The 56,555-nt window shown below is 71.4% G+C and carries 50 protein-coding genes (2 of these 50 running past the window's edge); 21 read left to right on the top strand and 29 right to left on the bottom strand.

The window, feature by feature from the left end; translation table 11 throughout:
* From AC4BEG_RS15165 to AC4BEG_RS15155, 3 genes are all read right to left on the bottom strand, one after another.
* Nucleotides 1-553: the 5' portion of an ABC transporter substrate-binding protein gene (locus AC4BEG_RS15165; protein ID WP_490706407.1), read on the bottom strand. The gene continues 764 nt to the left of window position 1, outside the view; the window shows 553 of its 1,317 coding nt (coding positions 1-553); it begins with the start codon at nt 551-553; its stop codon lies off the left edge, out of view.
* A gap of 22 nt (nt 554-575) precedes the next feature.
* Nucleotides 576-2,267: a glycoside hydrolase family 13 protein gene (locus tag AC4BEG_RS15160; RefSeq protein ID WP_490706406.1), complete on the bottom strand. Its 1,692-nt coding sequence runs from the start codon at nt 2,265-2,267 to the stop codon at nt 576-578.
* A 235-nt stretch (nt 2,268-2,502) separates the two neighbouring features.
* Entirely contained in the window at nt 2,503-3,783 is a 1,281-nt protein-coding gene (locus tag AC4BEG_RS15155) for an ABC transporter substrate-binding protein (RefSeq protein ID WP_490706405.1), read from the bottom strand.
* Nucleotides 3,784-3,959: 176 nt separating this feature from the next.
* On the opposite strand from AC4BEG_RS15155, the gene AC4BEG_RS15150 reads away from it, so the two are divergent.
* The 3 genes from AC4BEG_RS15150 to AC4BEG_RS15140 are packed head-to-tail and all read left to right on the top strand — an operon-like array spanning nt 3,960 to nt 7,583.
* Entirely contained in the window at nt 3,960-4,478 is a 519-nt protein-coding gene (locus AC4BEG_RS15150) for a PadR family transcriptional regulator (RefSeq protein WP_490706404.1), read from the top strand.
* Nucleotides 4,475-5,269, top strand: a complete 795-nt coding sequence (locus tag AC4BEG_RS15145; protein WP_490706403.1) for an ABC transporter ATP-binding protein — start codon at nt 4,475-4,477, stop codon at nt 5,267-5,269. The genes AC4BEG_RS15150 and AC4BEG_RS15145 overlap by 4 nt, the downstream gene beginning before the upstream one ends.
* A gap of 4 nt (nt 5,270-5,273) precedes the next feature.
* On the top strand, nt 5,274-7,583 hold the full coding sequence (locus tag AC4BEG_RS15140) for an FtsX-like permease family protein (protein ID WP_490706402.1): 2,310 nt from the start codon (nt 5,274-5,276) through the stop codon (nt 7,581-7,583).
* A gap of 195 nt (nt 7,584-7,778) precedes the next feature.
* Here the strand turns inward: AC4BEG_RS15140 and ygfZ are convergent, their stop codons facing one another.
* The 3 genes from ygfZ to AC4BEG_RS15125 are packed head-to-tail and all read right to left on the bottom strand — an operon-like array spanning nt 7,779 to nt 9,847.
* Nucleotides 7,779-8,744: a CAF17-like 4Fe-4S cluster assembly/insertion protein YgfZ gene (ygfZ, locus tag AC4BEG_RS15135; RefSeq protein ID WP_490706401.1), complete on the bottom strand. Its 966-nt coding sequence runs from the start codon at nt 8,742-8,744 to the stop codon at nt 7,779-7,781.
* Between the two features lie 10 nt (nt 8,745-8,754).
* On the bottom strand, nt 8,755-9,252 hold the full coding sequence (locus tag AC4BEG_RS15130) for a Fur family transcriptional regulator (protein WP_490706400.1): 498 nt from the start codon (nt 9,250-9,252) through the stop codon (nt 8,755-8,757).
* Nucleotides 9,253-9,283: 31 nt separating this feature from the next.
* The gene (locus AC4BEG_RS15125; RefSeq protein WP_490706399.1) at nt 9,284-9,847 is read right to left on the bottom strand and encodes a heme-binding beta-barrel domain-containing protein; all 564 of its coding nucleotides are present in this window, start codon (nt 9,845-9,847) and stop codon (nt 9,284-9,286) included.
* A gap of 289 nt (nt 9,848-10,136) precedes the next feature.
* Between AC4BEG_RS15125 and AC4BEG_RS15120 the strand changes: the two genes are divergently transcribed.
* Complete coding sequence (locus tag AC4BEG_RS15120; RefSeq protein ID WP_201881373.1) at nt 10,137-10,499, top strand: DsrE family protein; 363 nt, start codon at nt 10,137-10,139, stop codon at nt 10,497-10,499.
* Nucleotides 10,500-10,512: 13 nt separating this feature from the next.
* On the opposite strand, the gene AC4BEG_RS15115 is transcribed toward AC4BEG_RS15120, so the two are convergent.
* The 7 genes from AC4BEG_RS15115 to AC4BEG_RS15085 all read right to left on the bottom strand — a co-directional run bounded on the left by AC4BEG_RS15115 (nt 10,513) and on the right by AC4BEG_RS15085 (nt 15,070).
* A complete protein-coding gene (locus AC4BEG_RS15115; protein WP_490706398.1) occupies nt 10,513-10,770 on the bottom strand; it encodes a DUF3099 domain-containing protein in 258 nt (85 codons plus the stop codon).
* Between the two features lie 161 nt (nt 10,771-10,931).
* Nucleotides 10,932-11,219 (bottom strand): DUF1416 domain-containing protein, encoded by a 288-nt coding sequence (locus AC4BEG_RS15110; RefSeq protein ID WP_201881375.1) that lies wholly within the window; start codon nt 11,217-11,219, stop codon nt 10,932-10,934.
* Between the two features lie 35 nt (nt 11,220-11,254).
* Nucleotides 11,255-12,094 (bottom strand): sulfurtransferase, encoded by an 840-nt coding sequence (locus tag AC4BEG_RS15105; protein ID WP_490706397.1) that lies wholly within the window; start codon nt 12,092-12,094, stop codon nt 11,255-11,257.
* Between the two features lie 157 nt (nt 12,095-12,251).
* Nucleotides 12,252-12,332: a putative leader peptide gene (locus AC4BEG_RS15100; protein WP_362448143.1), complete on the bottom strand. Its 81-nt coding sequence runs from the start codon at nt 12,330-12,332 to the stop codon at nt 12,252-12,254.
* A gap of 249 nt (nt 12,333-12,581) precedes the next feature.
* Nucleotides 12,582-13,268 (bottom strand): LmeA family phospholipid-binding protein, encoded by a 687-nt coding sequence (locus AC4BEG_RS15095; RefSeq protein ID WP_490706396.1) that lies wholly within the window; start codon nt 13,266-13,268, stop codon nt 12,582-12,584.
* An 85-nt stretch (nt 13,269-13,353) separates the two neighbouring features.
* Nucleotides 13,354-14,784, bottom strand: coding sequence for a hypothetical protein (locus AC4BEG_RS15090; protein ID WP_490706395.1), 1,431 nt, complete (start codon nt 14,782-14,784; stop codon nt 13,354-13,356).
* 10 nt (nt 14,785-14,794) lie between these two features.
* Nucleotides 14,795-15,070: a MoaD/ThiS family protein gene (locus tag AC4BEG_RS15085; protein WP_490706394.1), complete on the bottom strand. Its 276-nt coding sequence runs from the start codon at nt 15,068-15,070 to the stop codon at nt 14,795-14,797.
* Between the two features lie 119 nt (nt 15,071-15,189).
* On the opposite strand from AC4BEG_RS15085, the gene AC4BEG_RS15080 reads away from it, so the two are divergent.
* Together AC4BEG_RS15080 and AC4BEG_RS15075 are read left to right on the top strand one after the other, a co-directional pair.
* A complete protein-coding gene (locus tag AC4BEG_RS15080; RefSeq protein WP_490706393.1) occupies nt 15,190-16,932 on the top strand; it encodes an ABC transporter ATP-binding protein in 1,743 nt (580 codons plus the stop codon).
* Nucleotides 16,933-17,002: 70 nt separating this feature from the next.
* Nucleotides 17,003-18,970, top strand: a complete 1,968-nt coding sequence (locus AC4BEG_RS15075) for an ABC transporter ATP-binding protein (protein ID WP_490706392.1) — start codon at nt 17,003-17,005, stop codon at nt 18,968-18,970.
* Between the two features lie 253 nt (nt 18,971-19,223).
* Here AC4BEG_RS15075 and AC4BEG_RS15070 read toward each other — a convergent pair whose 3' ends face one another.
* On the bottom strand, nt 19,224-20,105 hold the full coding sequence (locus tag AC4BEG_RS15070) for an alpha/beta hydrolase (protein WP_490706391.1): 882 nt from the start codon (nt 20,103-20,105) through the stop codon (nt 19,224-19,226).
* A gap of 290 nt (nt 20,106-20,395) precedes the next feature.
* On the opposite strand from AC4BEG_RS15070, the gene AC4BEG_RS15065 reads away from it, so the two are divergent.
* From AC4BEG_RS15065 to AC4BEG_RS15045, 5 genes are all read left to right on the top strand, one after another.
* Nucleotides 20,396-21,214: a winged helix-turn-helix transcriptional regulator gene (locus AC4BEG_RS15065; RefSeq protein ID WP_490706390.1), complete on the top strand. Its 819-nt coding sequence runs from the start codon at nt 20,396-20,398 to the stop codon at nt 21,212-21,214.
* 24 nt (nt 21,215-21,238) lie between these two features.
* Nucleotides 21,239-22,258 (top strand): LacI family DNA-binding transcriptional regulator, encoded by a 1,020-nt coding sequence (locus tag AC4BEG_RS15060; protein ID WP_490706389.1) that lies wholly within the window; start codon nt 21,239-21,241, stop codon nt 22,256-22,258.
* Nucleotides 22,259-22,426: 168 nt separating this feature from the next.
* A complete protein-coding gene (locus AC4BEG_RS15055; protein WP_490706388.1) occupies nt 22,427-23,515 on the top strand; it encodes a S1C family serine protease in 1,089 nt (362 codons plus the stop codon).
* Nucleotides 23,516-23,661: 146 nt separating this feature from the next.
* Nucleotides 23,662-24,402: a response regulator transcription factor gene (locus AC4BEG_RS15050; protein ID WP_490706387.1), complete on the top strand. Its 741-nt coding sequence runs from the start codon at nt 23,662-23,664 to the stop codon at nt 24,400-24,402.
* Nucleotides 24,399-25,829 carry a sensor histidine kinase gene (locus tag AC4BEG_RS15045; RefSeq protein ID WP_490706386.1) on the top strand — a complete coding sequence of 477 codons (1,431 nt, stop codon included), beginning with the start codon at nt 24,399-24,401 and terminating at the stop codon, nt 25,827-25,829. The genes AC4BEG_RS15050 and AC4BEG_RS15045 overlap by 4 nt, the downstream gene beginning before the upstream one ends.
* Nucleotides 25,830-25,873: 44 nt before the next feature.
* On the opposite strand, the gene AC4BEG_RS15040 is transcribed toward AC4BEG_RS15045, so the two are convergent.
* Entirely contained in the window at nt 25,874-27,286 is a 1,413-nt protein-coding gene (locus AC4BEG_RS15040; RefSeq protein WP_490706385.1) for an LmeA family phospholipid-binding protein, read from the bottom strand.
* A gap of 69 nt (nt 27,287-27,355) precedes the next feature.
* A complete protein-coding gene (locus AC4BEG_RS15035; RefSeq protein ID WP_201881393.1) occupies nt 27,356-27,616 on the bottom strand; it encodes an RNA recognition motif domain-containing protein in 261 nt (86 codons plus the stop codon).
* 515 nt (nt 27,617-28,131) lie between these two features.
* Between AC4BEG_RS15035 and AC4BEG_RS15030 the strand changes: the two genes are divergently transcribed.
* The gene (locus AC4BEG_RS15030; RefSeq protein ID WP_490706384.1) at nt 28,132-28,845 is read left to right on the top strand and encodes a M23 family metallopeptidase; all 714 of its coding nucleotides are present in this window, start codon (nt 28,132-28,134) and stop codon (nt 28,843-28,845) included.
* Here AC4BEG_RS15030 and AC4BEG_RS15025 read toward each other — a convergent pair.
* Complete coding sequence (locus tag AC4BEG_RS15025; RefSeq protein ID WP_490706383.1) at nt 28,839-29,429, bottom strand: TetR/AcrR family transcriptional regulator; 591 nt, start codon at nt 29,427-29,429, stop codon at nt 28,839-28,841. The two genes, AC4BEG_RS15030 and AC4BEG_RS15025, sit on opposite strands and share 7 nt — an antisense overlap.
* A gap of 160 nt (nt 29,430-29,589) precedes the next feature.
* Here AC4BEG_RS15025 and AC4BEG_RS15020 point away from each other — a divergent pair, with 160 nt between their 5' ends.
* On the top strand, nt 29,590-31,197 hold the full coding sequence (locus AC4BEG_RS15020) for an MDR family MFS transporter (RefSeq protein ID WP_490706382.1): 1,608 nt from the start codon (nt 29,590-29,592) through the stop codon (nt 31,195-31,197).
* A gap of 144 nt (nt 31,198-31,341) precedes the next feature.
* Here the strand turns inward: AC4BEG_RS15020 and cseC are convergent, their stop codons facing one another.
* The 5 genes from cseC to AC4BEG_RS14995 form a co-directional block, all read right to left on the bottom strand.
* Complete coding sequence (cseC, locus tag AC4BEG_RS15015; protein ID WP_490706381.1) at nt 31,342-32,640, bottom strand: two-component system sensor histidine kinase CseC; 1,299 nt, start codon at nt 32,638-32,640, stop codon at nt 31,342-31,344.
* A 4-nt stretch (nt 32,641-32,644) separates the two neighbouring features.
* The gene (gene cseB, locus AC4BEG_RS15010) at nt 32,645-33,352 is read right to left on the bottom strand and encodes a two-component system response regulator CseB (protein ID WP_490706380.1); all 708 of its coding nucleotides are present in this window, start codon (nt 33,350-33,352) and stop codon (nt 32,645-32,647) included.
* A gap of 9 nt (nt 33,353-33,361) precedes the next feature.
* Nucleotides 33,362-34,021, bottom strand: a complete 660-nt coding sequence (locus AC4BEG_RS15005) for a hypothetical protein (protein ID WP_490706379.1) — start codon at nt 34,019-34,021, stop codon at nt 33,362-33,364.
* A gap of 26 nt (nt 34,022-34,047) precedes the next feature.
* Nucleotides 34,048-34,662: a SigE family RNA polymerase sigma factor gene (locus tag AC4BEG_RS15000; protein WP_490706378.1), complete on the bottom strand. Its 615-nt coding sequence runs from the start codon at nt 34,660-34,662 to the stop codon at nt 34,048-34,050.
* A 226-nt stretch (nt 34,663-34,888) separates the two neighbouring features.
* Nucleotides 34,889-35,812, bottom strand: a complete 924-nt coding sequence (locus tag AC4BEG_RS14995; protein WP_490706377.1) for an HhH-GPD family protein — start codon at nt 35,810-35,812, stop codon at nt 34,889-34,891.
* Nucleotides 35,813-36,051: 239 nt separating this feature from the next.
* Here AC4BEG_RS14995 and AC4BEG_RS14990 point away from each other — a divergent pair, with 239 nt between their 5' ends.
* A complete protein-coding gene (locus AC4BEG_RS14990; RefSeq protein ID WP_490706376.1) occupies nt 36,052-36,870 on the top strand; it encodes a hypothetical protein in 819 nt (272 codons plus the stop codon).
* Nucleotides 36,871-36,940: 70 nt separating this feature from the next.
* Here AC4BEG_RS14990 and disA read toward each other — a convergent pair whose 3' ends face one another.
* Together disA and radA are read right to left on the bottom strand one after the other, a co-directional pair.
* Nucleotides 36,941-37,999, bottom strand: a complete 1,059-nt coding sequence (disA, locus tag AC4BEG_RS14985) for a DNA integrity scanning diadenylate cyclase DisA (protein ID WP_490707089.1) — start codon at nt 37,997-37,999, stop codon at nt 36,941-36,943.
* Between the two features lie 245 nt (nt 38,000-38,244).
* On the bottom strand, nt 38,245-39,669 hold the full coding sequence (gene radA / locus AC4BEG_RS14980; RefSeq protein ID WP_490706375.1) for a DNA repair protein RadA: 1,425 nt from the start codon (nt 39,667-39,669) through the stop codon (nt 38,245-38,247).
* Between the two features lie 185 nt (nt 39,670-39,854).
* Here radA and AC4BEG_RS14975 point away from each other — a divergent pair, with 185 nt between their 5' ends.
* On the top strand, nt 39,855-41,684 hold the full coding sequence (locus AC4BEG_RS14975) for a BACON domain-containing protein (RefSeq protein WP_490706374.1): 1,830 nt from the start codon (nt 39,855-39,857) through the stop codon (nt 41,682-41,684).
* A 204-nt stretch (nt 41,685-41,888) separates the two neighbouring features.
* On the opposite strand, the gene AC4BEG_RS14970 is transcribed toward AC4BEG_RS14975, so the two are convergent.
* The gene (locus tag AC4BEG_RS14970) at nt 41,889-42,725 is read right to left on the bottom strand and encodes a DUF3109 family protein (RefSeq protein WP_490706373.1); all 837 of its coding nucleotides are present in this window, start codon (nt 42,723-42,725) and stop codon (nt 41,889-41,891) included.
* 83 nt (nt 42,726-42,808) lie between these two features.
* Between AC4BEG_RS14970 and AC4BEG_RS14965 the strand changes: the two genes are divergently transcribed.
* The 4 genes from AC4BEG_RS14965 to ilvD all read left to right on the top strand — a co-directional run bounded on the left by AC4BEG_RS14965 (nt 42,809) and on the right by ilvD (nt 47,479).
* Nucleotides 42,809-43,738, top strand: a complete 930-nt coding sequence (locus AC4BEG_RS14965; RefSeq protein WP_490706372.1) for a Ppx/GppA family phosphatase — start codon at nt 42,809-42,811, stop codon at nt 43,736-43,738.
* Between the two features lie 181 nt (nt 43,739-43,919).
* Nucleotides 43,920-44,750, top strand: a complete 831-nt coding sequence (locus tag AC4BEG_RS14960; protein ID WP_490707088.1) for a sugar phosphate isomerase/epimerase family protein — start codon at nt 43,920-43,922, stop codon at nt 44,748-44,750.
* Entirely contained in the window at nt 44,747-45,457 is a 711-nt protein-coding gene (locus AC4BEG_RS14955) for a TetR/AcrR family transcriptional regulator (protein ID WP_490706371.1), read from the top strand. The genes AC4BEG_RS14960 and AC4BEG_RS14955 overlap by 4 nt, the downstream gene beginning before the upstream one ends.
* Nucleotides 45,458-45,628: 171 nt before the next feature.
* Nucleotides 45,629-47,479, top strand: coding sequence for a dihydroxy-acid dehydratase (gene ilvD, locus AC4BEG_RS14950; protein ID WP_490706370.1), 1,851 nt, complete (start codon nt 45,629-45,631; stop codon nt 47,477-47,479).
* Nucleotides 47,480-47,506: 27 nt separating this feature from the next.
* On the opposite strand, the gene AC4BEG_RS14945 is transcribed toward ilvD, so the two are convergent.
* Nucleotides 47,507-49,795, bottom strand: coding sequence for a protein kinase domain-containing protein (locus AC4BEG_RS14945; protein ID WP_490706369.1), 2,289 nt, complete (start codon nt 49,793-49,795; stop codon nt 47,507-47,509).
* Nucleotides 49,796-49,939: 144 nt separating this feature from the next.
* On the opposite strand from AC4BEG_RS14945, the gene AC4BEG_RS14940 reads away from it, so the two are divergent.
* Nucleotides 49,940-50,254 (top strand): SH3 domain-containing protein, encoded by a 315-nt coding sequence (locus tag AC4BEG_RS14940; protein ID WP_490706368.1) that lies wholly within the window; start codon nt 49,940-49,942, stop codon nt 50,252-50,254.
* Between the two features lie 3 nt (nt 50,255-50,257).
* Here the strand turns inward: AC4BEG_RS14940 and AC4BEG_RS14935 are convergent, their stop codons facing one another.
* Nucleotides 50,258-52,528: a serine/threonine-protein kinase gene (locus AC4BEG_RS14935; protein WP_490706367.1), complete on the bottom strand. Its 2,271-nt coding sequence runs from the start codon at nt 52,526-52,528 to the stop codon at nt 50,258-50,260.
* A gap of 211 nt (nt 52,529-52,739) precedes the next feature.
* The gene (locus AC4BEG_RS14930) at nt 52,740-54,341 is read right to left on the bottom strand and encodes a SulP family inorganic anion transporter (RefSeq protein ID WP_490706366.1); all 1,602 of its coding nucleotides are present in this window, start codon (nt 54,339-54,341) and stop codon (nt 52,740-52,742) included.
* Between the two features lie 897 nt (nt 54,342-55,238).
* Here AC4BEG_RS14930 and proC point away from each other — a divergent pair.
* Nucleotides 55,239-56,048 (top strand): pyrroline-5-carboxylate reductase, encoded by an 810-nt coding sequence (proC, locus tag AC4BEG_RS14925; protein ID WP_490706365.1) that lies wholly within the window; start codon nt 55,239-55,241, stop codon nt 56,046-56,048.
* 1 nt (nt 56,049) lies between these two features.
* Here the strand turns inward: proC and trpS are convergent, their stop codons facing one another.
* On the bottom strand, nt 56,050-56,555 hold the end of the coding sequence (gene trpS, locus AC4BEG_RS14920; protein WP_490706364.1) for a tryptophan--tRNA ligase. It continues 517 nt past the right edge of the window; only the last 506 of its 1,023 coding nucleotides appear in the window; its start codon lies off the right edge, out of view; the stop codon is at nt 56,050-56,052.

Raw genomic sequence — 56,555 nt, 5'->3', positions numbered from 1 at the left:
AGTCGGAGACGGTCTTGGCCATCTTGAGCATCTCGGCGTAGCTCTTCGGCGGCTGCACCCCGGCCTGCTCCAGCGCCTGCGGGGCGTACCAGACCGTGGACTTGTGGGACGCCTTGAAGTACAGACCGTAGTAGGTGCCGTCGACGGTGCCGTACTTCTTCCACACGGTGGCGAAGGTGGCTCCGGCCTTGGCGCCGACCTTCTTCGACAGCGGGGTGAGCCAGCCCTTCTGGGCGAACTGCTTGAGCACGCCGACCTGCGGCACCATCACCACGTCGGGGGCCTTGCCACCCTCGATCTTGCTGCCGATGACGGTGGAGACGTTGTCGCCGGTGGGGACGAAGTTGGTCTTGGCCCCGGTCTTCTCCGAGAAGGCGTCCAGCACCTTCTTGAAGTTCTTCATCTCCACACCGGTCCAGACCCCCGCCACGTTCACGGTCTGGCCCTTGAGCTTCTGCTCGCCCTTGGCGGAGTCGCCGTCGCCACCGCCGCAGGCGGTCGCGGTCAGCGCGAGACCGAGGACGGTCGCGGTCGCGGTCACTGTGCGTCTCATCGTGGATGTCCTTTCGCTGGAGCTATCGGGGGTCGAGGTCGCTGATCCACCAGGCGGCGGTGGAGCCGGGGAGGATGCCGACCGGGCAGTCGCCACTGGCCAGCAGCGGGGTTCCGGAGACCGGCGCGGGGGCCGGTTCGGTGCCGAAGTTGACCGCGCACACCAGGCCGTCGCCCCGGACGAAGGCGAGGACCTGGGGCGGGGACTCCAGCCAGCGCAGGCTGCCCTCGCCGAGCTGGGGGAGGCTGCGGCGCAGATGGAGCCCGTCGCGGTAGAGGTGCCAGAACGAACGGGTGTCGGCCAGCGCCCGGTCGGTGGCGTGCGCGGCGAACCACTCGGGCTGCGGCAGCCACGGCCGGGCGCCGCCCTCGGCCGGGGTGAAGCCGAACGGGGAGGCGAGACCGGACCAGGGCAGCGGCACCCGGCAGCCGTCGCGGACGTGCCGGCGGCTGCCGGTCCTGCGGAAGATCGGGTCGGTGAGCACCTCGTCGGGCAGGTCCAGCACCTCGGGCAGCCCCAGCTCCTCGCCCTGGTAGACATACGCGGCGCCGGGCAGCGCCAGCATCAGCAGGGCGGCGGCACGGGCCCGCGCCGGACCGTGGTCGGTGGTGGTGTCGCCCTCCCCGGCCGGGCCGGAGGCGTACCGGGTCACGGTCCTGACCTGGTCGTGGTTGTTGAGCACCCAGGTGACGGTGGAGCCGGTCCCGGCGATGTCGCGCAGCGCCTCGGTGATGGTGTTCCGGAAGGCGTCCACATCCCAGCGGGCGCTGAGCAGATGGAAGAAGAACGCCTGGTGCAGCTCGTCGGGGCGGACATAGGCGGCGTGCTCCCGGGCGGTGGGCACCGACACCTCGCCGACCAGCAGCCGGTCATGGCCGTCGGCCTCGGCGTACGCGTCGCACAGCGCGCGCCAGTCGCGCCACACCTGGTGCACCTCGGGCTGGTTCCAGGCCAGCGGGTTGACCGAGTCGCGGGTGCGCTCATCGGCCTCCGGGTCGGGGGAGTCGGGGAGTTCGGGGTGGCGGAAGAGGCCCGCGGCCACGTCGATGCGGAAGCCGTCGACCCCGCGGTCCAGCCAGAACCGCAGGACGTCGAGGAAGTGCTCGCCGACGGCCGGGTTGCGCCAGTTGAGGTCGGGCTGCTCGGGGGTGAACAGGTGGAGGTACCACTGACCCTCGCTGCCGTCGGCCTCCCGGACCCGGGACCAGGCGGGGCCGCCGAACATGGCGCGCCAGTTGTTGGGCGGCAGTTCGCCGTTCTCCCCGCGGCCGTCGGCGAAGTGGAAGTACTCCCGCTCCGGGCTGCCGGGGGCGCCCGCCAGCGCGGCCCGGAACCAGGGGTGCTCGCTGGAGCAGTGGTTGGGGACGATGTCGACCAGGACCTTCATGCCCAGCCGGTGGGCGTCGGCCACCACGGCGTCGAACTCGGCGAGATCGCCGTAGATCGGGTCCACATCGCGGTAGTCGGCGACGTCATAGCCATGGTCGTGCTGGGGCGAGGGGTAGAAGGGGCTCAGCCAGATGCCGTCCACGCCCAGCTTCTTGAGGTACGGCAGTCCGGCGCGGACCCCGGCCAGATCGCCTATGCCGTCGCCGGTGCTGTCCAGAAAGCTGCGGATGTAGACCTGGTAGATCACCGCGTCGCGCCACCAGCGCCGCTGCGAGAGGTCCGCAGGGGAGGGTGAGGGGCCGTTCGCGGCCGTGGCTGTGAGCATCGTGCCGTTTACCCGTTCTCAGCGGGCGTGCGCCGCACGCCATCGTCGGCTGTTATGCATGCATGTTAAGTAAGCATGTCGAACGGGTGTCAACGAAAATCACAGAAGTAACGAGCAACTGTCCATGTTTGCGGTATTTTGACGTGTGCTTCAGGGCGCCTCGCATACCTAACACGTAACTAGACAGGGGTCCCGGATGGAGGAAGGGGGAAACGCGGCGAGGGCAGCCGGAGGGTCAGTCCTCGCGGACGACGTCACCGAGCTCGCGCCGGAGCCGGGTGACCGTCTGCTCGGTGGACTGCCGCTGCGCCATCGCGTCGTACACCACGGCCTGGACGGTCAGGCTCACCTGGTCGTAGCGAGGGCTCTTGGGGCGCGGCTTGGCCGTGAGCACGCTCTTGCGGAGCGTCGGCAGATACGGGTACTTCCGCACTAGTGCGGGATCGGTGTACAGATCGGCCCACACCGGTGGCAGTGCCCCCTTGGTGAGGACCTGGCGCTGGACCCGCTCGCTGGTGAGATAGGCGATCAGGTCGGTGGCCGACTTCTGGTGCTTGGAATGCGCGCTGACGGCGAGGTTGGAGCCGCCCAGAACGCTGGAGCCGGGGCCGTCCGGGCCCGGCAGTGGAACCGCGCCGACCTTCCCGGCGACAGGTGAGGACGGGGCGTTGGCCAGGGAGTACACATAGGGCCAGTTGCGCAGGAACAGCAGCCGGCCGTTCTGGAACGCCCGCCGCGACTCCTCCTCCTTGTAGCGGAGGGCCTCCTTGGGTATCCAGCCGTCCCGCACCCCGCCGGTCAGGAAGTCCAGCGCCCGGCGGGTGGCCGCGGAGTCCACGGTGACCTTGGCACCCTCGTCGCCGAGGATGGTCCCGCCCGCCGACTGCACGGCCTCGGTGACATTGGTGGTCAGCCCCTCGTACGGCAGGAACTGGCCCGCGTAGCCGTCCAGGCCGTGCGCCGGGGCGGCGGTCCTGGCGAGGCGCCTCAGCTCCGCCCAGGTCCGGGGCGGTTTCTCATGCTCCTGGGCGAGGATGTCCTTGCGGTAGTAGAGCAGCCCCGCGTTGGTCACATACGGCACCGCGCGCAGCCGCCCGCCGAAGGTGGCCGTGTTCACCACCGGCGGCAGGAAGCGGTCCAGTGGGAAGCGGTCGGCGTTCAGCGGGGAGATCCAGCCGGCCGCGGCGAACTCCGAGGTCCACGCCACGTCGATGTTGAGCACATCGAAGCGGTCGCTTCCGGAGCGCAGTCCGCTGACCATCTGCGCGCGCACCTCGTCGGCGGCGTCCGGCAGTTCGATCAGGGTGGCCTTCTCCGCCGGGTGCTCACGGTTCCAGCCGTCCAGCACCCCGCGCAGATAGCTGGTGAGGTCACCTCCGGTGACCAGGGTGATCGGACCGCGGCCGCCGCCCTCGGCGGCCACCGGTTCCCCGTCCGGGCCCCGCGCGCCCGCCTGGCCCGCCAGCAGCAGCGTGGTGACGAGGAGGGTCCTGCCGGCGGCGTGTGTCCACCGCATCGGTCCCTCCTTGCCTGCGCGTACAGCCGGTCGGATCCGGCTACCGGCATCCGGCCACCTGTATACCTGTTAGGCATGCGGGATACTAGACGTTGCAGGAAGATATGAGGGCGATCCGGCACACAGCCGGAAATGGTCCCTAACGGACATGTACGGCTCAGCGGAGGAGGGCAGGGGTGCGGCTCCCTCTGCTGGCGCTACTCTCGCGCGGACCCGCCCACGGCTACGAGCTCAAGCAGGCTCTTGAGAAGCTCCTGGGCTCCGCGTACCCTCAGCTCAACATCGGACAAATCTACGTCACTCTCAACCGGCTCCAGAAGTCCGGTCTGATCGAGGGCGAGGATGTTGCCCAGTCGACCCGGCCCAACAAGCGCATCTACCGGCTTACCGACGCCGGGCGCGAAGCGTTGGCCCTATGGTTCGAGGAGCCGACGGATGAGCCGCGGGTACGGGACGAGTTCTTCATGAAGCTCGCCCTCGCCCCCCAAGCCGGGGGCGTCGACCAGGTCGGCCTGATCAACAAGCAGCGCCGGCACTACCTCAACGCCATGCGTGACCTGTCCCGGCTGGCCGCGGCCGAGGAGCGGGACAACCGGATCCCCCAGCTGCTCATAGAAGGGGCCATGCTGCACCTCCAGGCCGACCTCGACTGGCTGGAGCGCTGCCAGGAGGAGCTGGAGGAGGAGCAGAGATGAGCCGCGAGGAATCGGCCCACCGGACCGGGTCCGCCGCCGGGCCGTCCGCGGATTCGATCATGCGCGCAGAGGGCCTGGTCAAGACCTACCGCACCGAGGGCGCCGCCCCGGTCGAGGCGGTCCGCGGGGTCGACCTGCATGTCGAGCGCGGCGAGTTCGTCGCGGTCACCGGACCCTCCGGAGCGGGCAAGTCCACCCTTCTCCATCTGCTCGGCGGCCTCGACCGCCCCGACAGCGGCTCCCTCTGGCTGGACGGCCGCCAGGTCGACGGCTACAGCGAGGCCCGCTGGGCCGTACTGCGCCGCAAGAAGATCGGCATCGTCTTCCAGTTCTTCAACCTGGTCTCCAACCTCACCGTCGCCGACAATGTGGAGCTGCCCGCACTGCTGGCCGGGTCCACCCCGCGGCAGGCCAGGGCGGGCCGGGAGGAGCTGCTCGCCGAACTGGGCCTGGCGGGCAAGGAGCAGAGCATGCCCGCCGAACTGTCCGGCGGTGAGCAGCAGCGGGTCGCCCTGGCCCGCGCACTGGTCAACACCCCGAGCGTGCTGCTGGCCGACGAGCCCGCGGGCAGCCTGGACAGCAAGGGCACCCGGGAGGTGCTGCGGCTGCTGTCCCGCTTCCACCAGCGCGGCCAGACGATCGTGCTGGTCACCCATGACGCCCGGATGGCCAGCGCCGCCGACCGCGTGATCAGCTTCTTCGACGGCCAGGTCGTCGACGACATGGCGCTCCAGGGCGGCGGCGGACGCCGTGGCGGCGGGGTGGCCGACGTCCTCGAGCTGAAGGGCTGACCCGGTGCGGGCCACCCTGCGCTGGGCACACGCCGATCTGCGGGCACACCGCGGCGCGGCCCTGTTCACCGTGCTCGCCACCGCCGGGATCATCGTCTCGCTGCTGCTGGCGAGCGCGTTCTTCGCCTATGCGGCCAACCCCTGGCAGCGGGTGTTCACCCAGTCCTCCGGCGCCCATGTGTGGATCCACACCCGGGCCGCCGCTGACGCCGCATCGCTGGCGAAGCAGGACGGGGTCGAGGCCGCCTCCGGACCGTTCCGCACCGCCCGCGCCACCCTCGAACGCGGCGGTGCCCGCGCCTCCCTGGAGCTGCGCGCCGCCGGACCCGAGGAGCCGGAGACCGCCCGTCCGCTGATCACCAACGGCCACTGGCTCTCCGCGGGCACACGCGACGGCATCGTGCTGGAGAGTTCGGTCGCCCGCGCCCTGTGGGCCGAACCGGGCGATGCGCTCTCCGTCCGCGCCCCCGGGGAGAAGGCCCGTACGCTGCGGGTCGCGGGCGTCGCGGAGACCGCCGAACCGCGCTTCGACCCGGGCGAGACCCCGGGCGTCGGCTGGGTGCTGCCCACCACTCTCGGCTCGGTCGAAATGCGCCCCGACCACCTCGGCCAGGCCATCGGACTGCGGTTGCAGGACCCGACGGACACCGACTTCGCGGTGCAGCGGGCGGTCACCGAACTCGGCGCCGACCAGGTCACCGGAATCTCGCTGTGGCAGCGGGCGCGGGCCGAGGCGGCGGGCGACGACCGGCTCCTGGGCCAGCTGCTCGGCCTGTTCGGGCTCGGCGCGCTGCTGGCCGCGGCGCTGGCGGTGGGCGGTGCGATCACCACCCGGGTCCGTGGCCATCTGCGGGACATCTCGGTGCTCAAGGCGATCGGCTTCGCCCCCGGCCAGGTCGTGCGGATGTTCCTGGTCCAGCACCTGGGTCTGTCACTGCTGGGCGTGGTCTGCGGCGCGGCCCTCGCCGAGGTGCTGGGCCCGCGTCTGCCCGGCCGGATAGGGGAGGCGGTGGCGCTGTGGCAGGCGCTTCCGGAGCACCGCTGGGCCCCGTTCGCGATCGTGGGCGGCGCCGTTGTCTTCATCGCCGCCGCCACCTGCCTGGCCGCCTGGCGCGCGGGCCGGGTGCCGCCGGTGCCGGTCGCCCGCGCCGCCACCGACCCCGGCCGCCGGATGTCCGGCACCGCCCGGCGGGCGCTCGGGATGCGGCTGCCGCCCGCGCTGGTGCTCGGCTGGCGCGGTGCCTTCCACCGTCCGGTGCGCTCCCTCGCGTCCATCGGGCGGCTCGCCCTGCCGCTGCTGCTGATCACGGTCGCCGTGGGGACCTGGACCACCCTGGACCGGTTCGAGAGCCACCCGGAGAAGATCGGTCTTGCCGCCCCGCTCGCCGCCCGCGCCGAGGGGCTCTCCGACGCCCGGATCCGCGCCCTGCTGAGCAAGGACCCCGAGGTCACCGCCGTCTACCCGGGCACCGAGACCGAGGCGCTGGTCCCCGGGCAGACCGGGACGATCACCCTCCAGGGGCTGGGCACCGACCGGCACCCCTATCCGTTCTCCGTCGCCGAAGGACGCCCCGCCCACGGCGAGGACGAGGCGGTGGCCGGACAGGGTCTGCTGGACCTGCTCGATGTGAAGGTCGGCGACTGGGTCCGGATGACGGTCGGCGGCAGTCCTCAGGTGCTGCATATCGTCGGGCGCAGCATCGAGCCGGAGCAGGGCGGCCGGGTGATCTCCACTTCGATCGACACCCTCCGCGAACGCGACCCGAAGCTGGAGCCGGACTTCTACCACCTGGGCCTGCGCCCCGGCGCCAGGCCCGAGGCGGTCAGCGCCTCCCTGGCCGACGCCTCGCACGGCCGGCTGGAGGTGCGGGAGATCCCCAACCCGGCCGACCGGCTCTCGGCCGTCCGCGGGGTGACCCTCGGACTGATCGCGGTGCTCGGGCTGATCGGCCTGGCCGAACTGTCGACGACGATCGGCGCGGCGGTACGCGACCGCCGCCGCGATCTGCTCGCGCTCAAGGCGATCGGGCTGACCCCGCGCCAGATCGCGGCGGTGATCGTGGCCGGGACCGGATTCACCGCGCTGGCCGCTGCCTTGGCGGGCACGGTGATCGGGACGTTCGCCTCCGGCTGGATGATCGACCTCCAGGGCCGCAGCAGCGGCATGGGCGCGGGGATCGCCCAGGCCCCGCCGCTGGGTGTGCTGGTGCTGATCGGCGCCGCGGCGGTGGCCGGCGCGGTGGCCGCGGCGGCCCTCCCGGCCGCGCGAGCCGCCCGCAGCCGACTCGCGGACACCGCCAGCGACGTGCTCTGACCCGTCCGCCGGGAGGACGAGCCCCCGCGCGGCTGCGGCCGCAAGACCGCCGGGCCACGGCGGAGCCCCGCAAGGGGCGCGGGGAACTGCGCGCCCAGCCACGACGCGGCCGCAGATAACAGCGTGACCAGCCACGACGCGGCCGCAGCCGCAGCCGCAAGGACGGCCCCAAAGCCACCGCACCGCGCGGAGCGGTCAGGGCTCGACGACGACTTCCTGAGCCGCCGCCGTCGTATCCGCCAGCAGCTCCGCGTCCACCGGAACGTTCCGCTTCACCAGCGCCAGCGCGATCGGCCCCAGTTCGTGATGGCGGGCGGAGGAGGTGACAAAGCCCAGCTGGCGGCCCTCCTCGCCATCCGCGGCCAGACGTATGGGCGCGCCGTGGCCGGGCAGCTTCACCTCGCTGCCGTCGAGGTGCAGGAAGACCAGCCGCCGCGGCGGTTTGCCCAGGTTGTGCACCCGGGCCACGGTCTCCTGGCCGCGGTAGCAGCCCTTCTGGAGATGGACCGCGCTGCCGATCCAGCCCAGCTCGTGCGGGATGGTGCGGTGGTCGGTCTCCAGGCCGAGCCGCGGCCGGTGCGCCTCGACGCGCAGCGCCTCATACGCCAGCACCCCGATGGGCGGTCCGGCGGTCTCGACGAAGGACTCCAGCCGCTCGCGTGGCAGGAACAGATCGCGGCCGTGCGGGGTCTCCCGGACCACCGTGTCCTCGGGGACCTCGGTGATGCTTCCGGCCGGGAGGTGGACCACCGCGTACTCCTCGGTGCGGTCGGCGATCTCGACCCGGTAGAAGAACTTCATGCTCTCCAGGTACGCGATCAGATCGCCCTGGCTCCCGGGTTCCACATGGGCCCAGGTGGTCTCACCGTCGTCGACGATGTAGAGCGCGTGTTCAATATGGCCGTGAGCGGAGAGGATCAGCGCCTCGGTGGCCTGTCCGGCAGGGAGTTCCTCGACGTGCTGGGTGAGCAGCAGATGCAGCCAGCTCAGCCGGTCGGCTCCGGAGACGGTGACCACCCCGCGGTGCGAGAGGTCCACAAAGCCGGATCCCTCGGCGAGCGTGCGCTGCTCGCGGAACAGGTCGCCGTAGTGGGCGGCGACGCCTTCGTCGGGGCCCTCGCCGGGGACGGCGCCGGGCAGCGACAGCAAAGGGCTCTTCATGAGCTTCAGCCTACGACTTGGCCGCTCGGCCCTTGGCCGAGTCGTCGGAGCCCCGCTCGGCACCCTGCTCAGCGCCCTGCTCGGCACCCCGCTTGGCGGTGCAGTCGGCGCACCGGCCGAAGAGCGCGAAGTGCTTCATATCGGTGTCGAAACCGAAGTCGGTCCGCAGCCGCCGGGTGAACGCCTCGGCCACCGACACATCGGCCTCGATCACATCCGTGCAGTCCCGGCACACCATGTGGAGGTGGTGGTGCCGGTCGGCGAGGTGGTACGTGGGGGCGCCGTGGCCCAGATGGGCATGGCTGACCAGGCCCAGTTCCTCCAGCAGCTCCAGGGTGCGGTAGACCGTGGAGATGTTGACCCCGCTCGCGGTGCGGCGGACCTCGGTGAGGATGTCGTCCGGAGTGGCATGCTCCAGGTGATCGACGGCTTCCAGCACAAGCTGACGCTGCGGGGTCAGCCGATAGCCGCGCTCCCGCAGATCGGTCTTCCAGTCGGTGGTCGCCACGAAGCCAGTGTAGGCGGGGGCCGGTGGAGCCTCAGCGGAAGAAGGCGATGCCGTCGTCCGGCAGGTCCTTGAGGTCCTTGGCCCATGCGCGCGGGTCGACGACCTTCTTCAGATGCGCCGACATGTACGGCCGCAGCTCCACCTCGGGGGTGGCCTTCTCGCCGACCCACATCAGATCGCTGTTGACATAGCCGTAGAGCCGCTTGCCGCCCGAGTACGGTCCGGAGGCGGCGGTGCGCGCCACGGCGTCGGTGGCCAGGTCGATCTGCGGTTTGCCGTCGGCCAGCTCGCCGTACCAGACCTCGACGATGCCCTGGTCGCGGCACATCACGACCTCGACCTTGCGGTCCTTGTCGATCCGCCAGTAGCCGGTCTCGGACTCCAGCGGGCGGACCTTCTTGCCCTCGGAGTCCAGCACCCAGGTGTGCGAGACGTACTCGATGAAGTCGCGCCCGTCGTGGGTGAAGGTCGCCTCCTGGCCGAAGTTGCACTTCTCGGCGCCAGGGAAGTCCGAGACACCGGCCCCTTCCCAGTTGCCCAGGAGGAAGACGAGCGGTACCAGGTCAGGGTGGAGGTCGGAGGGAATCTCGATCATGGACTCAGGCGATCTGTCGGTGGGCGGTCGGTGGCGGTGGTGCGGGAGCGCGGATCAGCGCTGGCCCTGGAAGAGCTTCTTCCAGGTGAGTGCGCAGAAGCCAAGGGTGGCGACGGCGACCAGGATCATCAGCGTGGTGAAGACTGCCTCAAGCACGAGCGCGCTCCTCGAACGGTGTCCCCGGCTCCGCGGGCCGCGGAGGGACGGTGGAACGGATGACGGACCGGGGCCGAGTCTAGTCGGCGGTCCGGCGGGAGGCGTCGCGAGGCCCCGAGCCTAGGCTTGCCGTATGGCGAAGAAGCTGGTGATCAAGGTGACGGCGGGCGCGGACGCGCCCGAGCGGTGCTCTCAGGCGTTCACGGTGGCGGCGGTGGCCGTGGCGAGCGGGGTGGCGGTCTCGCTGTGGCTGACCGGTGAGTCCACGTGGTTCGCGCTCCCGGGGCGGGCGGCGGAGTTCGAGTTGCCGCACGCGGCACCGCTGCCGGAGCTGATCGAGGGGATCCTCGCGGGCGGCACGATCACGGTGTGCACCCAGTGCGCGGCCCGCCGGGAGATCGAGGAGAAGGACCTGATCGAGGGGGCGCGGATCGCGGGCTCCCAGGTCTTCGTGAGCGAGATCATGCAGGACGGCGTCCAGGCGGTCGTCTACTGAGGCCGATGCCGGGTCAGTGGCGGTGGTTGTACTCGTCCAGCTCCCGCCACCACCGGTCGGACTCCTCGTCCCCCGACTCGTCCCACCAGCGGTCGTCCGGGCCCCGGCGGTTGGCGACGATGGCCGCGAGCGGGGGGATCACCATGGCGACGATGCACATCACGACGGCGGCCGGGACCGACCACAGACGCACAAAGGCCCAGGCCGAGATGAAGAGCGTCAGACACGCGCCCATCAGGAAGAAATATGCGTGGCGGCGTCGCGCGTACATATCCCCAGGGTACGTCCGGGGGCGCCGCGCGGGCAGCTGATGCGCGGCGCTCCCCGCGGGCCTGGGCCGAGGCCGCGGACAGACGGGAGGGCCGTACCCCGCCGAGGCGTCCAACCCCGGGGTACGGCCCTCCCGCCGTGCGTATGACGCGCGGTGTGGCGTCAGACGGTGATGGCGACCTCCGCCAGACCGCCCTTCTGGGCGACGACCGTGCGGTCCGCGGTGGCGCCGGGAACCAGGGCGCGCAGCGTCCAGGTGCCCTCGGCGGCGTAGAAGCGGAACTGTCCGGTCGCGGAGGTGGGGACCTCGGCGGTGAACTCGCCGGTGCTGTCCAGCAGGCGGACGTAGCCGGTCACCGGCTCGCCGTCGCGGGTCACCGACCCCTGGATCGTGGTCTCACCGGGCTTGATCGTCGAGGCGTCGGGACCGCCGGCCTGGGCTCCACACATGGATGTCTGTCCTTACGTCGGGGGGAGAGAGGGGGTCAGCTGTTGGCGCCGAGCTCGATCGGAACGCCGACGAGGGAGCCGTACTCGGTCCAGGAGCCGTCGTAGTTCTTGACGTTGCTCTGGCCGAGCAGCTCGTGCAGGACGAACCAGGTGTGGGCGGAGCGCTCACCGATGCGGCAGTAGGCGATGGTGTCCTTGGCCAGGTCCACGCCCTCGCCCTCGTAGAGCTCCTTGAGCTCCGCGTCGGACTTGAAGGTGCCGTCGTCGTTGGCCGACTTGGACCACGGGATGTTGCGGGCGGTGGGCACATGGCCCGGACGCTGCGACTGCTCCTGCGGAAGGTGGGCCGGGGCGAGCAGCTTGCCGGAGAACTCGTCGGGGGAGCGGACGTCCACCAGGTTCAGCGAGCCGATGGCCGCGACGACGTCGTCGCGGAACGCGCGGATCGAGGCGTCCTGCGGCTTGGCCTTGTACTGGGTGGCCGCGCGGGCCGGGACCTCGGCGACCAGGTCGCGGGAGTCCAGCTCCCACTTCTTGCGGCCGCCGTCGAGCAGCTTGACGTCCTGGTGGCCGTAGAGCTTGAAGTACCAGTAGGCGTAGGACGCGAACCAGTTGTTGTTGCCGCCGTAGAGGACGACCGTGTCGTCGTTGGCGATGCCCTTGCCGGACAGCAGCTTCTCGAAGCCGGCCTGGTCGACGAAGTCACGGCGCACCGGGTCCTGGAGGTCCTTCTTCCAGTCGATCCGGATGGCGTTCCTGATGTGGTTCTTGTCGTAGGCCGAGGTGTCCTCGTCGACCTCGACGATGACCGTCTTGGGGTCATCGAGGCGGGCCTGTACCCAGTCGGCGTCCACCAGGACGTCACTGCGGCTCATGTGTCTCTCCTCCGGGGCAGTTGCGGCGGTAAGGGCACGCTCGGACGGCGCGAGGCGGGCTCGGTTGCGAGCGTACGAGCGAAGTGCGGGAAGATCCGGCTGACGGGCCGAGGCGGGGCGGGCCGGGGCATCTCGTCGGCGGCCACGCATCCTCGTCTCAGACGGCGTGACAGAGCATGGCGGCGACGCGGCACAGGTCGACTGCCCGCCGCTTCGTGAGATCCGCCTGTCGCTTCATGAGTCCGATCGTAGGGACGGACCGGTGGGCGTGTCACCGGCGTGTCGGATGGTGAGACGTGATTGTCCGCTATGTGGGATGACGATCGGAGGGTGCCCCGGGGGAGGCGTCGGCGTGCCAGGTGGCGGCGGTGGGCATCTGTTATCGCGGACGGGATCGTCTCACTGCCTGGAACAGGCGTCCGTCGACGTATGTCCGGGCGGGGGTGCCGGGGACGCCGGGGCGCCTGGGCGACCTCGGGTGTGCCGCTCAGCCCGCCAGTTCGACGTTGTTCCCCGCGACCGAGATGTCCATGCCGTCCTTGTCGGTCTTCACCGTGTCCAGCCGCATCCCGGTCGGCAGCCCGCCCACCTTGCGCTCCATGTCGGTGCGCTCCCGGACCTTCTCCTCCCAGCGCGGGATGGTGCCGCCGGGGATGGAGTCGGCGTGCAGCTTGATGGTGTCCCCGTTCACCACGGTGATGGTGGAGTGCGCGGTGAGGGTGAAGCCCAGCAGACTGCCGGTGATCTTGACCCGGTTCTTGCCCGACGGGTCGTAGGAGACCGTGATCCCGGGGCCCGCGGCGCGCGAGAGGTCCGCGTAGCTGATGTGGGCCGTGCCGGTGGCGCGGTCCGCGGTGGCGGATGAGTAGTCGCTCGAGACGTCCACCGTGTGCAGCTGGGCGTCGAGTTCGGAGACCCGGACGCTGCGGCCGTTGCCCGCGTCCGTCGTCAGCCCCTCCATGCTGATGTCGACCTCGTCCAGCTCCTTGCCCGCGACCTGGGTGAGGAACGGAAAGCCCTTGATCGAGACATCGGGTGTGCCGATCAGCCCCTGAGAGGTCTTGATCTTGTCCGCGGCCTTGGTCTCGGCGATGCTCACCGCGATGCGGTCCGCGGCGACGAAGAGTCCGCCGAGTATCACGGCGACGATCAGTGTGATGCGTAGTGCGCGCATGTGCTGTGGGTCCCCCTGGCTCTCGGTCAGGCGCTCGCCTGAGGTTGTGAGCCTAACCGGCGCGATGAGCCAGGGGTCCGGAATGTCAGACCAGTGCGCGGCCGATCACATAGACGACGGGGGCGGCGGCCGCGAGCGGCAGCGCCACCCCGGCGGTCATGTGCACAAAGCGGGAGGGGTAGTCGTAGCTCGCCACCCGGTGGCCGATCAGCGCGCACACCCCGGCCGCCAGACCCAGTACGGCGGCGTCCGTGGCGCCGGTGCCGGTGAGCTGTGCGGCCCCGGCGCCCGCGCCCGCCGCGGCGAGCAGCGCCACGACCACGGACACCACGATCGGCAGCGGCGCCGCCCGCACCAGTACGGCGACCGCCACTCCGGCCGCGCCCACCACCACGGCGTCGGCGGACTCCGCGGCCGTGGCCAGGTATCCGGCCGCGATCACGGCGAGGGCGGTGGAGGCCACGGTGGCGGTCAGGCCGTACAGCCGCTCGTCCGGCGCGCTGTGGCTGCGCAGCTGGAGCACCAGCACCAGCAGCAGCCAGACCCCGAGCGTGCCCATGATCACCGTCGGGGCGTGCACCGGCTCGGTGGCGAGCAGCCCGGCGGTCGCGGCCAGCCCGCCCGCGTAGGCGAGCGCGATGCCCTGCCGGGCGGGCCACATGCCGTTCAGCCGGAACCAGCCCGCGGCCGTGACCGCCTGGAGCAGTGCCACCACGACGGCGACCGCGGGGCGGCCCAGCGGCGCGGCCCCCGCGAGAGCCGCGGCGATGGCGGCGGTCACGGCGGCCGGGACAAGACCGGGGTGGAGGATCTGGGGACGGCCTTCGGCGCGGGCCTTCTCAGCGGCGGTGAGTGGCCGGGACTCCTCCTCGGACGGGGCGGGCGCCCCGGTGGACGAGTGCTCCGGACCGCCCGGGGCCGCCATGTCGGCCGGGGCCGCCATGGCGGGGGCGGGGCCCTGGGGGCCGTGCGCGGCGAACGCGGCGGCGGGCTGCTGCTGGTGGTGGTACGGCTGCTGGTGCTGCTGATCCCAGCCGGGGGTGTACGACTGCTGCGGGTAGCCCTGCTGATGCCCCTGCTGCGCGGCGGCGTAGGGGTCCGGGTACGGCTGCGGGTGCTGGCCGTACGCCTGCTGCTGGGCGTGACCCGGGTGCGGAGCGTGACCCTGCTGCTGGGCTTGCTGGGCTTGCTGGGCTTGCTGGGCTTGCTGGGCGTGCGGGGCGGCGTGGGCCTGCTGGCCGTGCCGGCCGTGCTGCTGGGCCTGCTGGCCGTGCCGGCCGTGCTGCTGGGCCTGCTGGCCGTGGTGCTGCGCGTGCTGGGCGTGCCGGCCGTCGTACCCCTGTCCCTGCCCCTGCTGCGGCTGCCCGGCCTGGTCGTGGCCCGGGTCGTACCAGCCCTGGTCCCAGCTTCCGTACGGATCGGCGGGCGGCTGCGGTCCCCCGTACGGCGTCTCCGGGGACCCGTACGGACCAGAGGGCTCGTACGGGTTCTGCGGGTTGTGCGGCTGGTTGCTCATGACCTCGGGGTCACCCTCCTGCGAACGGCGGGAGCACCTCGACCGTGCCGCCCTCGGCCAGTTGGATCGTCTTGTGGTCGCGGGTGCCGACGGGCGTGCCGTCGACCAGGAACGAACAGCGCATCAGCACCCGCGTGAACTCCGGGCGCGCGGTGTGCCGCTGCCGTGCCGCGTCGAGCGCCTCGGCCAGCGTCGCCGCCGCGTACGGCTCCTCGGAGGTACCGGCCGCCGCGCGGGCCGCGGCCCAGTACCTGATGGTGCCGGCCGGCGCGTTCTTCATCGCCATCGCGATCCCTTCCCGTCTTCTGCCGCCTCCATGATGACGGGTGCGGGCACCGGTCCGGGACCAACGGCGGCCCCGAAAAGGACGGGCCCGGTGTCGGTGCTCTCGCTTACTGTTTGGGTGTGCTGGTCCGACTCATACGGGTGTATCTCAGACCCCATAGCCGAACGATCGTGCTGATCGTGCTGTTGCAGCTGGTACAGACGCTGGCGACGCTCTATCTCCCCACGCTCAACGCCGACATCATCGATGGCGGGGTGGTGCAGGGCGACACCGGCTACATCCTGCGCATCGGCGGTTTCATGATCGCCGTCACCTTCGCCCAGATCGTGGGAGCCATCGGCGCCGTCTACTTCAGCGCCCGTACCGCCATGGCGCTCGGCCGGGACGTACGGGCCGCGGTCTTCGACCGGGTGCAGTCCTTCTCCGCCCGTGAGATGGGCCACTTCGGGGCGCCCTCGCTGATCACCCGGACCACCAATGACGTCCAGCAGGTGCAGATGCTGTGCCTGATGGCCTTCACCCTGATGGTCTCCGCGCCGATCATGTGCATCGGCGGCGTGATCATGGCGCTCAACCAGGACGTTCCGCTCTCCGCGCTGCTGCTGCTGATCGTCCCGGTCCTCGGGATCATCGTCAGCCTGATCATCCGCAGGATGCGTCCGCTGTTCCGCGGCGTCCAGGAGCGCATCGACACCGTCAACCGGGTGCTGCGCGAGCAGATCACCGGGATCCGGGTCATCCGCGCCTTCGTCCGCGACGCCCATGAACGCGACCGCTTCACCGGTGCCAACAGCGACCTGATGGACGTCTCGCTGCGCGCCGGGCGGCTGATGGCGCTGATGTTCCCCGCGGTGATGCTGGTGGTGAACGTCTCCAGCGTGGCCGTGGTCTGGTTCGGCGGACACCGGATCGACAGCGGCGGTATGGAGATCGGCGCGCTGACCGCGTTCCTCAGCTATCTGATGCAGATTCTGATGGCGGTCATGATGGCCACCTTCATGTTCATGATGGTGCCGCGCGCCGAGGTGTGCGCCGAGCGCATCCAGGAGGTGCTGGACACCCGGACCAGCGTGGTCCCGCCGCTGGTGCCGGTCGCGCCCACGGCCACCGGCGGCGGGCGCGGTCTGCTGGAGCTGCGGGGCGTGGAGTTCCGCTACCCCGGCGCCGAGGAGCCCGTGCTCCGCGAGATCTCCCTGATCGCCCGGCCCGGCCGGACCACCGCCGTGATCGGCTCGACCGGCAGCGGCAAGTCCACCCTCCTGGGGCTGGTGCCCCGGCTGTTCGACGCGACCGACGGCAGCGTCCACATCGACGGTGTGGACGTACGCGACCTGGACACCCAGGTGATGTCGCAGACCATCGGGCTCGTCCCGCAGAAGCCGTACCTCTTCTCCGGCACCGTGGCCTCCAATCTGCGCTACGGCAAGCCGGACGCCACCGACGAGGAGCTGTGGCGGGCCCTGGAGACGGCCCAGGCCCGGGACTTCGTGGAGGCCATGGAGGGCGGGCTCGACGCGGCCATCGCCCAGGGCGGCTCCAATGTCTCCGGCGGTCAGCGGCAGCGGCTGGCCATCGCCCGCGCCCTGGTCCGCAAGCCCTCGGTCTACCTCTTCGACGACTCCTTCTCGGCGCTCGACTACGCCACCGACGCCCGGCTGCGGGCGGCGCTCACGGACCAGACGCGGGACGCGACCGTGGTCATCGTCGCCCAGCGGGTGTCCACCATCCGCGGCGCCGACCAGATCGTGGTCCTCGACGCCGGGCGGGTCGTGGGCACCGGCACCCACACCGAGCTGATGGCGGACAACCAGACCTACCGCGAGATCGTGCTTTCCCAGCTCACCGAGCGGGAAGCCGCATGACCACCTCGTCGCGAGCCCTCCTCCGCTTCCGCCGTCCGTCGTTCCCGTACGCGTCTTCGAAGGGCCGTTCATGAGTACCCCGGCGCCCCGCAGAGGCCCGGCGCCCGCCGCCGGGCCCGCCCGCTTCATGGGCGGCCAGCCCACCGAGCGGTCCATGGACTTCCGCGGCTCCGGCCGCCGGCTGCTGGGCAGGCTGCGTCCCGAGCGCGGGATCGTGCTGGCCGTGCTCGCCCTGTGCGCGGTCAGCGTGACCCTGTCGGTGCTGGGCCCGCTGATCCTCGGCCGGGCGACCGACCTGATCTTCGCGGGCATCATCGGGCGTCAGCTGCCCGACGGCGTCACCAAGGAGCAGGCCGTCGAGCGGCTGCGCCGGGACGGCCAGGACACGCTGGCCGACATGGTCGCGTCCATGGACGTCCACCCCGGCCAGGGCATCGACTTCGGCGCGGTCGGCGATGTGCTGCTGTGGGTGCTGGCGATCTATGTGTTCGCCTCGCTGCTGGGCCTGGTCCAGGGGCGGGTGGCCATGGTGGTGGTCCAGCGGGTGGTCTTCCGGCTGCGGGAGGACGTCGAACACAAGCTGGCGCGGCTGCCGTTGTCGTACTTCGACCGGCAGCCGCGCGGTGAGGTGCTCTCCCGCGCCACCAACGACGTCGACAACATCCAGCAGACGCTTCAGCAGACCTTCAGCCAGGTCATGACCTCGCTGCTGACCATCGTCGGGGTGCTGACGATGATGTTCTGGATCTCGCCGCTGCTGGCGCTGGTGGCGCTGGTCACCGTCCCGGTGTCGGTGGTGGTCGCCACCAGGGTCGGCAAGCGGGCCCAGCCGCAGTTCGTCAGCCAGTGGAAGACCACCGGCAAGCTCAACGCCCATATCGAGGAGATGTACACCGGCCACTCGCTGGTGAAGGTCTTCGGGCGGGAGAAGGAGTCCGCGGAGCTTTTCCGCGAGCAGAACGAGAAGCTGTACGAGGCGGGCTTCAAGGCCCAGTTCATCTCCGGGCTGATCCAGCCCGCGATGATGTTCATCGGCAATCTCAACTATGTGCTGGTGGCGGTCGTCGGCGGGCTGCGGGTGGCGAGCGGCGCGCTGTCGATCGGTGACGTCCAGGCATTTGTGCAGTACTCCCGGCAGTTCAGCCAGCCGCTCACCCAGGTGGCCTCGATGGCCAACCTGGTGCAGTCCGGGGTGGCGTCGGCCGAGCGCGTCTTCGAGCTGCTGGACGCCGACGAGCAGAGCCAGGACCCGGAGGCGGCGCCGCGGCCGGAGACCGTGCGCGGGTCGGTGCGCGGCCAGGTCGAGTTCGAGGAGGTCGCCTTCCGCTACCAGCCGGACAAGCCGCTGATCGACGGCCTCTCGCTGTCGGTGCGGCCCGGCCAGACCGTGGCCATCGTCGGGCCGACCGGCGCCGGGAAGACCACCCTGGTCAATCTGCTGATGCGGTTCTACGACGTCAGCGGCGGGCGGATCACTCTGGACGGAGTGGACATCGCCGCGATGTCACGCGAGGAGCTGCGCTCCCACATCGGCATGGTGCTCCAGGACACCTGGCTGTTCGGCGGCACGATCGCGGACAACATCGCGTACGGCGCGCAGGGTGCGAGCTTCGAGCGGATCGTGGAGGCGGCGAAGGCCACCTATGTGGACCGCTTCGTCCGGACCCTGCCCGACGGCTACGACACGGTGATCGACGAGGAGGGCTCCAATGTCAGCGCCGGTGAGAAGCAGCTGATCACGATCGCCCGCGCGTTCCTCTCGGAGCCGTCGATCCTGGTGCTGGACGAGGCGACCAGCTCGGTGGACACCCGTACCGAGGTGCTCATCCAGCGGGCGATGGCCTCACTGCGGACAGGCCGCACCAGCTTTGTCATCGCACACCGGCTGTCCACCATCCGCGACGCCGACGTCATCCTGGTGATGGAGCACGGGCAGATCGTGGAACAGGGCACCCATGACGCCCTGCTGGCGGCGGAGGGTGCGTACGCCCGGCTCTACACGGCGCAGTTCGCGGAGGCGGCCGTCGAGGCGGAGTGAGCGGGGGCGCCGGGGCCGGGGAGGTCTTCCGGCCCCGGGCGCCCCCGGGTGCCGCGCGGCGGCCCCTCAGCCCCTGTCCTGCCGATCTTCGCGGGCCCGCGACGCCTGGCACCGCGCCTCGCCGCGTTGTCGGGATCATCCGAGTACGCCCAGTACGAGGACGACCCTGCTGCGATCCTCCCCCAGCTACCGCTGGGAGGTGCCCCCTCACCAGACGCCGCGGGCTGATCCACGAAGATCGACAGGACAGGACCTAGGCGTGGGCCAGCGCCCAGCCCGCCACCCGCTCCAGCAGACCGTCCGGCGCCGCCGTCTCCGCATGGCCGAACCCCGGCTCGATCCACAGCTGTGTGGACGACGGATCGGCCGCCGCCGCCAGCATCCGCGGATGGTCCAGCGGGAAGTACGGATCCCGGTCGCCGTGCACGATCAGCAGCGGAGTCGGCGCGATCAGCGGTGCGGCGGCCACCGGCGGCAGCGGTTCGGGGTCCCAGCCGCGGCCGTCGATCCGGGTGCGCAGCCCGTAGCGGGAGACCAGCCGTCCGGCGGGGCGCGTGATCGCCCAGTGCACCCGTCGCATCGGCGCGGTTCCTCGGTAGTACCAGCGGGCGGGAGCGCTCACGGAGATCACCGCATCGGCGCGCGCCTCCGTGCGCCCCTCGCGCTCCCCGCTCCCGGTTCCGTCGGACGGCTGATTTTCGCCGTTCGATCCATAGAGCGCGGCATGCCGGAGCACTACCGAGCCGCCCATCGAGAAGCCGACCGTGACGACCCGCCGATGGCCGAGCCGCCGCGCCCAGCACACGGCCTCGGCCAGGTCCAGCACCTCCCGGTCGCCCACCGTGGACCGGCCGCCGGACCGGCCATGCCCCCGGAACGAGAACGTGATCACGGCCGTGTGCTGGGCGAACGCCCTCGCCACCCGCCGTAGCGCCGGGCGCTCGAGACCACCGGTGAAACCGTGTGCGACCACCAGCGCGAGGGTGTCCGCGGGGGGTGCGGCAGGTGCCGGGGACGGCTCGTAACGGGCCTCGATCGGAACCCCGTCCGCCGTCAGCAGTGTGGCCCTGTGGTCGCGCGCAGTGACCGACGGCACGGAACGACGAGCAGATCGAGCCTCTCCTCCGGATGTCATGTGGGTTATTCTGCTGTGAAGAGGATCCGGGCAGCGTTGCCCCCGGGTCCTTTTGTGCTTTCAGGAGCACGGTGCGCGCATGAGCGGGCACACGCTCCAAGGGCGCGGAGCTGACCGTACGACGAATTAGCCGAAGAACCAGCCGAAGAACCAGCCGGAGAAGAAGCCGCAGACTCCCCCAGGCGCTGCCTGGGAGGTGCCCCTCTCGCAAGGGACCGAGGAGGAACCGAGGTAATGGGCGAGCGAAGCGTGCTCAATGTCAGGACCACAACCGAGGCGGGTGGTGGACGATGAGTTCCCTCCTGCTGCTGACCAACGCACTCCAGCCCTCGACGGAGGTGCTCCCCGCCCTCGGCCTGCTGCTGCACAGTGTGCGGGTCGCCCCCGCGGAGGGCCCGGCCCTGGTGGACACCCCGGGCGCCGACGTCATCCTGATCGACGGCCGCCGCGAGCTGCCGCAGGTCCGCAGCCTGTGCCAGCTGCTGCGGTCCACCGGCCCCGGCTGCCCGCTGGTCCTGGTGGTGACCGAGGGCGGTCTCGCCGCCGTCACCGCCGACTGGGGCATCGACGACGTACTGCTGGACACCGCGGGTCCGGCCGAGGTGGAGGCCCGGCTGCGGCTGGCCATGGGCCGCCAGCAGATCACCACCGACGACAGCCCGATGGAGATCCGCACCGGCGATCTCTCCGTCGACGAGGCCACCTACAGCGCCAAGCTCAAGGGCCGTGTGCTCGATCTCACATTCAAGGAGTTCGAGCTGCTGAAGTACCTCGCCCAGCACCCCGGCCGGGTCTTCACCCGCGCCCAGCTGCTCCAGGAGGTCTGGGGCTACGACTACTTCGGCGGCACCCGCACGGTCGACGTCCATGTCCGGCGGCTGCGCGCCAAGCTGGGCCCGGAGCACGAGTCCCTGATCGGGACCGTGCGGAACGTGGGCTACCGCTTCGTCGTGCCCGAGAAGGTCGAGCGCGCCGCCGGGGAGGCCCGGGCCAAGGCGCCGGGCGGGGGCGCCGCCCGCGGCGACGGTCCGGACCCCACCGCCGGGGCCCGCGGGGACAGTGCGCGGCCCGCGGCGAAAGCGGGTACCGCACGACCCGCCAATCCCTAGCTCGACCCGCGTAGACTGCCGCGCGTGGCCAAGGTGACGCGGGATGATGTGGCAAGACTGGCGGGGACCTCGACCGCGGTCGTCAGCTACGTCATCAATAACGGACCAAGGCCGGTCGCCCCGGCCACGCGCGAGCGGGTGCTTGCCGCGATCAAGGAGCTCGGCTACCGGCCGGACCGCGTCGCGCAGGCGATGGCGAGCCGCCGGACCGACCTGATAGGGCTGATCGTCCCGGACGCCCGGCAGCCGTTCTTCGCGGAGATGGCACACGCCGTCGAGCAGGCGGCCGCCGAGCGCGGAAAGATGGTGCTGGTCGGCAACTCCGACTACCTCGACGACCGCGAAGTGCACTATCTGCGCGCCTTCCTGGGGATGCGGGTGTCCGGGCTGATCCTCATCAGCCAGGGCCCCAGCGAGAACGCCGCCGCCGAGATCGAGGCATGGGACGCCCGGGTGGTGCTGCTCCACGAGCGCCCCGAGGCGATCGACGACGTGGCCGTGGTGCTGGACGACATCGGCGGTGCCCAGCTGGCGGTGCGTCATCTGCTGGAGCACGGCCATGAATACGTGGCCTGCCTGGGCGGCACCGAGATAACCCCCACCGTGGGCGACCCGGTGACCGACCATGTCGAGGGCTGGCGCCGGGCCATGCGGGAGGCCGGGCGGTCCACCGAGGGACGGCTCTTCCAGGCCCCGTACAACCGCTACGACGCCTACCAGGTCGCGCTGGAGCTGCTGGCCGGCCCCGACCGGCCCCCGGCCATCTTCTGTGCCACCGACGACCAGGCGTTCGGTGTGCTGCGGGCGGCGCGTGAGCTGCGGATCGACGTCCCCGGGCAGCTGGCGGTCGCGGGCTTCGACGATGTGAAGGAAGCCGGGCTCACCGATCCGCCGCTGACCACGGTCGGCTCCGACCGCCCGGCGATGGCGCGGGCCGCGGTGGACCTGGTGCTGGACGACGGCGTACGGGCCGGCTCGCGCCGGGAGCGGGTCAAGCAGTTCCCGTCGGCGCTGGTGGTCCGGCGCTCCTGCGGCTGCTCCTGACATATCGGGCCGGACACATCGTGCCGGGCATATCGAGCCGGACACATCGGGCCGGACACATCGGGCCGGGGGGCCGCGGGCTCGTCTTTATCTCGGGCATACCGGTTTCTGCCGGGCTTCTCAGGCGCTCCTCACGCTGCTCTCATCTGCGCGCGACACCGTCGGACCATGACAGACACCACGCGCCCCAGCCGCGACGACGAGCCCCAGCCCTTCTCCTACGGCGGTATGCCCGGCCACCCCGCGCCGCCCCCGTATCAGCCCCCGCAGCCGGTCGTCACCCCCTCCGGGGCCACCGTGTGGCCGGGCGGGTCCGGCGGTGCGGGCGGCGGTGCGGGCACCGCCGGCTTCGCGGACGAGCCGCGGCCCGGCGGCGGCCGGGGCAGGCGCCGCGCACCGCGCTCCATGGCGCTGATCGCGGCGGTGGCGGTGGCCGCCGCGCTGGTCGGCGGCGGGGCGTCGGCCCTGGCCGTCCGGGCCATGGACAAGCCCGCCACCGAGATCTCCACCCCGGTCGTCAACGCCGACTCCCGCGGTGACAACGGGGTCGCGGCCGTGGCGGCGGCGGTGAGCCCGAGCATCGTCGAGATCAGCGCCTCCTCGGCGGAGGGCAAGGCCACCGGCTCCGGGGTGGTGCTCACCCGCGACGGCGAGATCATCACCAACAACCATGTGATCTCCGGCGCGGACTCGGTCAAGGTGTCCTTCCACGACGGCAGCACCAGGACCGCGTCGGTCGTCGGCACCGACAAGGGCAAGGACCTCGCACTGATCAAGGTGAAGGGCGCGAGCGGACTCAAGCCCGCGACCCTCGGCGACTCCAGCCAGGTCCAGGTGGGTGACCAGGTGGTGGCCATCGGCTCGCCCGAAGGGCTGACCGGTACCGTCACCAGCGGAATCGTCTCCGCCCTCGACCGCAAGGTCACCGTCTCCACCGGTGAGGACCAGGGGCAGGGGCAGGACGGCGGGCGGTGGCCCTTCGAGTTCGGCGGCGGCAAGTACAACGGCGATGTCGGCTCCTCCACCACGTCCTACAAGGCCATCCAGACCGATGCCTCGCTCAACCCCGGCAACTCCGGCGGCGCCCTGATCAATATGAAGGGCCAGGTGATCGGCATCAACTCGGCGATGTACTCCTCGGCTTCGGAGCGCGCCTCCGGCGGCAGCGCGGGCAGCGTCGGCCTCGGCTTCTCGATCCCGGTCAACACCCTCAAGGCCGATCTCGACACCCTGCGCGACGGTGGCACCGACTCCTGACCCAGCGCGTCCGCGGCGGCGTGCGAGGCTGGCAGCGGCGCCCGGCCCCGTCCGGCAGGGCGCCCGCCACCGCCCGGCGAGGCACCCCGCCACCGTCCGGCGCGGAGATGATCAGCGCCCACCGCCACTTGTGAGGAACCCGGCCCATGAACCCCGCCGACCACGGCGATCAGCCCGCCCGCATCCTGATCGTCGACGACGAGCCGGCCGTCCGCGAAGCCCTGCGGCGCAGCCTGGTCTTCGAGGGCTATACGACCGAGACCGCCGTCGATGGTCTGGAGGCGCTGGAGAAGGCAGGCAGCTGGAAACCCGAGCTGATCGTGCTCGATGTGCTGATGCCGCGGATGGACGGGCTGACCGCCGCCCGGCGGCTGCGCGCGACCGGGGTGACCGTACCGGTGCTGATGCTCACCGCCCGGGACACCGTCGGCGACCGGGTCACCGGGCTGGACGCGGGGGCCGACGACTACCTTGTCAAACCCTTCGAACTCGACGAGCTGCTCGCCCGTATCCGCGCCCTGCTGCGCCGCAGCTCCTACGCGGCCACCGCGCACGAGGCAGTGGCCGAGGACGACGCGCTCACCTTCGGCGATCTGCGGATGGACCTGGCGACCCGCGAGGTGACGCGCGGGACGCGCAGAGTCGAGCTGACCCGGACCGAGTTCACCCTGCTGGAGATGTTCCTCGCCCATCCCCGCCAGGTGCTCACGCGGGAGCAGATCCTCAAGGCGGTGTGGGGCTTCGACTTCGAGCCCTCGTCCAACTCACTTGATGTGTACGTCATGTATCTGCGCCGCAAGACGGAGGCGGGCGGTGAACCGCGGCTGGTGCACACCGTCCGCGGGGTGGGCTATGTCCTGCGGCCGGCGGACGGCGATCCCTCATGACCGGAGGTGGACCACTGCGTTCCCGGCTGCCGCTGCGTTCCCGGCTGGCGCTGCTGACCGCGGTCGCGGTGGCGGTGGCGGTGGCGGTGTCCGCGTTCGCCTGCTGGTTCGTCACCCGGGAGCAGCTGACCAGCGCGCTGGACGCCAAGCTTCACGATGTCTCCGGGGTCTATGTCCGCGATCTGGTGGAGGCGCAGAACAACTGCTCGTCGCAGTCCCAGCCGGGCGCCGGATCCCGCCCCGGCGCCTCCGATGTGCAGCTGGTGCTGCCCGACGGCGACCGGTGCGTCGCCCGGGGCTCCCGCGCGGTCAAGGTGACCGGGGACGACATCGCGGTGGCCCAGGGGCGGCTGAACAGCGTCACCCACGACAGCAAGGCGGGGGACGGCACCCGGATGCGGGTGTACACCTTCGTCACCTCCCCCCAGGACGGCATCCCCCCGATGGCCGTCTCCGTCTCCCGCCCCCTGAACGAGGTCACCGAGCCGCTGAACACCCTCGCCCTGGTGATGCTGGTGGTCGCGGGCGTCGGGGTGCTCGGCGCCGGGGTGGCGGGGCTGTGGATCGCCCGGACCGGGCTGAGACCGGTGGACCAGCTGGCCGAGGCGGTCGAGCATGTGGCCCGCACCGAGGACCTGGCCGTACGCATTCCCGCCAAGGGCGACGACGAGATCGCGCGGCTGTCCCGGTCCTTCAACGCCATGGCGGCCGCCCTCGCCTCCTCCCGCGACCGCCAGCAGCAGCTGATCGCGGACGCCGGACATGAGCTGCGCACCCCGCTCACCTCACTGCGCACCAATGTGGAGCTGCTGGTGCGCAGTGAGGAGACCGGCCGCGCGCTGCCGGCCGCCGACCGCGACGCACTGATGGCCAGCGTCAAGGCCCAGGTGACCGAACTGGCCGCGCTGATCGGCGATCTCCAGGAACTGGCCCGGCCGGATGTGCCGCCCGGCAGCGAGCCGCTCCAGGTGGTCGCGCTGCACGAGGTGGCGCTGACCGCGGTGGAGCGGGCCCGGCTGCGCGGGGTGGGGCTGACCGTCGACGCCGCGCTGAACCCCTGGTACGTCCGCGGGGAACCGGCGGCCCTGGAACGGGCGCTGGTCAATCTGCTCGACAACGCCGTGAAGTTCAGCCCTCCGGGCGGTGTGGTCGATGTGATGCTCAGCGGCGGGGAGCTGACCGTGCGGGACCGGGGGCCGGGCATCGCCGACGATGAACTGCCGCATGTCTTCGAGCGGTTCTGGCGCTCGCCGTCCGCCCGCAGCCTGCCCGGCTCCGGTCTGGGGCTTTCGATCGTGGCCCGCGCCGTCCAGCAGTCCGGCGGCGAGGTGGGGCTGCGGCCGGCGGAGGGCGGCGGCACCGTCGCCTGGATCCGGCTCCCAGGAGCGCCCACGGCCCCGCCCGGTGCGGCGGGGCCGGTGGGCTGAGGGCCGGTTCGGGCCCTTCCCGCGGAGCGCTCAGTGGCGAGTGCTCAGCGGGTCTTGCCCAGGTGCAGTTCGGTGCCGACAAGGTCGGCCACGATGCCGTCCGGGCGCACCCGGATGTGCTGGATGTGGACGCCCTTGGCCTTCTTCGGCATCTGGAAGGAGAGCGACAGCTTCTCCGACAGCTCCGGCACCTTCAGCTTGGTCAGCGCGGAGGCCACCGCGGGATCGATCCCCAGCTTCTTGACCAGCTGGGGGTGTTCGGCCACCAGATCGACGAAGTTGACCTTCATCAGCGCCGGGACGAACTTCGGCGACTTGGTGATCTGCTCCACCCGTTCGTTGTCCGGCACCGAGTCCGGCACCGATCCCGGTACCGACGAGCCCCCGGAGTCCGGCTCCAGCCCGAACCGCCGCGCCACCGACCCCACTGTCAGCAGCGCCTTGGCCTTCTCGGCGTCCCGGCTGATCCGCTCCGCGGTCTTGCGGTGCAGCCGCAGTCCCTCGTGACGGCCGGGCCGGTAGGTGGCGACTCCGGGCATGTCCAGCCGCATCCCGCTGACGCTGGTGGAGATTCCCCGGTCTCCGTCGCGCCGGATCCGCGCCATGGCGTGCATCGTCACCTGCTCTCCGGCCACCGGCAGTTTGCCGTCGGCGCGCACCGACTCAGGTCCGGTCGCCCTGAACCGCACCTGGGAGGCGCCCAGTTCGCGGTTCAGGTCCTCGAACGCCAGCAGGACGTCGCCCTTCATCTCGCCCGCCACGGCGCCGCGGATGGAGCTGGGCACATCGCCGATGAGCCGGATGTCCCTGGCCTTCGTGCTCACTTCGGCGAGCGAGACCCGGTCGGCCGCCACATCGGGCACCGTGACATCCACCTCGTCCAGTTGCTTGTTCCACACCTGGGTGAGGAACGGGAAGCCATGGATCGTCACATTCGGCGCGGTGGCCAGGCCCATCTTCTTCTGGAGCTGTTCCTCGGCCTTCTTCTCCGCGTACATCACGGCACAGCGGTCGGCCAGCAGCAGCAGCGTGGCGGCCACCAGGGCGCCGATCACCAGCTTGGCGGCGATCGGCACGGCCGCGAAGCGGCTGCGCGCGCGCCGGGAGCGGCGGCGGTGGTTGGGCGGCGTCCACGGCTCGTCGTCGGCGGCCTCGGCGTCGTCCTCGTCGTCCGCCTTGAGCCCGAGCCCGAGCGGGTCGTCCGGGTCGTACGGATCGGCCAACTCGGCCAGTTCCTCGTACGGGTTGGTGTAGGCGGCGGGGTCGGGGCCGCTGTGCGCAGCGCCGTGCGCCGGGTCGTAAGGACCGTTGTACACCGGGTCGTTGACGCCGTCGTACTGGTCGTCGTACGAGGTGTCGTACGCGGCGAGATACGCGGTGTCGTTCGGATCCGTGCTGGTTACATCGGTGTGAGAGGCGCGTGGACGAGGTGGAGATATGCGTGTGGGGGATCGCATCAGAACATCCCACCACGGCACACTACTTGCCTTGCAAGTCGAAACGGGGATACGTGGCGAACGGCACGCTCACCGTCCGCCGCGCGAGACGGCGCGCGCCTCGGTGACGGTCACCGCCCGCCCGTTCATCTCCTGCCCGTCGAGCTGGGCGATGGCCTTCTCGGCGGCCGTGTCGTCCATCTCCACGAAGCCGAACCCGCGCGAGCGGCCGCTCTCCCGGTCGGTGATGACGGTGGCGTCCAATACCTCGCCGATCTGCCCGAAGAGGGTCGCCAGGTCGTCCTTCGTCACCTGGTAGCTCAGGTTGCCCACATGCAGTCGCTTCGACATGACCGGCTCTCCTCGTTCTGGGTGAAGCGAATCGGGTCAATGGTCTCAATGCCCAACACACCAGGCATTACGGGTGGGCCGAACCGGTTATGCCCGCTGTTCGCGCGTGTCCCTGGCCGTTGTTCCGCGCCCTTCTTCGTGGCGCTCTCGCGCCGGGGCCTTGGTCCTGAAACGGACGGCCGAAAGTCCCGCCGGAACGGGAGTCGATCTTATGTCTCGGTGATATGCCGCACAGCCCGCTACGGGCCTACTACGGGAATTAGGGGCACGGTCGCTTGCGAAGGGGTCAGGATTTTGCCCATCACTCAACTGGCTGCATATGTCCAGCTCAGAGCCAACTTTGCGACCTCTTTAACTGCCCTGAGGTGGGCGAGGAAAGGGAATCCCGACCCTTTCTTCACTACTGGTCTCCTTAGTAGAACCGCGCGTTGGCGGAATCGCGGTGGCGGGATAACAAGGAGCGTCTGATCCGGCCCCCAGCCGGTACCCCCTGACGTTCTGGAGGTCGTTTCGCCATGTCGCCGCGTGCCATATTCCGCCGCTCTTCTCTCTCTTCCGTCCGGCGTGCCCGCGTCGCCGTCGTCGCCGTGGGCGTGAGCGCCTCGGTCGTGCTCGGGGCCGGAGTGGCGCTCGCCGCCGAAGCCGCGAAGAGCACCGACACCCTGACGGTGGCCTCCGCCGCCTCCCTCGGCGACTCGGTGAAGGCCCAGGCCACCACCGTGGAGAAGGCCGTCGCCGCCGAGCAGGCGGCGGCCGCGAAGGCCGCGAAGATCGCCGCGGCCAAGGTCGCGGCTGCCAAGGCCGCCGAGAACGCGTGGGTGACCCCGGTCGCCAAGTACACGCTGGGCGTCCCCTTCGGCCGCGCGGGCAAACTGTGGGCGCACAACCACAGTGGCCAGGACTTCGTCGTGCCGACCGGTACCTCGGTGCGCGCCGTCCACCACGGTGTGGTCGTCAAGGCGGGCCCCAACGGCGGCGGTGACGGTCCGGCGTACGGCAACGCCATCGTGATCAAGCACGAGGACGGCAGCTACACGCAGTACGCGCACCTGTCGGACATCCGCGCCTGGATCGGTGAGACCGTGAAGACCGGCGAGGAGATCGGCCTGTCCGGCAGCACCGGCAACTCCACCGGTCCGCACCTGCACTTCGAGGGCCGCAGTGGCCCCGACTACGGCTCGGCCTACGACACCGGCAAGTACATGAAGGACCGCGGGATCCGCTACTGACCCGTATGGGCCTGAGTCACCAGGTCGAGGGCGACCTCCAGGGCAGCCTTGCGCTTGTCCTCGGGGTCGCCCTCGATCGTCTGGAGCGCCCACGGCCCGGCGTGCATGCTGAAGAGCGCGGTCACACAGCGGACCTGGTCCGACAGGGACGCGTCGGGCTCCCGGATCAGATCGGACATCGCGAACATCCGGTCCTTGAAGATCTGGCCGATGCTCAGCTCGCGCACCGTCGCCTGGTTCTCCTGCATAAAGCGGAACAGCGGGGCGGCGTTGGTCAGGGCGGCGCTGTAGCGGCGCATCAGCTCCTGCTTGGTCTCCAGAGTGCGGGGCTGCTCCGCACCCCAGGCGAGCAGCTCGTCCAGCGGCTGCCCCAGGTCCTGGAAGAGGCTGTGGAGGATGTCCTCCTTGGTCTTGAAGTGGTAGTAGAGCGCGGCCTTGGTGACCTCCAGCTGCTCGGCGATCTCCCGCAGCGAGGTCTTCTCGTAGCCGCGCTCGGCGAAGAGTTCCAGGGCGACGTCCTGAATGCGCTGGCGGGTATCGCCCCGGCGCGCCTTCGGCTCGCCCTCGCGCGCTGTGCTGCCCATGGTCGCTCTCCTGTGTCCGCGTAGGCCCCGGCGGGCCGCACCTCTACTTACTTGACGCCCGGCTAGTTGACGTCCTACCGTCTCCACTCTACGCAACTAGCCGGTCGGCAAGTAAGTGGCGGGTTGCGGGCTCACGTCATAACCAGGGGGAATGGAGATCATGCCCAAGATTCAGCCGGAAGGTGAAGTACCGCCCGCCTCGGTGCCACCGCAGGGCAAGGCGGACCGGAAGCCGCGCAGCACCGGTGTGGTGATGCTGGCCTTGATGATCACGATGCTGCTCGCGATGCTCGACAACATGATCGTCGGCACCGCGATGCCCACGATCGTGGGAGACCTCGGTGGGCTCAACCACCTCTCCTGGGTGGTCACGGCCTATACGCTCGCGACCGCCGCCTCGACCCCCATCTGGGGCAAGCTCGGCGACATGTACGGCCGCAAGGGCATCTTCCTCACCTCGATCGTGATCTTCCTGGTGGGTTCGGCGCTCTCCGGTCTGGCCCAGACCATGGGCCAGCTGATCGGTTTCCGGGCGCTCCAGGGCCTCGGCGCCGGTGGTCTGGTGGTCGGCGTGATGGCGATCATCGGTGATCTGGTGCCGCCGCGGGAGCGCGGCAAGTACCAGGGCATGATGGCCGCCGTGATGGGCGTCGCCATGATCGGCGGCCCGCTGGCCGGCGGTACCCTCACCGACCACCTCGGCTGGCGCTGGATCTTCTACATCAACCTGCCGCTCGGCGTGATCGCCCTGACCGCCGTGACGGCGGTGCTGCATCTGCCGAAGAAGCGGACCGAGGCGCGGATCGACTACACCGGAGCCGGGCTGCTGACCGCCGGGATCACCGCGCTGGTGCTCATCACCACCTGGGGCGGCAGCGAGTACGACTGGGTCTCGGCTCAGATCATCGGGCTCGGCGTGGTCGCCGTCGCCTCCCTCGTCGCCTTCCTGTACGTCGAGCGGCGGGCGGCCGAACCGGTGCTTCCGCTGCATATCTTCCGCAGCCGCAACTTCTCGGTCATCACCTTCGTCGGCTTCCTGGTCGGCTTCGTGATGTTCGGTGCGCTCACCTTCCTGCCGCTGTACCAGCAGACCGTGCAGGGTGCCTCCGCCACCAACTCCGGGCTGCTGCTGCTCCCGATGCTGCTGACCATGCTGCTGATCTCGCTGGTCGTGGGCCGGGTCACCACCGAGACCGGCAAGTACCGGATGTTCCCGATCGTGGGCGGGGTGCTGCTCACCGCCGGCATGGTGCTGCTGGGCACGATGGACACCGGCACCAGCCGGCTGACCACCGGTATCTACATGGCGGTGCTCGGCGCGGGCATGGGCTTCCTGATGCAGCTGACCATGCTGATCGCGCAGAACAGCGTGGAGATGAAGGACATGGGCGTCGGCTCCTCCTCGGCCACGCTCTTCCGTACCCTCGGCGGCTCCTTCGGTGTGGCGATCCTCGGGGTGCTCTTCACCCACCGGGTCCAGGACACCATGGTCGAGAGGGCCGGTGACAAGGGGAAGGCGATCACCTCCGGTGGCGCCCAGTTGGAGCCGTCCCAGCTCGACAAGCTGCCCGCCGGGATCAGGGACGCCTACGCCCACGCCGTCTCCAACGGCACCCACCAGGTCTTCCTGTGGGGCTCGCTGGCCGCCGCGGTCGCCTTCGCGGCCTCCTGGTTCATCAAGGAGCTGCCGCTGCGCGGCGCCGCGCCCAAGGCGGAGGATGGCGACGCGGCCCCGGTGGAGCGGGCGCCGGTGGCCGAGACCGTCTGAGCCGGACGCACTGTCCCAGCCGGGCTGTCCGGCGTCCCTCCCGTGCCCGTCTCCGGGCCGGGGGACGGCGCCGGGCAGCCCGCTGTCGGTGGTGGGCATGCCGGCATCGCGCTGCGCCGAGGAGTGAGGACGCTCAGGACCTGGCTAGTCCGGGACCTCGATGACGGGGAAGCTGCCGGTGTTGGTGGGCGCGGACTCCGGCAGCCACAGCACCGCCACCGCGCCGTCCTCGCCCTCCGCCGTCGGCTCCGCGTTCCGGAAGGTCAGCCGGGCGCCCAGCACTCGTGCCTGGCCCGCGGCGATGGTCAGCCCCAGTCCATGGCCCTTGCCCGCCCGGTCCTTGCTGCCGGTGCGGAAGCGGCTCGGCCCGTCCTTCAGCAGTGCCTCCGGGAAGCCGGGGCCGTGGTCGCGCACGCGCAGCACCCGCCCTTCGACGGTCACCTCGAAGGGCGGCTTGCCGTGCCGGGCGGCGTTGGCGAGGAGATTGCCGAGGATCCGCTCCAGTCTGCGCGGATCGGTGGAGACATGGGCGTCGCGCAACACGGTGACCACCGCGTCCGGGGCCACCACCCGCACCCGGCGGGTGATGAACTCGCCCAGCTCGATCTCCTGGAGTTCGGCGCGCTCGGCGAAGCCGTCCAGCCGCGCCACTTCCAGGACGTCCTCGACCAGGGTGCGCATCGCCTGTGCCCGGTCCCGGACCAGTTCGGTCGGGCGCCCCGGGGGCAGCAGTTCGGCGGCGGTGAGCAGTCCGGTGACCGGGGTGCGCAGCTCATGGGCGATATCGGCGGTGACCCGGCGCTCCGCCTCGAGCCGCTGCTGCAACGCCTCGGCCATGCCGTCGACGGCGCGGGCGAGATCGTCGGTCTCGTCGCGCACCCGGCCGCCGATCGCCTCCCGCACCCGCACCTCGGAGTCGCCCTCGGCCAGTTTGCGGGCCGCGGTGGCGGCCTTGCGCAGCCGCCGGGAGAGCTGGTCACCGATGAGCACCCCGAGCGCGATCCCGCCCAGCACCACCGACACCGAGCCCAGGATCAGCACCCGGTCCAGGTCGTTGAGGACGGCGAAGCGGTCCTTGAACCGGGTGTGCACGGACAGCACTTTGCCGTTCTGAAGCGGGACCGAGGCCCATACCTCGGGGGTGCCGGTGCCGGAGTCCTCCAGGTAGGTGGCACGCTGTCCGCGCCAGGCCTCCTTCTTCAGCAGCTCGGGCAGTTCGGGGTCGTCCAGTTTGGCGCCGAATCCCAGCACCCGGGACTGCTCGTACCACCGCTGGGCGACCTTGACCCGCTCGTCCATCACATTGCGGCTGTTGTCGAGCATCGAGACACGGGCCGCGTTGTGCACAACAAGGCTCAGCGCGACGGCGACGAGCGCGCTCACGGCGGCGATGGCCAGGCTGACCTTCCAGCGAAGTCCGGAGCGCAGTGCGAGCTTCACCACCGGGTCAGCCCTTGAGCTTGTAGCCGAAGCCGCGGACCGTCTCGATACGGTCCTGGCCTATCTTGCCGCGCAGCCGCTGCACATGGACGTCCACCACCCGGGTGTCCCCGCCCCAGCCGTACTCCCAGACCCGCTCCAGCAGCTTGTCGCGGGAGAGCACGGTGCCCGGCGCGGAGGAGAACTCCAGCAGCAGCCGCATCTCGGTCGGGGTCAGCGCGACCTGCTCACCGCCCTTGCGGACCTCCATGCCCTCCGGGTCCACCTCCAGATCGCCGAACCGCAGCACTCCGCAGTCCGGTTCCTCCGGGCCGTCCTCCGCGCCCCGGCCGCCCGGGCCGCTGGCGTGGCCGAAGCGGCGCAGCACCGCCCGGATCCGGGCGACCAGCACCGCGCCGTCGAAGGGCTTGGTGACGTAGTCGTCGGCACCGGCCTCCAGGCCGAGCACCACGTCGATCGCGTCGGCGCGGGCCGACAGCATGATCACGGGGACGGTGGACTCATCGCGGATCCGGCGGCACAGGCTCACCCCGTCCAGCCCGGGGACCATCACATCGAGCAGCGCGATATCGGGTCGGCGGGCGCGGAACTGCTCCAGTCCGGTCAGCCCGTCGGGCGCGGCGGTCACCAGAAAACCGTCGCGCTCCAGAGCGAGCTGGGTGGCCTCGCGAATGACATCGTCGTCCTCGACGAAGAGCACATGGGTTTCGGCCACAGCCTGGGGTCAGCCTTCCGTTCCGTTGGGTTCCGGGGTCGGTTCGTCCTTGGGCGTGCTGTAGTCCGTGTGCTTGCGGGTGACTTCCGCGAACTCCTGGAGCTGCCCGGACCAACGGTAGGTGATGAGGTCCTCGCGCGAGGGACAGCAGACGGGATCCCCGGAGGAGTAGGAGAGCTGGGTGACCTGGAGTGTCCCCTTGGCGATGACGGCGTAGACGGGAGGCTTCTCGTCCTGGAAGACGTTCTGGTACTTCTGCCCCACCTTGCGGTACACATACGAGCCGATGCCGAAGCCGTCGGTGCAGGACATGACGTTGATGACCAGATCGGGGGAGCCGGATCCGGTCAGTTTGCCCTTGGTGATGTCCAGCGGATAGCCATCGACCAGCGGTGTGCTCTTGGTGGCCTTCCGGCAGGGCTTGAGGTTCTCCTTCAGATCCTCACTGACCTGGGAGTCCTCTTTGACCAGCCGGACGGGGTCGATCTTCTGCTGGGGGCTGGGCAGGGCCGAGGCACCGCCCGCCTGCTTGCCGGAGTCCGACGCGGTCGACGTCCACTCGGTCTGCGCGGGGCCTTCCTTGCGCACCCCCTGGCTGCTCGTGCCGCAGCCGGCCAGCATCCAGCCTCCGGCGGCCACGAGTCCTACGATCGCGCCGCCGGTGATCATTGCGCTCCTGAAGGGAGAGGCCCTGGTCAGGCCGCGCACCGTTCCTGCTCCCGCTCGTGGCGGGTGTGGCGGAGCCGGCTGGGCTTGCGCACCGGGGCGGCGGCCTTGTCCTCCGCGCCGCGGGGGCGACCGAGCGCACGAGCGTCCAGGTCGCGGCTCTCCAGCTCCTGCCGCAACCGGGCCAGTGCCCGGTGCAGCGTGCTCTTGACCGTGCCGGTCGACATTCCCAGCGCCTCCGCCGTCTCCTCCGTCGTCATCTGCTCCCAGTGTCGCAGCACCACGACACTGCGCTGCTTGGGAGCCAGGACTCCGAGGATGTCGATCAAGAGGGCGCGGTCGGCGTGCTGTTCGGTGCCGTCCTCGACACTGGCCTCCGGCAGCTGCTCGGTGGGCACCTCGTCCAGCTTGCGGGCGCGCCACCACTCGGTACGGGTGTTGATCATGACGCGTCGGAGGTAGGCGTCGGCGAGCGACTTGTCGGCTATGCCGTCCCAGCGTCCGTAGGTGCGCACCAGAGCCGTCTGGAGGAGGTCCTGCGCCTCGACGGGGTCGGGGACCAGCCGGCGGGCGCTGCGCAGCAGGGCGTCCTGCCGGTTCCGCACGTACTCTTCAAAATCCAGAACCTTGCCGCTGCCGGACATGTGCAGCCTCCATCCCGCGTGTTCCCCATCGGATGCGCTGGCGGTCGTCCAGCACGGGAAGGACGCTACGGAGGCGCTGTTGCGGCGCCATGTGCATCAGCACCTCGGCCAATGCACAGCTATCCGTAGGTTGTGTAACAACGGAACCCGGAGCGACGGCGTGTCAGAACCGGGTCCGTGTCGTGTCACAGCTCTGTCACAGAAGGGCTGTTGGGAGTGGGGCGGATCACGTCAGCGGCAGCCGGTAGTACCCGCCCGCGAGCGGTTCGACGAGACCGTCGGACACCAGACCGTCCAGCGCCCGGGCCCGCTGCACCGGTTCGTCCCACACCTGGTCCAGCGACGCCTGCGGAACCGGTGCGATCGCCTCCCGCAACACCGCCAACAGCTTGCCGCGCACCTGCCGGTCGGTCCCGGCGTAGGTCTGGCCGCGCCGCGGCGGGCCGTCGTGCTCCGGTGCCCCGGCCCCGTGCCAGGCACAGTGCGCCACGATCGGGCAGCGCACACAGGCGGGCGTACGGGCCGTGCACACCAGCGCGCCCAGCTCCATCGTGGCGGCCGCCCAGCGGGCCGCGGTGTGCTCGTCGTCGGGCAGCAGAGTGCGGGCCAGCTTGCGTTCGGCGGCGGTGGTGGCGTTCGGCGGGTACTGCGTACCGGCGATGGCCCGTGCGAACACCCGCCGCACATTGGTGTCCAGGACCGCGTGGCGCTGTCCGTACGCGAAGGACGCCACCGCCGCGGCCGTGTATTCGCCGACGCCCGGCAGCGCCAGCAGCTGCGCGTGGTCGGTCGGTACGTCGCCGCCGTGCCGCTCCCTTATCGCGGCCGCGGCGCCGTGCAGCCGCAGGGCGCGGCGCGGATAGCCGAGCCGGCCCCAGGCGCGGACCGCCTCACCGGGCGGCTCGGCGGCCAGGTCGGCGGGGCGCGGCCAGCGGGCGAGCCACTGCTCGTACACCGGCAGCACCCGGCTCACCGGGGTCTGCTGAAGCATGAACTCGCTCACCATCACACCCCAGGCCCCCGCCTCCGGGCGGCGCCAGGGCAGATCGCGGGCGTGCGCGTCGAACCAGTCGATGACGGGCCGGTGGAAGGTGGCACCGTCGGTGGAGGTCGGGCTTACGGCGGCCGGGAGGGCGGGATTGGCAGTCATCACTGACGATCCTGGCATGCCGGGGCCCCCGACGGTGGCCGAGGGCGCGGGCGTTCGGGTCGAGCCGCGTCGGACTGGTAAAAAATCGTGCAATCCGGGCGTCGTGGCGGGAACGGACGGCCGCTTGCCGTCCCGGGGTACGGCCCCGGATGGCGGATCCTGTCCGATGATGAGAAAAGTAGGGGTTCGAGCGGTGATTATTGGCGGGTCGCGCGCCGGATCTCTCGTAGAGTTTCCGCGTGGGATCTCTGCGCAATCCGATCGGGCCGCTTCCCTCCTCCATCTACTGGCGGCGGAGGGCTGTTGCGCTGGCCCTTCTCGGGCTCCTCGTACTCCTTGTCATCTGGGCGTCCGGCTGGGGCGGTTCGGGCGGCGGCGGACACGATGACGGCAAGCGGGCGGGTGGCGGACCCGCGTCCACCATCACCCCCGGACCTACCTCCTCCACCCCGGTCAACAGTGAACGGCCGGGCGGGCGCGACGAGTCGGACAGCGGCGACGGATCCGATGACCCCGGTTCCGGTGGCACCGGCGACGAGGGCACGGACAGCGGTGGTACGGGCACCGGCTCCGACGGCAGGGGTACCGGCGGCGGCATCGGCAGCGGCGACGGGCGGACCCTCCCGGTCGGCTCCAGCCTGCCCGACTGCCGACGCGGGGATATCGACCTGACGGTGCGCAGCGTCAAGGGCGAGAAGACCAGGAACTCCTACGGACCGGGTGAGAAGCCTACGTTCGAGATCGTCGTGAAGAACACCTCGAACAGCTCCTGCAAGGTCGACTTCGGCCGCGAGGCCGCCTCGTTGACCATCACCGACGCGGACAACGAGCACATCTGGGCCTCCGGCGACTGCCCGAAGGGCAGCGCCACCGCCCTGGTCGAGGTGCCGGGCTCCGGCGAGACCAAGCGCACCGTGGAGTGGGACCGCAAGCGCAGCGCCGAGCACTGCGCCACTCCGTCGGGGCGGGCGGCGGCCACGTCGGGCACCTACCTGGTGGAGGCGAAGCTGGACGGACTCGGCACCGCGCAGGTGTCGTTCGTCCTGAAGAAGGACTGACGCCCCGGACAGGGCCTGCTGGTCAGGGGCCCTTCGGGGCCCCTTTCGCCGTCAGACGTAGCGTTCGCCGTCAGACGTAACGTTCCAGGATCGACGACTCGGCCAGCCGGGAGAGCCCTTCGCGGACCGAGCGCGCCCGCGCCTCGCCCACGCCGTCCACCATCTGGAGATCGTCCACGCTGGCGGCCAGCAGCTTCTGCAATCCGCCGAAGTGCTCCACCAGCCGCTCGATGATGGCCCCCGGCAGCCGCGGTACCTTCGCCAGCAGCCGGAAGCCGCGCGGCGAGACCGCCGCGTCCAGCGTCTCGGGCGAGCCGCTGTATCCCAGCGCCCGTGCCACGATGGGCAGTTCGAGCAGCTCGGCATGGGTCAGCCGGTCCAGCTCGGTGAGCGCGTCGGCGACGGTGCGGGTGCGTTTGGCGGTCGGCTCGGGGACGTAGTCACGCACCACGAGCTCGCGCTCCGGCTCCACGCCCGCGATCAGCTCGTCCAGCTGGAGCGAGAGCAGCCGCCCGTCGGTGCCCAGCTCGACCACGTACTCGGCGATCTCGGTGGCGATGCGCCGGACCATCTCAAGACGCTGTGCGACCGCGCTCACATCCCGGACCGTGACCAGGTCCTCGATCTCCAGGGCGGAGAGGGTGCCCGCGACCTCGTCCAGCCGGAGCTTGTAGCGCTCCAGGGTGGCCAGCGCCTGGTTGGCGCGGGAGAGGATCGCCGCGGAGTCCTCCAGGACCCGCCGCTGCCCGTCCACATACAGCGCGATCAGCCGCATCGACTGGCTGACGGAGACCACCGGGAAGCCGGTCTGGATCGAGACGCGCTGCGCGGTGCGGTGACGGGTGCCGGTCTCCTCGGTGGGGATCGACGCGTCCGGGACGAGCTGCACCCCCGCCCGCACGATCTTGGTGATGTCCTTGTCGAGGATCAGCGCGCCGTCCAGCTTGCACAGCTCGCGCAGCCGGGTCGCGGTGAACTCGACGTCGAGGACGAAGCCGCCGGTACACAGCGACTCCACGGTGCGGTCCGTGCCGAGCACGATCAGCCCGCCCGTATTGCCGCGGAGCACCCGCTCCAGGCCGTCGCGCAGCGCCGTACCGGGCGCGACCGCGCTCAGGGAGGCGCGCATCAGACCGTCGGCTTTGCCGGGAGCCGAAGCCCGGTCGCCTGCTGCCACTGCACTCCTCCGTCGCCACGTCTGTCGGTGCCGCGATCGCCCTTCCGTGCCGGTGTGCGAGGCCACGTACGGGCGAGACCAGGGCAAAGTCTACCGGCGGCCAACGGCCTCCCGTGGGGTCTCCCGGCGTACGCCCGTGGGCAGGAAGCGGAGTGCGGCACTCAGCCCTCCGCCCCGACGCACCGTAACCGACGCGCTCAGCCGCGGTCCCCGGTGGTCGCCGGGGCCCGCTCGCCCCGCTCCCGGCGCCGGGGCAGCACCCGCAGCGCGTCCCCGATGTCCGCGACCTCCAGCACCCGCATCCCGTCGGGGATCCGGCCCGCGTCGGAGGGGACGAGGGCGTGGGTGAAGCCGAGCCGGGCGGCCTCGGCCAGCCGCCGCTGCACTCCCGTGACCCGGCGGACCTCGCCCGCGAGCCCCACCTCGCCGATCGCCACCAGATTCTTCGGCAGCGGGGTGTCACTGGCGGCGCTGGCCAGCGCCAGCGCCACGGCCAGGTCAGCGGCGGGCTCGGTCAGCTTCACCCCGCCCACCGTGGCGCTGTAGATGTCGCGCTTGCCCAGCGCGTTGATCCGGCCGCGCTGCTCCAGCACGGCGAGCATCATCGACACCCGGGAGGTCTCCAGACCCGAGGTGGTGCGGCGGGGGGAGGGGATCTGGGTGTCCACGGTGAGCGCCTGCACCTCGGCCACCAGCGGCCTGCGGCCCTCCAGCGTGACGGTCAGACAGGTGCCCGGCACCGGCTCGTCGCGGCGGGTGAGGAAGAGCCCGGAGGGGTCGGCGAGACCGGTGATGCCCTCGTCGTGCAGCTCGAAGCAGCCGACCTCGTCGGTGGCCCCGTAGCGGTTCTTCACCCCGCGCACCAGCCGCAGCCGGGCGTGCCGGTCGCCCTCGAAGTGCAGCACCACATCGACCAGGTGCTCCAGCAGCCGGGGGCCCGCGATCGCGCCGTCCTTGGTCACATGGCCCACCAGCAGGGTGGACATCCCGCGCTCCTTGGAGGCGCGGATCAGCGCCCCGGCCACCTCGCGGACCTGCGCCATCCCGCCCGGCGCGCCGTCGATCTCGGGGGAGGCGACGGTCTGCACGGAGTCCAGCACCAGCAGGGACGGCTTGACCGAGTCGAGATGGCCGAGGACGGCGGAGAGGTCGGTCTCCGCGGCGAGATACAGATGCTCGCTGAGCGCGCCGATGCGGTCGGCGCGCAGCCGCACCTGGCTCGCCGACTCCTCCCCGGTGATGTACAGCGTGCGGTGTTCGTCGGTGGCGGCCTTGGCGGAGACGTCGAGCAGCAGCGTGGACTTGCCGACCCCCGGCTCCCCGGCGAGCAGCACCACGGCGCCGGGCACCAGACCGCCGCCGAGCACCCGGTCCAGCTCGTCCACCCCGGTGGAGCGGGCGGTGGCCTGACGGCCGTCGACCTGGCCGATGGGCACCGCGGCCGAGGTGACCCGGCCCGGTGCGGTGGTCCGCACCGCGGGTGCGCCGAACTCCTCGACGGTGCCCCACGCTTGGCACTCGGGACAGCGGCCGAGCCACTTGGCGGTGGTCCAGCCGCATTCGGTGCAGCGGTAGGAGGGCCGGTCCTTGGCGGATGAGCGGGAGGAGCTACGGGCAGCCATGCCGTAACGCTAGCGTCGGCCGCCGACAGCGGGGCGCCGTGGGCCCGGTCCGGGAGGCGCATAGCAGGTTGCGGCCACCAGGGTGGGACACCTGTCCCCTTATGAGGGAGATGGTCACCCGTAAGGGTTAAAACTGTGCAAGTGGCGCGAAGAAGTCTGCATCATCCGCCTACCGTCACCAAGTGATGAGCAGCAGGTCCGAGCACTCGACACAGGCCACCGGCGGACACCGGGCGGATCGGCGTGCGCCGCGCTCCGGCAATACGCGCCCCCAGCGCCCGCCCGCGCGCTACGAGCCGTACCTCGACGGCCTGTTCACGTACTGCCTGTCGGTCCTGTGCGAACACGACGCGGCTGCCGCCACCCTCGGCGATGTGCTGGCGGTGGCCGAGCGCCGGCGCGGCCGGGGGCGTGGGCGCGGGCCCGCCGAGGGGGATCTGTGCCGCCCCTGGCTCTACGCGGTCGCCCGCTGGGCCTGTCTGCGGAAGCTGGCCGAGCTGAAGGAGCGTCGGGAGTACCGGGGGCTCAGGGACTGGCGGGCGGTCCGCACGCGCCACGGCGACCAGGGGCCGGACACCCCGCTGGGCGTCGCCGACACGACCACTGCCGCTTCCGCCGCCGCTTCCGCCGCGGACGCCGGGCTGCCCGAGCCGCTCGCCGCCCAGCGCCGCCGTGAACTGGCCGCGCTCGCCTGGCCGGAGGCCGCCGGGACCACCGCCGAGCAGCGCGAGGCGCTCGAGCTCGCGGTGCGCCATCAGCTCACCCCGGCCGAGGTGGCCGCCGCGCTCGGCAAGGAGCAGGACGAGACCCGCACCCTGCTCGCCAGCGCGGCCTGCGAGGTGGAGCGGACCCGCGCCGCGCTCGCCGTCGTCGAGCTGGGCCACTGCCCGGTGGTCGCCCGGCTCGCGGGCGACACCCAGGTGCTGCTCTCCGCCGCCCTCCGCCGTGAGCTGGTGCGGCACGTGGACGACTGCCGTGAGTGCCGCCGGATGGCCGAGCGGGCCACGGCGAACGGCCCCTGGCCCGGTACAGCCGCGGCGCCCGCCGCGCTGCCGCTGGTGGAGGCGCCGCGGGCGGCGGTGCGGGCCGCGATGATGTGCGCCCTCAGCGGGCGCCCCGCACGCGCCGTCCCGGGCCCCCGCTTCGATCGGCGCGGCTTCCCGCTGGACCCCCAGGACCGGGCCGCGCGGCGCAGCCGGATGCGCAGCCGCGCGCTCACCACCACAGTGGTCGCCACGGTCGTGGCGGCCCCGGTGCTCGCGCTGTGGGCGGCTTACCGGGGCGCCCCGCTGGCCGGTGACGAGCACGACACGGACTCGGTGGCCGCCGCCAATGCGGACGCCGCCGAGCAGGAGCCCGCCGGTCACAAGGGGCTGGACGGACGCTCCTACGAGCGCACCGGCAGCGCGCAGGACCGTTCCGGCGCTCCGCTCGGCGCCACCCGGAGCGCCAAGGGCGGCAAGCGGCCGTCGGATGTCTCGGTCGAGGTCATCAGCCCGGACGGCACGGTGGAGCACCGTCACCGTGGTGGGCACGCCGGGAAGAACGGCGACCGGCGGCCGGGCACACCGGGCTCCACGGACCGCGGCGACCGTCCCGGCGGCAGCTCCGGCCCGGCCCGTCCCGCGCCCGGTCCGGGGCGGCTGACCGTCGAGGCCCAGCCCCAGGGCGATACGACCGTCATCACCCTCACGGCCTCCGGTGGCTCCCCGGTCCGCTGGTCCGCCTCCGCGGGGGCGGACTGGCTCCTGCTGAACCACACGGCCGGGATGCTCCGGTCCGGCGAGTCCACGACGATCACGGTCTCGGTGGACCAGGAGCGCGAGCCGTCCGGCCACTGGAGTGCCCGGGTCACGATCGGGCCCTCGGGCGCGGCCGTGGTGATCGAGGGCCAGGGCGCGCCCCCCGAGCCGACGCCCGGGCCCAGTGAGCCGTCCGGCACCCCGAGCCCCACGCCGGACGATCCGTCCCCCGCCCCTTCCGGCTCCGGTTCCGCGAAGACACCGAAGGACTAGCCACCGCAAGACCAGGCCCGCAGGACCGGCCGGGTGCGGCTAGGTCCTGTCCTGTCGATCTTCGTGGATCAGCCCGCGGCGTCTGGTGCCGTGGATCGTAAGGCGGAGGGTCGTCCTCGTACTGGGCGTACTCGGAAGATCCCGACAACGCGGCGAGGCGCGGTGCCAGGCGTCGCGGGCCCGCGAAGATCGGTAGGACAGGGCCTATACGGCCGGGTCGGCCGGATGCGGGGCCAGCAGCGGCAGCGTGGACGCCAGGCGGGCCTCGCAGAGCTCGGCCAGCCGGTCGTATCCGGCCTTGCCCATCAGCTCGGTGAGCTCCGGCCGGTAGGAGACGTAGACCGGATCACCGGCCCCGTGCGCCGAGGTCGCCGAGGTGCACCACCAGTGCAGATCGTGGCCGCCCGGCCCCCAGCCGCGCCGGTCGTACTCGCCGATGGTGACCTGGAGCACCTGGGTGTCGTCGGGCCGGTCGATCCACTCGTACGTCCGCCGCACCGGCAGCTGCCAGCACACGTCCGGCTTGGTCTCCAGCGGTTCGCGCCCCTCGCGCAGCGCCAGGATGTGCAGGGCGCAGCCCGCGCCGCCCGCGAATCCGGGGCGGTTCTGGAAGATGCACGAGCCCTGGTGGCGGCGGGTCTGGCGCTCACCGTCCTCGTCCTCCTGCACCCAGCCGCGGGTGTGCCCCTCGTCGTGGAACTGCCAGATCTCCGGGGTGAGCCGGGCCATATGGCGCCCGACGCGCTTCTCGTCCTCCTCGTCCGAGAAGTGCGCGCCCAGCGTGCAGCAGCCATCGCTCGCGCGGCCCGCCTGGATGCCCTGGCAGCCCTGGCCGAAAACGCACGTCCATCGGGAGGTCAGCCAGGTCAGATCACACCGGAAGACCTGTTCGTCGTCGGCCGGATCGGGGAATTCGACCCACGCGCGGGCGAAGTCGAGGCCGACCTCGTCCCCGTCCGGGGGCGAGATCTGTTCCTCGGCCCTCCGCTCCGGGGCGATCTTCTGGCCTTTGTCCTGCTTCGCCTTTTTCGTCTTTGCCACGGAGCAAGGGTATGCCCCTCGGCCGAAAGTGGAAGGTGGGGACCCGTGCATGAGTACGCACTCTGCGCAGTAGCGTTCTGGCCATGAGACTCGGTGTCCTCGATGTGGGTTCGAATACCGTCCACCTGCTGGTGGTGGACGCGCATCCCGGCGCGCGCCCGCTGCCCGCGCACTCGCACAAGGTGGAGCTGCGGTTGGCCGAACTCCTCGACGGCGACGGAGCCATCGGCCCCGAGGGGGTGGAACGCCTGATCGCGGTGGTCCACGAGGCCCTTCAGGCGGCCGAGGACAAGGGCGTCGAGGATGTGCTGCCGTTCGCGACCTCCGCCGTCCGGGAGGCGGCCAACGCCGATGACGTCCTCGCCCGGGTCGCCGAGGAGACCGGGGTCCGGCTCCAGGTGCTCAGCGGCGCGGACGAGGCGCGGCTCACCTTCCTGGCCGCTCGCCGCTGGTTCGGCTGGTCAGCGGGGAAGCTGCTGGTCCTGGACATCGGCGGTGGCTCGCTGGAGATCGCGTACGGGCTCGACGAGGAGCCCGACGCGGCCGTGTCGCTGCCGCTGGGCGCGGGCCGGCTGACCTCCTCCTGGCTGCCCGGGGACCCGCCCGACGCGGCCGACGTACGGGCGCTGCGGCGCCATGTGCGGGCCGAGATCGCCCGGACCGTCGGCGACTTCAGCCGTCATGGCGCCCCGGACCATGTGGTGGCCACCTCCAAGACCTTCAAACAGCTGGCCAGGATCGCGGGCGCGGCCCGTTCCACCGAGGGCCTGTACGTCGAGCGGCGGCTGACCCGCAGGGCGCTGGAGGAGTGGGTGCCCAAGCTGGCCGCCATGCCCGTGGCGGAACGCGCCGAGCTGCCCGGGGTGTCCGAGGGGCGGGCGGCGCAGCTGCTGGCCGGGGCGCTGGTCGCGGAGGGCGCCATGGACCTCTTCGGCGTCGACGAGCTGGAGATCTGCCCGTGGGCGCTGCGCGAGGGCGTCATCCTGCGTCGGCTGGACCATCTGCCGACGTGACGCTCGCCACGGTCGGAGGGTGGCGGCCGGGACGGAGCTCAGGGCCGTTTCCGGCCCGCCACGATGTCGCCCTGGTCCGGCCATGACCTGTTTGTGACCGCGCCATGACGGCGTGCTCTCGACCCGTTCTGCTCGCGGCCCGACGGGCCGCCGTACGCTGTCCCTCGTGACAGAGCCAGTGGTGCGCATCCCGGATGCGAAGGTCGCGCTGTCCACAGCCTCGGTCTATCCGGAGTCGACGGCGACGGCGTTCGAGATCGCCGCCCGTCTGGGCTACGACGGTGTCGAGGTCATGGTGTGGACCGATCCGGTCAGCCAGGACATCGAGGCCCTGCGTCGGCTCTCGGACTACCACCAGGTGCCGATCCTCGCGGTGCACGCGCCATGCCTGCTGATCACGCAGCGGGTGTGGTCCACCGATCCCTGGGTCAAGCTCCAGCGGGCGAGGTCGGCGGCCGAGAAGCTGGGTGCCTCCACCGTCGTCGTCCACCCGCCCTTCCGGTGGCAGCGTTCCTACGCCCGCGAGTTCGTCCGCGGAATCTGGCGGATGGCGGACGAGACCGATGTGCGGTTCGCGGTCGAGAACATGTACCCGTGGCGCTACCGCGACCGCGAGATGCTCGCCTACGCACCGGACTGGGACGTCACCAAGGACGATTACCGGCACTTCACGATCGATCTGTCGCACACCGCCACCGCCCGCACCGACGCGATCGGCATGGTGGACCGCATGGGCGACCGGCTGGCCCATGTCCACCTCGCCGACGGCCATGGCTCCAACAAGGACGAGCACCTGGTGCCGGGGCGCGGTGTCCAGCCCTGCGCCGAGCTGCTGGAACGTCTCGCCCTCAATGGGTTCGACGGCCATGTGGTGGTCGAGGTCAACACCCGGCGCGCGATGTCCACCACCGAGCGTGAGGCCGATCTCGCGGAGGCGCTGGCCTTCACCCGGCTCCATCTGGCCTCGCCGACCCCGAAGTCCCGCTCCGGCAGGACGGTGCCCGGTTCATGACCTCCGCCGCGCCCTCACCCGCCACCGGCCCCGACGACCGCGCGGCCGATGCCCCCGCCACCGGCTCCGGCTCGGCAGGCAACGGTGCCACCGGCCCCGGCGGTCCGCGCAAGCGTGGCCGTCCCGCCCGTGCCCGCGCCGGTGACGGGCCCGCCGCCCGCGACCGGATCCTGGCCGCCGCGCGCAACGAGTTCGCCGAGCGCGGCTACGACAAGACCTCGATCCGCGGTATCGCCAAGGCCGCGGATGTGGATCCCGCGCTGGTCCACCACTACTTCGGTGCCAAGGAACAGGTCTTCGGCGCGGCCATCGAACTGATCCTGGCCCCCGCGATGACCGTGCCGGACGCCGTCCACGGGAGCGGCGGCCTGGAGGGCGCGGGCGAGCGGATGGCCCGCTCCATCCTGGACATCTGGGAGAACCCGGTCACCCGGCTTCCGGTGCTGGCCGTGCTGCGCTCCGCGCTGACCAACGAGGCCGCCGCCACGGTGCTCCGCGAGCTGATCGAGCGTCGGCTGCTGCTGCGGATGGCGGGTGAGCTGGAGGTACCGAACCCCGAGTTCCGGGCCCAGCTGGCCGCGGCCCACATGATCGGGATCGCGATGCTGCGCTATGTGATCAGGATGGAGCCGGTGGCCTCCGCCGGGACGGAGGAGATCATCGCCATGGTGGGACCGACCCTCCAGCGCTATCTCACCGAGGACTGAGCCCCGGGCGCGATCCCGCGGCACCGGTCGGACCTTTCCGAGGAGTGAGCCGGTCATCCCGCGATCCGGACGGACTGTCCGGATCGCGGATGTGAGGCGTAGGCTCAGAAGACTCCGATCCACGCGATCCGCACCACGATCGCCATCCGCATGACGAGGGAGCCGAGTACCGTGCCCGAGCTGAGGTCCCGCACCGTCACCCACGGCCGCAACATGGCGGGCGCCCGCGCCCTGATGCAGGCGTCCGGCGTAGCGCGTGAGGACTTCGGCAAGCCCATTGTGGCCGTGGCCAACAGCTTCACCGAGTTCGTGCCCGGCCACACCCACCTCCAGCCGGTCGGCCGGATCGTCAGCGAGGCGGTCCACGCGGCGGGCGGCATCCCCCGCGAGTTCAACACCATCGCGGTGGACGACGGCATCGCCATGGGCCACGGCGGGATGCTCTACTCACTGCCCTCCCGCGACCTGATCGCCGACTCCGTCGAGTACATGGTCCAGGCCCACTGTGCGGACGCGCTGATCTGCATCTCCAACTGCGACAAGATCACGCCCGGAATGCTGATGGCCGCGATGCGGCTCAACATCCCGACCGTCTTCGTCTCCGGCGGCCCCATGGAGGCGGGCCGGGCCACGCTGGTCGACGGCACCGTCCGCAAGCTGGACCTGATCAACGCGATCTCCGACGCGGTCAACGAGAACGTCTCGGACGAGGACATCCTCCGCATCGAGCAGAACGCCTGCCCGACCTGCGGCTCCTGTTCCGGCATGTTCACCGCCAACTCGATGAACTGCCTGACCGAGGCGATGGGCCTCGCCCTCCCAGGCAACGGCTCGGTGCTGGCCACCCACACCGCCCGCAAGGCGCTCTACGAGACCGCGGGCCGCACCGTCGTGGAGATCACCAAGCGCCACTACGAGCAGGACGACCACACCGTGCTGCCGCGCTCCATCGGCTCCCGCGCCGCCTTCGAGAACGCCATGGCACTCGACATCGCCATGGGCGGCTCGACCAACACCATCCTGCATCTGCTGGCCGCCGCCCAGGAGGCCGGTCTCGACTACGACCTGAAGGACATCGACGAGGTCTCCCGCCGGGTGCCCTGTCTGGCCAAGGTCGCGCCGAACGTCGCGCCCAGCGGCACGTACTACATGGAGGACGTGCACCGCGCGGGCGGCATCCCGGCCATCCTGGGCGAGCTGTTCCGCGGCGGGCTGCTGAACGAGGACGTCCACTCCGTCCACAGCTCCTCGCTCGCCGACTGGCTCAAGACCTGGGACGTGCGCGGCGGTTCACCGTCGGCCGAGGCCGTCGAGCTGTGGCACGCGGCCCCCGGCTGCCGGCGCTCCGCCACCGCCTTCTCGCAGTCCGAGCGCTGGGACACCCTGGACACCGACGCCGCGGGCGGCTGCATCCGCGACATGGAGCACGCCTACTCCAAGGACGGCGGGCTCGCGGTCCTCAGGGGCAATCTGGCCGTCGACGGCTGTGTGGTGAAGACCGCGGGCGTGGACGAGTCGATCTGGACCTTCGAAGGCCCGGCCGTGGTCTGCGAATCGCAGGAAGAGGCCGTCGACAAGATCCTGAACAAGCAGGTCACCGAGGGCGATGTGGTGGTCATCCGCTACGAGGGACCCAAGGGCGGCCCCGGGATGCAGGAGATGCTCTACCCGACCTCCTTCCTCAAGGGCCGCGGTCTGGGCAAGGCCTGCGCGCTGATCACCGACGGCCGCTTCTCCGGCGGCACATCGGGCCTGTCCATCGGCCACGCCTCGCCCGAGGCGGCGTCCGGCGGCACCATCGCCCTGGTCCAGGACGGCGACCGGATCCGGATCGACATCCCGGGCCGGACCATCGAACTCCTGGTGAGCGATGCGGAGCTGACGGCCCGCCGGGAGGCTCTCGGCGGTGTCTACGCCCCGAAGGACCGCGAGCGCGAGGTGTCCACCGCGCTGCGCGCCTACGCGGCGATGGCCACCAGCGCCGACAAGGGCGCCGTCCGCGACATCAGCCGCCTCGGCTGACGGGCGGCACCGGGTCGGCGCCAGGGCTCACCAGTTCGCCGGGTTCCGCCCGTCCACCCCGAAGACCGTGCCGTCCGGGGCCGCCGCGAACACCTTGCCGTCCGCCGCCACCGGTGCGGGCACCAGCTCCAGATAGCGCTGCCCGGCCCGGCCCGCGCGCGGCTCGGTCTGGCCGAGCAGTGTGCCCCGCCCGGCGTCCACCGCCAGCAGCCTGCCGTCCGCGGCCGAGAAGTACAGCCGTCCGTCCGTAGCCACCAGCTGTGAGGCGTTGGCCACCGAGGTCTCCAGCCGCCAGCCCTGCTTGCCCCGCTCGGTGTCCACGGCCAGCAACCCGCCGTCCGCGCACAGCAGATACCCCGTCCCGCCCTCGGCGACCGCGCTGGTCGCGGAGACCGGCGAGGTCAACGGGGTGCGGTGGACGCCGCCACGCCCCGGTTCATAGCGCACCACGGCGGTGGTACGGCTCTGGGCGTCGGTCTCGGTCAGCAGCAGGGCGCCGCGCGGCCCGGCCCCGGCGGGGATGAGGTGCCCGGCGAACGCATGCCGCCACCGCGTCGCGCCACGCTCCGTGTCCACCGCGGTGACCAGGGTGCGCGACCCGTCGGGGGAGCTGGTGACGGCGTACGCGGTCCGGCCGTCGCCGTACGCGAAGAAGCTGGGCAGGGTGTGCCCGGACAGCCGGTGGTGCCAGCGTTCCCGGTTGGTGGCGCCGTCGACCGCCCGGACCGTGCCGTCCGCCGCGACCAGCAACACCGTGTCACCCGCGGGGTGGACCCGGCCGTCGTAGTCGGACACATCACGGCTCCAGCGCACCCGGTGGGTGGCCGGATCCAGCGCCTCCAGTCGCGTCCCGTCCGGCGACACCACCCGCAGCAGACCACCGGAGAGCACCGGGGCGGTGGGGACCCCGTCGTCCGAAGCGCTGCCCGCGGCCGGGCGGGACCACTTCACCCGGCCGTCGCCCGGGTCGAGCCGCGCGGCTCCGACACCCGGCCCGGCGCAGTACAGCGCCCCGTCCCCGTACGAGCAGAACGCGGGCCGCGCCGTGCCGGTGCCCGCCGGCTCGCCGCCGCCCAGGGTGGCCCGCCACGGCCGCCACGGTGTGGACGTGGCCGCGCTGTTCTGCGTCCCGCCCGCCTCCGTATCCGGGTGCGACCGGTCGAACTGGCGCACTGCCACTACCGTGCCGGCGGCGAGCAGCACGGCGGCCGTGAGCCCGGCCGTCACCCAGCGTCGCACCTTCCCGCGCCGCACCGGGCGGGAGCCGGGCGCCGCCTCCTTGACATGGGTGTCGGTGTCCCCGGTGGCCGCGCCGCCGCCGTCGCCGTGGTCCTGACCGGTCGCTCCGGGATCCACCCCGTCGTCCTCCGGCCGCCGCTCCGGTGCCGCCGCCGAGCCCCGGCCCGGCAGCGACACCGGGTCCGGTGTGCGCGGCGCCGGTACCAGCGGCACGGCGGCGCACGGCAGCGGCGGCAGCGGCGGCAGCGGTCCGCCCATCGCGCGCAACACCGTCATCAGGGCGTCCGGAGTGGGGCGCTCCCGGGGGTCCTTGGCCAGACAGCGCTCCACGAGCGGCAGCAACTCGTCCGGCACCCCGGCGAGATCGGCCTCGTCGTGCACCACCTGGTACGCCACGAGATAGGGGCTCTCGGACTCGAACGGCCCGCGTCCGGTGGCCGCGTGCACCAGCACCGACCCCAGCGCGAACACATCCGCGGCCGGGCCCACCGTACGCGGCCGCTGGAACTGCTCGGGCGCCATGAACGGCGGGGTGCCGATCAACTGCCCGGTCTCGGTGCGCAGTTCACTGTCGGCGGGCCGGGAGATCCCGAAGTCGATGACCTTGGGACCGTCCGCCGCGAGCAGGACATTGCTCGGCTTGAGATCGCGGTGCACCACCCCGGCCCGGTGGATGTCGCGCAGCGCCTCCGCGAGCCCCGAGGCCAGCCGCACCACGTCGCCCGCCGCCAGCGGGCCGTTCCGCTTGACCTCTTCGGCAAGGGTGGGGGCGGGGATGTACTGGGTGGCCATCCATGGCCGCGGATCGTCCGGAGCGGCGTCCACCACCGGTGCGGTGAACGCGCCGCTAACCCGCCGCGCGGCCGCCACCTCCTGCCGGAACCGCGCCCGGAACTCGGGGTCCTGGGCGTACTCGGCATGGACGACCTTGACCGCCAGCCGTCGCCCCGACGTCGAGCGCGCCAGGTGCACCACACCCATGCCACCCGAGCCGAGACGGGTCTCGAGCCGATACTGCCCGGCGAACTCCGGATCCTCCACGTCCGGGCCCGCTCCGGGTCTGTGCACCGGCGACATGCCCCACCCCCGTGTCTCTGGGCCGCAGTTGCGACTCGGCGAGCCTAGTCGATGGCCTGTACGAACCTTGCTAGCCTCCGCATGTCGTGGCAGGTCACACGACATCCACACAACTCGGTAATCCGATCGACGGGGGAGGGCCCGATGGCCGACAACGAAGCCGCCATGGAAGAGAACGCCGGTGCACAGAGTGTGCAGAGCGCCGCGGCGGTGGTGACCTATCCGACCGCACCCAACCACCAGGTCAGCGTCCGCAGCGGTCCCGGCACCCACCACAGACTGATCAGAGTGCTGCCGTACAACACCCGGGTCCCCATCCGGTGTCAGCGGCACGGCCAGAAGGTCTCCGGCCCGTACGGCACCACGGACATCTGGGACAGCATCGCGCCCGGTGAGTATGTCTCCGACGCGTATGTGAAGACCGGCAGTGACGGCATGGTCACCGTGCCCTGCGGCTGACCGTCACCCCTCGAGCGCGGCGGCGCTCCGAGTGCCGCCGCTCTTGGGCGGGTGCGTAACTCCGCCCGGCGCGGGGCTCTTCGCGGGTTCCGCGTCCGGCCGCAGCGGGTCCACCGAGAACAGCGTCCCGTCGCTGGCCAACGCCACCACCGCGCCCCGCACCCGCAGGACCTGGGCAGGCTCGCCGCCGAGGCTGCCGGTCACGCTGCGTGCCGCGCTCTGCCACCGCTCCTTGCCCGTACGCGGGTCGAGCGCGAGCAGTCGGCCGCTGGTGCTGGAGAGATAGACGGTGTTCTCGCGCTCCGACATCAGCGGCCGCCCCAGCCGCTCCACAGTCGTCGGCTCGCTCCACAGTTGCTTGCCGCTCTTCGCGTCCACCACGGTGACTCTGCCGCTCTCCTGGACGAAGTAGACCCGGTCATCGACCAGCGTGGGCTCGCCCCGCGCGTTGTCCGGCAGCGCCGCGGTGCGGGTGGCGCCGGTGCGCACATCGACCCAGGTCATGGAGGAGTACCCGAACTGCCCGTGGTCCAGGCTCTCGTGCGGCACCAGCAGTTCATGGCCGACAAGACCCAGCGGATCGTCGACCTCCTTCAGCAGGGCCAGCTTCTTCGGGGTGCCGGTGCGCGGGTCGAGACGCAGCACCTTGTACCGGACGTCCCCGCCCTCCCCTGCTGCGTAGTCCTCCACACAGAGCGCGTACGGGACGCCGCCGTACGCCGCGGCCGTGCACAGCCGGCCGGGGGCCACGGGCATCGTCCACAGCCGCTCCCCGGTGGTCACCTTCCACGCGGTCAGCGATCGGTCACCGGGGTCGGTGACCAGCACTCCGTGGCCGAAGAGCGCGGTGTCGGTGCTGTCGCTGATCTGCCGGGACCATGACTTCCGGCCCGTCTCCGTGTCCAGGGCGACGACCCGGGGGGTGCTGTCGCTCGGGTCGTCGTGGACGATGACACGTCCGTCCCGCACCCCACTGGGCTGACTCTCGAGCGTCCCTTCCGCGCTGTCCTCCGCCAGGTCCTTGGTGTGCCACACCACACGCCCCGTGGCCCCGTCCACCCGGACCGTCGGAAAGCCCTCGCCACCGCAGTACAGCGCGGTGTCGACAGCGTGACAGCGCCCGGACACACCGCCGCTGAGGCCCTTCAGACGCATGGTCCTGTCGTCGACGCCCGAGGCCTCGACCAGCGACAGCTCCCACGGCCGCCAGCCTTCCGGAAGCGCGACCTTCCGCGCCGAGGCGGACGACTCGCTTTCCGGTCCGGCCGCGCCACCGCTGCGGACCCCGTCGCTGGGGGAGTTCACCAGCGCGACCGTGCCGGCGCCGAGGGCGAGCGCCACGGCGGCCGTCACCGCGGCGAGGACCGGCCGGCGTCTGCGGATCCCGCTGAGCGTGGTGGACCAGGTGCGCTGTGCACCGCTCCGGCCGCGCCGTTTCGTCGTGGCGACGTCCACCCGGACGACACCGTTCGTCGGCAGCTCGCCCAACAGCCGCTCCAGCTCGGGGAGTCCTGGGCGGGCGGCCGGATCCTTGGCCAGACAGCGCTCGACGATGCCGCGCAGCGGCTGTGCCACCTCCTCCAGCGCGGGTGGCTCATGCACGACCTGATACGCCGTCAAATACGGGCTCTCGCCGTCGAAGGGACTGCTCCCGGTCGCCGCGTAGACCAGCAGCGCGCCCAGCGAGAAGACATCCGAGGCGGCGGTGACCTCGCGCGGGCGGCTCAACTGCTCGGGTGACATGAACGGCGGGGTGCCCATCACCCGCCCCGTCACCGTGAGCACCTGGTTGTCCCCGGCCCGGGAGATCCCGAAGTCGATCACGCGCGGGCCGTCGTCGGCCATCAGCACATTGGCGGGCTTGAGATCGCGGTGCACCACCCCCACCCGGTGGATGTCGCTCAGCGCCTCGACCATCCCCAGCGCCAACTGCCGCAGCTCCCCGGCGTCGAGCGGGCCGCCGTCGGTCAACCGCTCGGAGAGGGTGGGCCCGGGTACGTAGAGGGTGGCCATCCAGGGGCGTTCGGCGTCCGGGTCGGCGTCCACGACGGGGGCGGTGAACGCGCCGCTGACCCGCCGCGCGGCCGCCACCTCCTGCCGGAAGCGGGTGCGGAACTCTTCGTCCTCGGCGAACTGCTGGTGGACCACCTTGACCGCGACCCGCCTGCCCGAGGCCGAGCGTGCCAGATGGACCACGCCCATTCCGCCGGAGCCGAGCCGGTCCTCCAGCGCGTAGTCGCCGATCCTCTCCGGATCCCCGGCGCTGAGCGGCATCGTCACCCCTCCCTCTGGCGCCCCGTATATGCGTGTCTGTCTTCCATCAGGTCCCGCTGGCCCCATCGGCACCATCGGTTCCCAGCCACCTCAGCCTAGAGGGCGCTTCCGGCGGGTGGCAGGGCGAACCCCGTTCACCGCGCTGACCCCGCGGACACGAGGGCCCCCGGCGCACGCGGCGCCGGGGGCCCGTCAGGAAGGTGCGGCGGTGTTACGCCAGGACCTTGTGCTCCTCGGGGGCCTCGGGAGCGTCCGGGGAGCCGGGTGTTGTGGAGCCGCGCGCCGCGGTGGTGCCCGCCTCATGGCTGACGACCGCGTTGTGCCGCTCGGTCCAGGCGGCCAGCGCCATACCGCAGGCGTGGTCCACATGGCGCAGCCCGCTCAGGTCCAGCTGCACCTCCCGCTCACGGGGCAGCGCCTCCAACTCGTCGAGCAGCTTGGGCAGCCGCAGGAAGGTGGCGTTGCCCAGCACCCGGACGCGGATCGGCGCGTCGCCCACGTCGTCCGGGTCGTCCGCGTCGTCGAGCCCGTGGACCTCCACATGGACGTGCGAGGTCTCCCAGGCGGTCTTGGCCACGGCCATCAGCAGACCGATGATGACGCCCTCGAACATGTTCGTGATCACGATCGCGCCCGCGGTCACCACGAGCACCACCGCCTCACCGCGGTGCTCCTTCCACAGCGGAACCAGGTCCTTGACCGGGATCAGCTTCCAGCCCGCGTGGATCAGCACACCCGCCAGCGCCGCCACCGGGATGATGCCGAGTGCCGACGGGAAGAGCACCGCGAAGATCAGCAGCCACACACCGTGCAGCACGCGCGACGCCTTCGTCTTCGCGCCCGCCCGCACATTGGCGGCGCTCCGCACGATCACCGCGGTCATCGGCAGCGCGCCCAGGGCACCGCACAGCGCGTTGCCCGCACCCTGTGCCATGAGCTCCTTGTCGTAGTCCGTCCGCGGACCGTCGTGCAGCCGGTCGACGGCGGCGGCGCTGAACAGGCTCTCGGCCGAGGCGATCAGGGTGAAGGCGAGGATGGTCCCGATGACGCCGACCTCGGCCAGCGCCGCGAACTCACCGCCGCCGGGCGGCTGCACCGCCTCCAGCAGTCCCTTGACCTCGACCCGGGCCACCGGGAGGTCGAACGCCGCGGTCGCGCCCGTCGCGAGGGCGACCGCCGCCAGCGGAGCGGGGAGGATCTCCGCCCCCTTGCGGAAGCGCGGCCACAGGATCAGCACCGCGATCGTCCCGACGCCCACGGCCACCGCCTTCCACGCGGTGCCGGAACCGGCCACATCCAGGATCAGCTGGGGGATGTGGCCGATCTTGCCGAGGCCGCTGCTCGGCGCCTTGGCGTCGGCGAGCGCGTAGAGCTGGGAGGCGATCAGCACCAGGCCGATGCCCGCGAGCATGCCCTGCACCACCGCGACCGAGATCGCGCGGAACCAGCGGCCCAGGCGCAGCGCGCCCATCGCCAGCTGGAGCAGCCCGGCGGCCAGGACGAGGACGCCCAGGGCGGCGAGGCCGTACTCCTCCACCGCCTCGTAGACGAGGACCGTCAACCCGGCGGCGGGGCCGCTGACCTGAAGGCTGCTGCCCGGCAGAAAGCCGGTGACCAGCCCGCCGACGATGCCGGTGATCAGGCCGAGCTCGGCCGGTACACCGGAGGCCACGGCCACGCCCACGCACAGGGGCACGGCGACGAGGAAGACGACGAGGGATGCGGTGAAGTCGGCACGGAGCGTTCCGGTGCTGACTCCGGAGCCCGGTGAGCTGCCTCCGGCACCGCGGAAACGATCAAGGATCTTTCGCATGAGGGTTGCCTCCAGAGCGCCCCGTCGACCTGCGCACAGGCAGCCGGGGGCGCGGCATAGCGCCACGTCAGTGGGATCGATGGAATCGGTCGCTGGCGGTTGGATCGCTTGCTGAAGAGAAGCGTCAGAGAAGCGTGAGAGCTGTGTGTCGTGGAACCGGGATCGCCGGGCTACGACGATGTGGCTCTCAGCAGCGGAAGATCTGAAGGAGGACGGGCAACTCGCCCGATCTCACGACGGGAACGGTCTGCCGTTCTGTGACGGCTGTGGTGACAGCGGTACGTGATGCCGACGGCACGGCATCGCATCCGCACACACATCCGTATTTGCCGCTCGGTGTGGGAGCAGTGAACGGGGCCCGTCCGCCACGGAGCCCGTGGCAGTCCTCTGCCCCGGTGTCATGGTGCGAGGAGAGGGTCCCGAGGGTCGGCCGGTGATCGGCGGACACCGTCGTGGCAATGGTCTCGGGGTGGGTGACCTGCGCCGATGCGCAGTCTGCCGCGATGAAGAGGGCGACTAAGACGGAAACCACGGCAAGCAGCCCGCGTGCGGTGTTCCGGAGCGTCCTCACCATCGCCCCCCTCCATGCGCGTATGTGACACCGACTCCCATTGTCCCCTGGAAGGCGTGATCGTTTGCAAGTTGATATGTAACTGAATTGTGAACACGGGGTTATCGAACGGGAGGATCGGGCTCCGTTCACCCCGGCGAGCGCTGGCGCGATCCAGCCCCTCCGATGCGCCGGGAGGCCGGGTAAAATTTAATTCATCGAACGATGAATTATGCGTCGTCACGCCGGTCGGCCCATGGGAGGATGGCGGAGTACGTCCCTGTGGGCACGACACGCCCACCAGCGCTCCAGCGCTCCACACCGCAAGGCATGAGGAGAGCCGCACCATGACGGAGAAGGTCGCCGTGCTCGGCACGGGAAAGATCGGCGAAGCCCTTCTCAGCGGAATGATCCGGGGCGGCTGGTCGCCGTCCGATCTGCTGGTCACCACGCGCCGCCCGGAGCGCGCCGAGGAGCTGCGCTCCCGGCACGGCGTCGAGCCCGTCTCCAACGCCGAGGCCGCCAAGTACGCCGACACCCTCATCCTCACCGTCAAACCGCAGGACATGGGGACCCTCCTCGACGAGCTGGCCCCGCACGTCCCCGCCGACCGGCTGGTCATCTCCGGCGCCGCGGGCATCCCCACCTCCTTCTTCGAGGAGCGGCTGGCCGCGGGCACCCCCGTCGTGCGGGTCATGACCAACACCCCCGCCCTGGTGGACGAGGCCATGTCGGTGATCTCGGCCGGCAGCCACGCCACCGAGGAGCATCTGGCCCACGCCGAGGCGATCTTCGGCGGCGTCGGCAAGACCCTCCGCGTCCCCGAGTCCCAGCAGGACGCCGCCACCGCCCTGTCCGGCTCCGGCCCCGCCTACTTCTACTTCCTCGTCGAGGCCATGACCGACGCGGGCATCCTGCTCGGCCTGCCCCGCGACAAGGCCCATGACCTCATCGTCCAGGCCGCCATCGGCGCCGCGGTGATGCTCCGCGACAGCGGGCAGCACCCAGTCAAGCTGCGTGAGGCCGTGACCTCCCCGGCGGGCACCACCATCAACGCCATCCGCGAACTGGAGAGCCACGGCGTGCGGGCCGCCCTCATCGCCGCCCTGGAGGCGGCCCGCGACCGCAGCCGCGAGCTCGCCTCAGGCAACGGCTGACTCACCCGGGCGGCAGCAGCCCCACCGCCGCGTACGCCGCGTCCACCCGCGGCCGCGCCAGCCCCCGCGCCCGCTCCGCCCCGGCCCGCAGCACCCCGTCCACATAAGAGGGGTCGGCACACAGCTCCGCGTGCCGGGCGCGGACCGGCCGCAGCAGCTCCAGCACCGCCTCGGCCACCGCGCCCTTGAGCGCGCCGTACGAGGTGAACTGCTCGGCCAGTACCTCCGGCTTGTCACCGGTGCACGAGGCGAGCACATCCAGCAGATTGGCCACCCCGGGCCGCTGCACGGGGTCGTAGACCACATCGGTCCCGCTGTCCGTCACCGCACGCATGATCTTCTTGCGGACCACATCCGTCTCATCGAGCAGATAGACGATCCCCGCGGTCTCGGCGTGCGACTTCCCCATCTTCGACAGCGGGTCCTGGAGGTCCATCACCCGCGCGGCCACCGGGGGGCGCGTCGCCCGCGGCACGGTGAAGACCGGCCCGTACCGCTGGTTGAACC

The sequence above is a fragment of the Streptomyces sp. JLBJ103 genome (assembly GCF_058215575.1).
The sequence above is the reverse complement of the archived record's forward strand: the minus strand, read 5'-3'. Positions and strand labels throughout refer to the sequence as shown.

Bases quoted from the DNA above. Each gene is read 5' to 3' on its own strand.
- AC4BEG_RS15160 (WP_490706406.1), bottom strand. From the start codon at position 2,267: ATGCTCACAGCCACGGCCGCGAACGGCCCCTCACCCTCCCCTGCGGAC.
- AC4BEG_RS15155 (WP_490706405.1), bottom strand. From the start codon at position 3,783: ATGCGGTGGACACACGCCGCCGGCAGGACCCTCCTCGTCACCACGCTG.
- AC4BEG_RS15145 (WP_490706403.1), top strand. From the start codon at position 4,475: ATGAGCCGCGAGGAATCGGCCCACCGGACCGGGTCCGCCGCCGGGCCG.
- ygfZ (WP_490706401.1), bottom strand. From the start codon at position 8,744: ATGAAGAGCCCTTTGCTGTCGCTGCCCGGCGCCGTCCCCGGCGAGGGC.
- AC4BEG_RS15125 (WP_490706399.1), bottom strand. From the start codon at position 9,847: ATGATCGAGATTCCCTCCGACCTCCACCCTGACCTGGTACCGCTCGTC.
- AC4BEG_RS15120 (WP_201881373.1), top strand. From the start codon at position 10,137: ATGGCGAAGAAGCTGGTGATCAAGGTGACGGCGGGCGCGGACGCGCCC.
- AC4BEG_RS15115 (WP_490706398.1), bottom strand. From the start codon at position 10,770: ATGTACGCGCGACGCCGCCACGCATATTTCTTCCTGATGGGCGCGTGT.
- AC4BEG_RS15110 (WP_201881375.1), bottom strand. From the start codon at position 11,219: ATGTGTGGAGCCCAGGCCGGCGGTCCCGACGCCTCGACGATCAAGCCC.
- AC4BEG_RS15105 (WP_490706397.1), bottom strand. From the start codon at position 12,094: ATGAGCCGCAGTGACGTCCTGGTGGACGCCGACTGGGTACAGGCCCGC.
- AC4BEG_RS15100 (WP_362448143.1), bottom strand. From the start codon at position 12,332: ATGAAGCGACAGGCGGATCTCACGAAGCGGCGGGCAGTCGACCTGTGC.
- AC4BEG_RS15095 (WP_490706396.1), bottom strand. From the start codon at position 13,268: ATGCGCGCACTACGCATCACACTGATCGTCGCCGTGATACTCGGCGGA.
- AC4BEG_RS15090 (WP_490706395.1), bottom strand. From the start codon at position 14,784: ATGAGCAACCAGCCGCACAACCCGCAGAACCCGTACGAGCCCTCTGGT.
- AC4BEG_RS15085 (WP_490706394.1), bottom strand. From the start codon at position 15,070: ATGGCGATGAAGAACGCGCCGGCCGGCACCATCAGGTACTGGGCCGCG.
- AC4BEG_RS15075 (WP_490706392.1), top strand. From the start codon at position 17,003: ATGAGTACCCCGGCGCCCCGCAGAGGCCCGGCGCCCGCCGCCGGGCCC.
- AC4BEG_RS15070 (WP_490706391.1), bottom strand. From the start codon at position 20,105: ATGACATCCGGAGGAGAGGCTCGATCTGCTCGTCGTTCCGTGCCGTCG.
- AC4BEG_RS15065 (WP_490706390.1), top strand. From the start codon at position 20,396: ATGAGTTCCCTCCTGCTGCTGACCAACGCACTCCAGCCCTCGACGGAG.
- AC4BEG_RS15055 (WP_490706388.1), top strand. From the start codon at position 22,427: ATGACAGACACCACGCGCCCCAGCCGCGACGACGAGCCCCAGCCCTTC.
- AC4BEG_RS15050 (WP_490706387.1), top strand. From the start codon at position 23,662: ATGAACCCCGCCGACCACGGCGATCAGCCCGCCCGCATCCTGATCGTC.
- AC4BEG_RS15045 (WP_490706386.1), top strand. From the start codon at position 24,399: ATGACCGGAGGTGGACCACTGCGTTCCCGGCTGCCGCTGCGTTCCCGG.
- AC4BEG_RS15040 (WP_490706385.1), bottom strand. From the start codon at position 27,286: ATGCGATCCCCCACACGCATATCTCCACCTCGTCCACGCGCCTCTCAC.
- AC4BEG_RS15035 (WP_201881393.1), bottom strand. From the start codon at position 27,616: ATGTCGAAGCGACTGCATGTGGGCAACCTGAGCTACCAGGTGACGAAG.
- AC4BEG_RS15030 (WP_490706384.1), top strand. From the start codon at position 28,132: ATGTCGCCGCGTGCCATATTCCGCCGCTCTTCTCTCTCTTCCGTCCGG.
- AC4BEG_RS15025 (WP_490706383.1), bottom strand. From the start codon at position 29,429: ATGGGCAGCACAGCGCGCGAGGGCGAGCCGAAGGCGCGCCGGGGCGAT.
- AC4BEG_RS15020 (WP_490706382.1), top strand. From the start codon at position 29,590: ATGCCCAAGATTCAGCCGGAAGGTGAAGTACCGCCCGCCTCGGTGCCA.
- AC4BEG_RS15005 (WP_490706379.1), bottom strand. From the start codon at position 34,021: ATGATCACCGGCGGCGCGATCGTAGGACTCGTGGCCGCCGGAGGCTGG.
- AC4BEG_RS15000 (WP_490706378.1), bottom strand. From the start codon at position 34,662: ATGTCCGGCAGCGGCAAGGTTCTGGATTTTGAAGAGTACGTGCGGAAC.
- AC4BEG_RS14995 (WP_490706377.1), bottom strand. From the start codon at position 35,812: ATGACTGCCAATCCCGCCCTCCCGGCCGCCGTAAGCCCGACCTCCACC.
- disA (WP_490707089.1), bottom strand. From the start codon at position 37,999: ATGCGCGCCTCCCTGAGCGCGGTCGCGCCCGGTACGGCGCTGCGCGAC.
- radA (WP_490706375.1), bottom strand. From the start codon at position 39,669: ATGGCTGCCCGTAGCTCCTCCCGCTCATCCGCCAAGGACCGGCCCTCC.
- AC4BEG_RS14975 (WP_490706374.1), top strand. From the start codon at position 39,855: ATGAGCAGCAGGTCCGAGCACTCGACACAGGCCACCGGCGGACACCGG.
- AC4BEG_RS14965 (WP_490706372.1), top strand. From the start codon at position 42,809: ATGAGACTCGGTGTCCTCGATGTGGGTTCGAATACCGTCCACCTGCTG.
- AC4BEG_RS14955 (WP_490706371.1), top strand. From the start codon at position 44,747: ATGACCTCCGCCGCGCCCTCACCCGCCACCGGCCCCGACGACCGCGCG.
- AC4BEG_RS14945 (WP_490706369.1), bottom strand. From the start codon at position 49,795: ATGTCGCCGGTGCACAGACCCGGAGCGGGCCCGGACGTGGAGGATCCG.
- AC4BEG_RS14940 (WP_490706368.1), top strand. From the start codon at position 49,940: ATGGCCGACAACGAAGCCGCCATGGAAGAGAACGCCGGTGCACAGAGT.
- AC4BEG_RS14935 (WP_490706367.1), bottom strand. From the start codon at position 52,528: ATGCCGCTCAGCGCCGGGGATCCGGAGAGGATCGGCGACTACGCGCTG.
- AC4BEG_RS14930 (WP_490706366.1), bottom strand. From the start codon at position 54,341: ATGCGAAAGATCCTTGATCGTTTCCGCGGTGCCGGAGGCAGCTCACCG.
- proC (WP_490706365.1), top strand. From the start codon at position 55,239: ATGACGGAGAAGGTCGCCGTGCTCGGCACGGGAAAGATCGGCGAAGCC.